General features: G+C 70.0%; 44 protein-coding genes (2 of these 44 only partly in view). 27 read left to right on the top strand and 17 right to left on the bottom strand.

What is annotated here, in order from left to right; translation table 11 throughout:
* The 3 genes in view from HHL10_RS14065 to HHL10_RS14055 are tightly spaced (at most 12 nt apart) and all read left to right on the top strand, a layout consistent with a single transcriptional unit that may run on beyond the window.
* A protein-coding gene (locus HHL10_RS14065; protein ID WP_169160997.1) for a HesB/IscA family protein crosses the window boundary here: on the top strand, positions 1-76 show its 3' end. 248 nt of this gene lie to the left of the window's left edge; the window shows 76 of its 324 coding nt (coding positions 249-324); its start codon lies beyond the left edge, outside the window; the stop codon is at positions 74-76.
* A 12-nt stretch (positions 77-88) separates the two neighbouring features.
* Positions 89-1,990 (top strand): Fe-S protein assembly chaperone HscA, encoded by a 1,902-nt coding sequence (gene hscA, locus HHL10_RS14060; RefSeq protein ID WP_169160996.1) that lies wholly within the window; start codon positions 89-91, stop codon positions 1,988-1,990.
* 8 nt (positions 1,991-1,998) lie between these two features.
* Positions 1,999-2,379 carry a 2Fe-2S iron-sulfur cluster-binding protein gene (locus tag HHL10_RS14055; protein WP_169160995.1) on the top strand — a complete coding sequence of 127 codons (381 nt, stop codon included), beginning with the start codon at positions 1,999-2,001 and terminating at the stop codon, positions 2,377-2,379.
* Positions 2,380-2,454: 75 nt separating this feature from the next.
* Here HHL10_RS14055 and HHL10_RS14050 read toward each other — a convergent pair whose 3' ends face one another.
* Positions 2,455-2,904 (bottom strand): lysozyme, encoded by a 450-nt coding sequence (locus HHL10_RS14050; protein WP_169160994.1) that lies wholly within the window; start codon positions 2,902-2,904, stop codon positions 2,455-2,457.
* 348 nt (positions 2,905-3,252) lie between these two features.
* Here HHL10_RS14050 and HHL10_RS14045 point away from each other — a divergent pair, with 348 nt between their 5' ends.
* The 9 genes from HHL10_RS14045 (at position 3,253) to nifA (ending at position 11,779) form a co-directional block, all read left to right on the top strand.
* Positions 3,253-3,735 (top strand): DUF1579 family protein, encoded by a 483-nt coding sequence (locus tag HHL10_RS14045; RefSeq protein ID WP_169160993.1) that lies wholly within the window; start codon positions 3,253-3,255, stop codon positions 3,733-3,735.
* A 277-nt stretch (positions 3,736-4,012) separates the two neighbouring features.
* Positions 4,013-5,155 (top strand): homocitrate synthase, encoded by a 1,143-nt coding sequence (gene nifV, locus HHL10_RS14040; protein WP_169160992.1) that lies wholly within the window; start codon positions 4,013-4,015, stop codon positions 5,153-5,155.
* 16 nt (positions 5,156-5,171) lie between these two features.
* On the top strand, positions 5,172-5,522 hold the full coding sequence (nifW, locus tag HHL10_RS14035) for a nitrogenase stabilizing/protective protein NifW (protein WP_169160991.1): 351 nt from the start codon (positions 5,172-5,174) through the stop codon (positions 5,520-5,522).
* Between the two features lie 153 nt (positions 5,523-5,675).
* Positions 5,676-6,524, top strand: coding sequence for an electron transfer flavoprotein subunit beta/FixA family protein (locus tag HHL10_RS14030; RefSeq protein WP_169160990.1), 849 nt, complete (start codon positions 5,676-5,678; stop codon positions 6,522-6,524).
* 24 nt (positions 6,525-6,548) lie between these two features.
* Positions 6,549-7,646 carry an electron transfer flavoprotein subunit alpha/FixB family protein gene (locus tag HHL10_RS14025; RefSeq protein WP_169160989.1) on the top strand — a complete coding sequence of 366 codons (1,098 nt, stop codon included), beginning with the start codon at positions 6,549-6,551 and terminating at the stop codon, positions 7,644-7,646.
* An 11-nt stretch (positions 7,647-7,657) separates the two neighbouring features.
* Complete coding sequence (locus tag HHL10_RS14020) at positions 7,658-8,974, top strand: FAD-binding protein (RefSeq protein WP_169160988.1); 1,317 nt, start codon at positions 7,658-7,660, stop codon at positions 8,972-8,974.
* A complete protein-coding gene (locus HHL10_RS14015; RefSeq protein WP_169160987.1) occupies positions 8,971-9,270 on the top strand; it encodes a ferredoxin family protein in 300 nt (99 codons plus the stop codon). Before HHL10_RS14020 ends, HHL10_RS14015 begins: the two co-directional genes overlap by 4 nt.
* A 9-nt stretch (positions 9,271-9,279) precedes the next feature.
* Positions 9,280-9,735 (top strand): ferritin-like domain-containing protein, encoded by a 456-nt coding sequence (locus tag HHL10_RS14010; RefSeq protein WP_169160986.1) that lies wholly within the window; start codon positions 9,280-9,282, stop codon positions 9,733-9,735.
* A gap of 310 nt (positions 9,736-10,045) precedes the next feature.
* Complete coding sequence (gene nifA, locus HHL10_RS14005) at positions 10,046-11,779, top strand: nif-specific transcriptional activator NifA (protein WP_169160985.1); 1,734 nt, start codon at positions 10,046-10,048, stop codon at positions 11,777-11,779.
* A gap of 6 nt (positions 11,780-11,785) precedes the next feature.
* On the opposite strand, the gene HHL10_RS14000 is transcribed toward nifA, so the two are convergent.
* The 9 genes from HHL10_RS14000 to HHL10_RS13960 all read right to left on the bottom strand — a co-directional run bounded on the left by HHL10_RS14000 (position 11,786) and on the right by HHL10_RS13960 (position 24,055).
* A complete protein-coding gene (locus HHL10_RS14000) occupies positions 11,786-14,341 on the bottom strand; it encodes a catalase (protein WP_235971449.1) in 2,556 nt (851 codons plus the stop codon).
* 189 nt (positions 14,342-14,530) lie between these two features.
* Positions 14,531-15,010, bottom strand: coding sequence for a hypothetical protein (locus HHL10_RS13995; protein WP_169160984.1), 480 nt, complete (start codon positions 15,008-15,010; stop codon positions 14,531-14,533).
* On the bottom strand, positions 15,010-16,428 hold the full coding sequence (locus HHL10_RS13990; RefSeq protein ID WP_169160983.1) for a CDP-glycerol glycerophosphotransferase family protein: 1,419 nt from the start codon (positions 16,426-16,428) through the stop codon (positions 15,010-15,012). Before HHL10_RS13990 ends, HHL10_RS13995 begins: the two co-directional genes overlap by 1 nt.
* Positions 16,429-16,493: 65 nt before the next feature.
* Positions 16,494-19,139: a YidC/Oxa1 family membrane protein insertase gene (locus HHL10_RS13985; RefSeq protein ID WP_169160982.1), complete on the bottom strand. Its 2,646-nt coding sequence runs from the start codon at positions 19,137-19,139 to the stop codon at positions 16,494-16,496.
* Between the two features lie 41 nt (positions 19,140-19,180).
* A complete protein-coding gene (locus HHL10_RS13980) occupies positions 19,181-20,005 on the bottom strand; it encodes a phosphocholine cytidylyltransferase family protein (RefSeq protein WP_169160981.1) in 825 nt (274 codons plus the stop codon).
* 111 nt (positions 20,006-20,116) lie between these two features.
* On the bottom strand, positions 20,117-21,310 hold the full coding sequence (locus HHL10_RS13975; protein ID WP_235971447.1) for a pyridoxal phosphate-dependent aminotransferase: 1,194 nt from the start codon (positions 21,308-21,310) through the stop codon (positions 20,117-20,119).
* A 101-nt stretch (positions 21,311-21,411) separates the two neighbouring features.
* Entirely contained in the window at positions 21,412-22,302 is an 891-nt protein-coding gene (gene aepX, locus HHL10_RS13970) for a phosphoenolpyruvate mutase (RefSeq protein ID WP_169160980.1), read from the bottom strand.
* A gap of 128 nt (positions 22,303-22,430) precedes the next feature.
* Positions 22,431-22,862: an HIT family protein gene (locus tag HHL10_RS13965; RefSeq protein WP_169160979.1), complete on the bottom strand. Its 432-nt coding sequence runs from the start codon at positions 22,860-22,862 to the stop codon at positions 22,431-22,433.
* Positions 22,859-24,055: an MFS transporter gene (locus HHL10_RS13960; protein ID WP_169160978.1), complete on the bottom strand. Its 1,197-nt coding sequence runs from the start codon at positions 24,053-24,055 to the stop codon at positions 22,859-22,861. Before HHL10_RS13960 ends, HHL10_RS13965 begins: the two co-directional genes overlap by 4 nt.
* Before the next feature lie 104 nt (positions 24,056-24,159).
* Here HHL10_RS13960 and HHL10_RS13955 point away from each other — a divergent pair, with 104 nt between their 5' ends.
* A complete protein-coding gene (locus tag HHL10_RS13955; protein WP_169160977.1) occupies positions 24,160-25,041 on the top strand; it encodes a LysR substrate-binding domain-containing protein in 882 nt (293 codons plus the stop codon).
* Between the two features lie 33 nt (positions 25,042-25,074).
* On the opposite strand, the gene HHL10_RS13950 is transcribed toward HHL10_RS13955, so the two are convergent.
* Entirely contained in the window at positions 25,075-25,599 is a 525-nt protein-coding gene (locus HHL10_RS13950) for a hemerythrin domain-containing protein (protein ID WP_169160976.1), read from the bottom strand.
* Between the two features lie 112 nt (positions 25,600-25,711).
* A complete protein-coding gene (locus tag HHL10_RS13945) occupies positions 25,712-26,689 on the bottom strand; it encodes a chemotaxis protein CheB (RefSeq protein WP_169160975.1) in 978 nt (325 codons plus the stop codon).
* Positions 26,690-26,801: 112 nt separating this feature from the next.
* On the opposite strand from HHL10_RS13945, the gene HHL10_RS13940 reads away from it, so the two are divergent.
* From HHL10_RS13940 to HHL10_RS13925, 4 genes are read left to right on the top strand one after another with little or no spacing between them, the layout of a single operon-like run.
* A complete protein-coding gene (locus HHL10_RS13940; RefSeq protein WP_169160974.1) occupies positions 26,802-30,923 on the top strand; it encodes a CheR family methyltransferase in 4,122 nt (1,373 codons plus the stop codon).
* Between the two features lie 52 nt (positions 30,924-30,975).
* Positions 30,976-31,629, top strand: coding sequence for a DNA ligase-like domain-containing protein (locus HHL10_RS13935; protein ID WP_169160973.1), 654 nt, complete (start codon positions 30,976-30,978; stop codon positions 31,627-31,629).
* 9 nt (positions 31,630-31,638) lie between these two features.
* The gene (locus HHL10_RS13930) at positions 31,639-33,213 is read left to right on the top strand and encodes a sensor histidine kinase (RefSeq protein WP_169160972.1); all 1,575 of its coding nucleotides are present in this window, start codon (positions 31,639-31,641) and stop codon (positions 33,211-33,213) included.
* Between the two features lies 1 nt (position 33,214).
* Positions 33,215-33,904 (top strand): response regulator, encoded by a 690-nt coding sequence (locus HHL10_RS13925; protein WP_169160971.1) that lies wholly within the window; start codon positions 33,215-33,217, stop codon positions 33,902-33,904.
* 147 nt (positions 33,905-34,051) lie between these two features.
* Here the strand turns inward: HHL10_RS13925 and HHL10_RS13920 are convergent, their stop codons facing one another.
* From HHL10_RS13920 to scpC, 5 genes are all read right to left on the bottom strand, one after another.
* The gene (locus HHL10_RS13920) at positions 34,052-34,618 is read right to left on the bottom strand and encodes a hypothetical protein (RefSeq protein WP_169160970.1); all 567 of its coding nucleotides are present in this window, start codon (positions 34,616-34,618) and stop codon (positions 34,052-34,054) included.
* Between the two features lie 62 nt (positions 34,619-34,680).
* Positions 34,681-35,148, bottom strand: coding sequence for a hypothetical protein (locus HHL10_RS13915; protein WP_169160969.1), 468 nt, complete (start codon positions 35,146-35,148; stop codon positions 34,681-34,683).
* Positions 35,149-35,444: 296 nt separating this feature from the next.
* Positions 35,445-35,729, bottom strand: coding sequence for a hypothetical protein (locus HHL10_RS13910; protein ID WP_169160968.1), 285 nt, complete (start codon positions 35,727-35,729; stop codon positions 35,445-35,447).
* A gap of 84 nt (positions 35,730-35,813) precedes the next feature.
* A complete protein-coding gene (locus HHL10_RS13905) occupies positions 35,814-36,764 on the bottom strand; it encodes a bestrophin family protein (RefSeq protein WP_169160967.1) in 951 nt (316 codons plus the stop codon).
* Positions 36,765-36,885: 121 nt separating this feature from the next.
* The gene (gene scpC / locus HHL10_RS13900) at positions 36,886-38,421 is read right to left on the bottom strand and encodes a succinyl-CoA:acetate CoA-transferase ScpC (protein ID WP_169160966.1); all 1,536 of its coding nucleotides are present in this window, start codon (positions 38,419-38,421) and stop codon (positions 36,886-36,888) included.
* Between the two features lie 129 nt (positions 38,422-38,550).
* Here scpC and HHL10_RS13895 point away from each other — a divergent pair, with 129 nt between their 5' ends.
* The 10 genes from HHL10_RS13895 to fucP form a co-directional block, all read left to right on the top strand.
* On the top strand, positions 38,551-39,513 hold the full coding sequence (locus tag HHL10_RS13895) for a LysR substrate-binding domain-containing protein (RefSeq protein WP_169160965.1): 963 nt from the start codon (positions 38,551-38,553) through the stop codon (positions 39,511-39,513).
* 274 nt (positions 39,514-39,787) lie between these two features.
* On the top strand, positions 39,788-41,692 hold the full coding sequence (gene glgB, locus HHL10_RS13890; RefSeq protein WP_169160964.1) for a 1,4-alpha-glucan branching protein GlgB: 1,905 nt from the start codon (positions 39,788-39,790) through the stop codon (positions 41,690-41,692).
* 262 nt (positions 41,693-41,954) lie between these two features.
* Entirely contained in the window at positions 41,955-44,048 is a 2,094-nt protein-coding gene (locus HHL10_RS13885; protein ID WP_169160963.1) for an alpha-1,4-glucan--maltose-1-phosphate maltosyltransferase, read from the top strand.
* A 7-nt stretch (positions 44,049-44,055) separates the two neighbouring features.
* Positions 44,056-47,388 (top strand): maltose alpha-D-glucosyltransferase, encoded by a 3,333-nt coding sequence (gene treS / locus HHL10_RS13880; RefSeq protein ID WP_169160962.1) that lies wholly within the window; start codon positions 44,056-44,058, stop codon positions 47,386-47,388.
* 81 nt (positions 47,389-47,469) lie between these two features.
* Positions 47,470-53,778, top strand: a complete 6,309-nt coding sequence (locus HHL10_RS13875) for a HAMP domain-containing protein (RefSeq protein WP_169160961.1) — start codon at positions 47,470-47,472, stop codon at positions 53,776-53,778.
* Complete coding sequence (locus HHL10_RS13870; RefSeq protein WP_169160960.1) at positions 53,769-56,009, top strand: response regulator; 2,241 nt, start codon at positions 53,769-53,771, stop codon at positions 56,007-56,009. The genes HHL10_RS13875 and HHL10_RS13870 overlap by 10 nt, the downstream gene beginning before the upstream one ends.
* A gap of 64 nt (positions 56,010-56,073) precedes the next feature.
* Entirely contained in the window at positions 56,074-56,466 is a 393-nt protein-coding gene (locus HHL10_RS13865) for a hypothetical protein (RefSeq protein WP_169160959.1), read from the top strand.
* 160 nt (positions 56,467-56,626) lie between these two features.
* A complete protein-coding gene (locus HHL10_RS13860; protein WP_169160958.1) occupies positions 56,627-56,887 on the top strand; it encodes a DUF5985 family protein in 261 nt (86 codons plus the stop codon).
* Positions 56,884-57,156 carry a DUF5985 family protein gene (locus HHL10_RS13855; RefSeq protein WP_235971445.1) on the top strand — a complete coding sequence of 91 codons (273 nt, stop codon included), beginning with the start codon at positions 56,884-56,886 and terminating at the stop codon, positions 57,154-57,156. The genes HHL10_RS13860 and HHL10_RS13855 overlap by 4 nt, the downstream gene beginning before the upstream one ends.
* 73 nt (positions 57,157-57,229) lie before the next feature.
* Positions 57,230-57,671, top strand: partial view of an L-fucose:H+ symporter permease gene (gene fucP / locus HHL10_RS13850; RefSeq protein WP_169160957.1) — the beginning only. The gene runs 899 nt beyond the window's last position; only the first 442 of its 1,341 coding nucleotides appear in the window; it begins with the start codon at positions 57,230-57,232; its stop codon lies beyond the right edge, outside the window.

Genomic DNA, 57,671 nt, shown 5'->3' with positions numbered 1-57,671 from the left:
CCTCAACGAAGGTTTCCAATTCAACAACCCCAACGCCAGCGCCACCTGCGGCTGCGGCGAGAGCTTCGCGGTTTGAGGGAACGACACCATGGCCTTGCTGCAGATCGCTGAACCCGGGCGCAGTGCCGCTCCCCACCAGCACCGGCTGGCGGTGGGTATCGACCTGGGCACCACGAATTCGCTGGTGGCCTGCGTGCGCAGCGGCATGGCGCAGGTGCTGGACGACGCGCAGGGCCGGACGCTCTTGCCCTCGGTGGTGCACTACGGCACCTACGGCGGGCTGCTCGTGGGCCACGAGGCCCAGGCCATGGCCGCCGCGGACCCGCTCAACACCATCGCCTCGGCCAAGCGCCTGATCGGGCGCCGCCTGGCCGACCTGCAGAACCAGATGCTGCCCTACGCGCTGGAGGCACTGTCCGACACCGCCGTGGGCGTGCGCACGCGCCAGGGCGTCAAGAGCCCGGTGGAGGTGGGCGCGCAGGTGCTGCGCGCGCTGCGCGAGCGGGCCGAAGCGGTGCTGGACGGTGCGCTGGTGGGCGCGGTGATCACGGTGCCGGCCTACTTCGACGACGCTCAGCGCCAGGCCACCAAGGACGCCGCGCAGCAGGCCGGCCTGCACGTGCTGCGCCTGCTCAACGAGCCCACCGCCGCGGCCGTGGCCTACGGGCTGGACAGGGGCAGCCAGGGCACCTACGTGGTCTATGACCTGGGCGGCGGCACCTTCGACGTGTCGGTGCTGCGGCTGCAGCGCGGCGTGTTCGAGGTGGTGTCCACCAACGGCGACCCCATGCTCGGCGGCGACGATTTCGACCACCGGCTGGCCAAGCATTTCATGGCCGCCACCGGCGGCGGCTGGAGCGCGGCGGACATGGGCGCGCTGCTGGCGGCGGCGCGCGCGGCCAAGGAGCAGCTCAGCGAGCACGAGGCGGTGACGATGCGCTGCCGCCGCACCGACGGCAGCGAGGCCGCGCTGGCGCTGGACCGCACCAGCTTTGACGCGCTCACGCGAGCTCTGGTGGAGCGCTCGCTGGGTCCGGTCAAGCGCGCGCTGCGCGACGCCAAGCTGCGCCCCGACGAGGTGGACGGCGTGGTGCTGGTGGGCGGCTCCACGCGGCTGCTGCAGGTGCGCGCTGCGGTGGGCGAGCTCTTCGGCCGCCAGCCGCTGACCGACATCGATCCCGACCAGGCCGTGGCGCTGGGCGCGGCCCTCCAGGCCGACCAGCTCGCCGGCAACCGTGCCGGCGACGGCCTGCTGCTGCTGGACGTGTGCCCGCTGTCGCTGGGCATCGAGACCATGGGCGGACTGGTGGAGAAGATCATCCCGCGCAACAGCAGCGTGCCGGTGGCGCGCGCGCAGGACTTCACCACCTTCAAGGACGGCCAGACCGCGCTGGCGCTGCACGTGGTGCAGGGCGAGCGCGAGCTGGTGAGCGAATGCCGCTCGCTGGCGCGCTTCACCTTGCGCGGCATCCCGCCCATGGCCGCGGGTGCGGCGCGCATCCGCGTGAGCTTCCAGATCGACGCCGACGGGCTGCTGTCCGTGAGCGCGGTCGAGCAGATCTCGGGCGTGCGGGCGCATGTGGAAGTGAAGCCCAGCTATGGGCTGGCCACCGAGACCGTCACCGGCATGCTGCAGCAGGCGCTGGGCAGCGCGGCCGAGGACAGCGCCGCGCGCATGCTGCGCGAGGCGCAGGTCGATGCGCGGCGCCTGCTCGACGCCACCGAGGCGGCGCTGCGCGAGGACGGCGAGACGCTGCTGCAGCCGGCGGAGCGCCAGGAGATCCTGGCCGGCATGCAGGCCGTGGCCGACCTGCTGGAGGAGTGCGCCGCCAGCGAGGGCACGGCCGCCGACTGGCGCTGCCAGCGCGACGCGCTGCGCAACGCCTCCGCGACGCTGAACACGCTCACCACGCCCTTTGCCGCGCGCCGCATGGACGTGCGCATCCGCCAGGCCTTGTCGGGCCAGCGCCTGGACCAGCTTGCCGCATGAGGTCTGCCATGAGCATCGACGCGACCGACGCCCCCGTCGCCAAGACCGTCCAGGTGACGCACATCCGCGTGCTGCCGCATGCCGATCTCTGCCCCGGGGGCCTGGCGTTCGAGGCCCGGCCCGGGCGCAAGCTCGTGGACGAACTGCTGGACCATGGCGTGGAGATCGAGCATGCCTGCGAGAAAGTGGGCGCCTGCGCCACCTGCCACGTGCACGTGCGCGAGGGCTGCCACCTGCTGGCCGCCGCCGACGAGGAAGAGGAGGACCAGCTCGGCGACGCCTGGGGGCTGGACGCCCAGTCGCGCCTGGCCTGCTGCGTGACGCTGCGCGGGCCGGAGCTGGTGATCGAGCTGCCGAAGTTCACGCGCAATCATGCGCGGGAGCGCTGACGACGGCACGGCGGCGCCGCATCCCGCGACACCGCCTCAGCGGCCGCTGAACAGCCGGCACGTTGCCGGACGGCGTCAGGCCTCTTTGAGGAAAAGCTCCTTTTCCAGTTTGCGCCGTCGCACCAGCCCGGGCAGCACCTTGCCGCCACCATAAATCCACCGGCCGAATTCCTGAGCGGCGCCCACATAGTCCTCGGCATTCAGGCGCCTGAGCAGCGTGCTGGTCCTGAGGTTCTGTGCGCCGGCGTTGTAGGCAAAATCCACCAGGGCATCGAACTGGTTTTGGTTCAACGGCACCGTGACATAACGGGTGACGGCATTCTCATATTCCTTGAGTGTCGTGCGCAGGATGTCGCAGGCCCTGGCCTCGCTGATCGGCGGGTCGGACAGCGAAACGGCGCGACCGTCGGCGTAGCGGGTGGAGCCGTAACCGATGGTGGGAATACCCGCCGGGCAACGGTAGGGGGTGGTGCGGAAACCCTCGCAGGTCTTGATCAAGCCAATGCAGCCGTCGGACACGTTCATTGCCATTTCCTCGTTCCGGGAGTACCCCTGCGGGTACGCGTTGTCACGGCGCCCTGATACGCCAGGCGCATTCCACATGCATCAGCTGCCTCAGGTGGTTTCCGAAGGAGACGGGCCCATGTGCAAGCCCGCTCCAGGTGCCGCCGGACAGTCCGATGGGCAAACATAGAAGAGGCCGCTGGGGAAACAAGCCGGCAACCGGAGCACGGCGCGTGCAGGGCGTGAACTATTTAACGCGCAGCTCGCGTTGCGGCAGGCACGGCCCGTGTGAGCCCGGCAGATAAGGGATCGCGATGACAGGCCCTGGCCTTGCCCTGCTCCGACAGTGCCACTCCTGGAGCGCCCGCCATGGCCGCATCCCTTCCCCCGACCCCACTGCAGCGCAGCGCGCTGCATGACGCGCTGAATGCCTTCCTGGGCACCTGGCACGCCACGGGCCAGTCCTATGGCGAGCGGCGGCAGACCTGGATGGCGCCGCGCGCCGCGCCTTCGGCGTGGACGAGCACCCACACCGCCTACTGGCACAGCGGCGGCTTCTTCCTGGTGCAAAACGAGCGGGCCCAGGTGGATGGCAGCCCCTTCGACACGCTCAGCCTGATCGGCGTGGATGCACGCACCGGCCATGGCTTCGTGCACAGCTTCGAGAACCACGGCTTCGAGCGCCGCTACCACCTCATGCACGAAGGCCGGGTGTGGACGCTCAGCGGCGACACCGAGCGGGCGCGGGTCGTGTTCAGCGCCGACGGCCGCACGCAGAACATCCACTGGGAGTGGCGGCCGGAAGACGGCTGGCTGCCGTTGTGCGACCGCGTGGCGGTGCGGGTGGACTGAACGCCGGCGCCCACGGGTAATCCGAGGGACTGCATAGCGTCACGGGCATTCATGCCACTGCCCTGCTCAGCATTCGGGCCCGAGCTGGATGGCGCGCCATCGGAACGGCGCCGGGCGGGCGCTTTACGCGCTTCGCCGTGTAGCTAAGGCGACAAATCCCACATCCAGCGCCTCGCCCCGTACCGGCCGAAAAGTCCTTTGCCATCAGTGGTTTGCGCCACGCCAACGCCATGGCACGGGGCTTGCGATCCCACCCGGCACGAAGCCCGGAGTCCCCATGAAACCATACAGTTTCGTTCTCAACGACACCACGCTGCGCGACGGCGAGCAGACCGCGGGTGTCGCGTTCAGCGACCTGGAGAAGCTCGCCATCGCCCATGCGCTGGACGAGGCCGGCGTGGGCGAGATGGAAGTGGGCATCCCGGCGATGGGGATGCAGGAGGTGGAGCTCATCCGCGCCATTGTCGCCAGCGTCAAGCATGCGCGCACCATGGTGTGGGCGCGCATGATGTACTCCGACCTGGAGGCGGCGCTGCAGTGCGGCGCGCACATCGTGCACATGTCCATCGCGGTGTCGGACCAGCAGATCAGTCTGAAACTGCGCCGCAACCGCGCCTGGGTGCTGGCCACCATCGCCGAGTTCGTGGACCGCGCCCGCGATGCCGGAGCGGCGGTGAGCGTGGGCTTCGAGGACGCCTCGCGCGCCGATGGGGACTTCCTGTGCCAGGCGGCCCAGGTGGCGCAGGCGCATGGCGCCATCCGCGTGCGCTTCGCCGACACGCTGGGCGTGCTGGACCCGTTCTCCACGTACTCGAGCATCGCGCGGCTGCATGCCGAGACGGACCTGGACATCGAGATCCACGCGCATGACGACCTGGGCTTGGCCACGGCCAACACGCTGGCCGCGCTGCGCGCCGGAGCCACGCATGCCAGCACCACCGTCAACGGCCTGGGCGAGCGCGCGGGCAATGCCGCGCTGGAGGAGGTCGCCATGGCCGCGCGCCACCTGTACGGCGTCGATTGCGGCGTGGACACGCAGCGGTTGCCGATGCTGTCGCAACTGGTGGCCCAGGCCGCCAACCGGCCGGTGGCCGCGGGCAAGAGCATCGTGGGCGCCGCGGTGTTCCGCCACGAGTCGGGCATCCACGTCGATGGACTGCTCAAGGACCGCGGCAACTACGAAGCCTTCGCGCCCGAGGAGCTTGGCCGCCAGCACGAGCTGGTGCTGGGCAAGCACTCCGGCACGCATGGTGTGCGCGCGGCCTGCACGCGGCTGGGCCTGCCGCTGGGTGAAGGCCAGGCCGAGCGGCTGCTGGCCGGCATCCGGCAGCTGGCCGTCACGCGCAAGCAGCCGCTGACCGACGCCGACCTGCGCCACCTCCATCTCAACACCGCCACGCGCCAGCCGCTGGCCGCCTGACATCCCCGGAGCCACCATGGACTCGCTCATCCAGCGCCTCAAGGCCCTCTCCAGCGCGGAGGACTTCCTGCAGTTCTTCGGCGTGCCCTTCGACGACCGCGTCGTGCACGTCAACCGGCTGCACATCCTCAAGCGCTTCTACCAGTACCTGCACAAGGCCGAGGGCCTGGCGGGGCTTGACGACGTGGAGCTGTTCCGCCGCTACCGCGAGCTGCTGGTGCAGGCCTACCAGGACTTCGTGCACTCCACGCCCGCCAAGGAGAAGGTGTTCAAGGTGTTCCAGGACGCCGACGGCACCCAGCACGTGGCGCTGAGCTCGCTGCGCGAGGGCCTGGCCGAGCGCCGTGCCGCGCGGGCCGCCCGCTGAAGGCTGCCTCTGTTTCGAAATGGCCTGTGCAGCATCCCGTTCGTCCTGAGGTATCGATGGATGAACGGCACCAACTGTGCGGTCGCCATCGCAGCCTGACGGATTCGCCCTTCGATACCTCAGGGCGAACGGGTTTCAAAGGAGAACGTTCCCATGCACATCGTCGTCTGCATCAAGCAGGTGCCCGACTCGGCACAGATCCGCGTCCACCCGGTCGCCAACACCATCATGCGCCAGGGGGTGCCGGCCATCGTCAACCCCTATGACCTCTTCGCGCTGGAGGAGGCGCTGCGGCTCAAGGACCAGTTCGGCGGCCGCGTGACCGTGCTGTGCATGGGGCCGCCGCAGGCCGAGGAGGCGCTGCGCAAGTGCGTGAGCTTCGGCGCCACCGACGCCATCCTGGTGACGGACCGCGCCTTCGCCGGCGCCGACACCCTGGCCACCAGCTATGCGCTGGCCGCGGCGATCCGCAAGATCGGCCAGGAGCAGGCGGTGGACTTGGTGTTTACCGGCAAGCAGACCATCGACGGCGACACCGCGCAGGTGGGCCCCGGCATCGCCAAGCGCCTGGGCATGAGCCTGCTGACCTACGTCAGCCGCATCGTCAAGGTGGATCTCGACGGGCGCCGCATCCAGGTCGAGCGACGCGCCGAGGGCGGCGTGCAGCTGCTCGACACCACGCTGCCTTCGCTCATCACCATGCTCGAAGGTACCAACGAAATGCGCTTCGCCACCATGGACGACATGCTGCGCGCCGGCCGCTGCCCGGTGAAGCGCTGGAACAAGGACGACGCCGGCATTGAGGACGTCAGCAAGATCGGCCTCAAGGGCTCGCCCACCGTGGTGAGCAAGGTATTCGGCCCCACGCCGCGCAGCGAGAAGGCCGACATGATGGTTGTGGCCGATACCAGCCCGAACGACGTCTGCCTGAACCTGCTGCAGAAGATATTCACCGCGCAACCGACGCTCGAGCAGGAAACCGTCGAGCGGCTGAGCGCCTGAGCCCCCGAGTCCCGGAGAACAACCATGAGTGAAGCTGCAAAGCCCGCCGCCAGGCCCGCCGGACGTGCCGGGCGCAACACCGAGCTGCCCGAGCACCTCAAGTGCTACAAGGGCGTGTGGGTCTTCATCGAGCATGACCGCGGCCATGTCCACCAGGTGAGCTGGGAGCTCATGGGCGAAGCCCGCAAGCTCGCTGACAAGCTGGGCGTGGACGTCAGCGGCGTGCTCATGGGCGGCCCCGGCGAGACGCTGGACGCCTTCGCCAAGGAAGCGTACTTCTACGGTGCCGACCACTGCTACATCATGCGGGACCCGGTGCTCAAGGGCTACCGCAACGAGCCCTTCACCAAGGGCCTGACCGACCTGGTCAACAAGTACCAGCCCGAGATCCTGCTGCTGGGCGCCACCACCATGGGCCGCGACCTCGCGGGCTCGGTGGCCACTACGCTGGGCACGGGCCTGACGGCCGACTGCACCGAGCTGGCCATCGACGGCCGCGCGCTGGCGGCCACGCGCCCGACCTTCGGCGGCTCGCTGCTGTGCACCATCATGACGCTGGCTTACCGGCCGCAGATGGCCACCGTGCGACCGCGCGTGATGCGCATGCCCCGCCGCGACGAGACGCGCACGGGCGACATCGTCGAGATGGCGTTGGGCATGGTGGAGACCGACATCGTCACCAAGCTGCTGAGCTTCATCCCGGACGCCGAGCGCAACGACATCAACCTGGCCTACGCCGACATCATCGTCTCCGGCGGCAAGGGCCTGAAGACGGCCGGCAACTTCAAGCTGGTGTGGGAGCTGGCCAAGGTGCTGGGCGCCGAGGTCGGTGCCACGCGCGCCGCGGTGCAGGCGGGCTGGGCCGAGAACGAGCGCCAGGTCGGCCAGACCGGCAAGACGGTGCGCCCGCGCCTGTACATCGCCGCGGGCATCTCCGGGGCGATCCAGCACCGCGTGGGCATGGAAGGCTCGGACGTGATCGTGGCGATCAACACCGACGCCAACGCGCCCATCTTTGACGTCGCGCACTACGGCATCGTCGGCAACGCGATGCAGGTGCTGCCCGTGCTGACCCAGGCGTTCCGCACACACCTGGCCAAGCGCATTCGCAAGGTTGCCTGAGGGAGATTCAAATGGCCAAGCAAGCCAAGGAAAAGTTCGACGCGATCGTCGTGGGCGCGGGGGCCTCGGGCAACGCCGCCGCCTACACGATGGCCAAGGCCGGGTTGAAGGTGCTGCAGATCGAGCGCGGCGAGTACCCCGGCAGCAAGAACGTGCAGGGCGCGATCCTGTACGCCAACGCGCTGGAGAAGATCATCCCGGACTTCCGCGATGAGGCGCCGCTGGAGCGCCACATCATCGAGCAGCGCATCTGGGTACTCGACGACAAGTCCTTCGTCGGCACGCACTACCGCAGCGACGACTACAACAAGCCGCCCTACAACCGCTACACCATCATCCGCGCGCAGTTCGACAAGTGGTTCTCCTCCAAGGTGCGCGAGGCCGGTGCCCTGCTCATCTGCGAAACCACCGTGGAGGAACTGCTCATGGACGGCCAGCGCGTCGTGGGCGTGCGTTGCGACCGCATCGGCGGCGAGGTCTATGCCGACGTGGTCGTGCTGGCCGACGGCGTGAACTCCACGCTGGCGCGCAAGGCCGGGCTGCACGGCGAGGTCCAGGCCTCCAACGTGGCGCTGGCGGTCAAGGAGATCCTGTTCATGCCCGAGGAAGTGATCCAGCAGCGCTTCAACGTCAAGGACGAGGAGGGCGTGGTCATCGAGATGATGGGCACCGTCACCGAGGGCATGGTGGGCACCGGCTTCCTCTACACCAACAAGGACTCGCTGACCATCGGCGTCGGTTGCATGCTCTCCGACTTCAAGGCCAACCCGCAGCGCACCGCTCCGTACGCGCTGCTGGAAAAGCTCAAGAAGCACCCGTCCATCGCCCCGCTGATCGAGGGCGGCGAGATGAAGGAGTACACCGCGCACCTCATCCCCGAAGGCGGCTTCCATGCCGTGCCGCGGGTCTACGGCGACGGCTGGGTGATCGTGGGCGACTCCGGCGGCTTCGTGAACGCCGTGCACCGCGAGGGCTCCAACCTGGCCATGACCACAGGGCGCATGGCCGGCGAGGCCATCATCGCGGCCAAGGCCGCGGGCAAGGACATGACGGCGGCCACGCTCAAGGCCTACGAGCATGCGCTGGACGACAGCTTCGTGATGAAGGACCTGCACAAGTACCGCGACATGCCGCAGGTGCTGCACACCAGCCCGCAGTTCTTTAGCGCCTATCCCTCGCTGCTCAACCGCGCCGCGCAGACCATGTTCACGGTGGACGGCGTGGACAAGAAGACCAAGGAAAAGGAGATCTTCTCCAGCTTCCGTTCCGCGCGCCGCCTGGGCGGCCTCGTCTCCGACGCTTTCAAACTGTGGAAGGCCTTTCGATGAGCACCATCGCCGTCAACGTCGAGGAGAAGCTGTTCCAGAACCGCTACAAGGTCGATCACGGCCGTCCGCACATCAAGATCAAGGATGCGGCCGTGTGCGCCAACGAGTGCAAGGGACAGCAGTGCACCTTCATCTGCCCGGCCGCCTGCTACAAAACCGAGGGCAACGGCAACGTGACGCTGATCACCGACGGCTGCCTGGAATGCGGCAGCTGCCGGGTGATCTGCACCGAGCACGCCAACGTCGCCTGGGAGTATCCGCGCGGCGGCCACGGCATCCTCTTCAAGTTCGGTTGAGCACGCGGCATGAACGACGTCGAACGTTTCCTGGCCCACGCCGTGCAGCTCGAGCGCGAGGCGGCACGGCGCTACGAAGAGCTCTCGGCCGCCATGGGCACCGAGGGCAATGGCGAGCTCAAGGCCTTCTTCGCCAAGATGGCCCACTACTCGCGCCAGCACCTGGCGCAGGCCAACCGGCGTGCGGGCTTCCATGGCCTGCCGCCGCTGGGGGCCGAGGACTATGAGTGGCCCGAGGGCACCTCGCCCGAGACGGCCGGCTGGGCCGGCGTGGACGCGCTGATGGGCGCGCGCGAGGCGCTGGAGCTGGCCCTGGCCGGCGAGCGGCGCGGCCTGGCGTACTACGGCGCCATCGCCGCCACCACGGCCGACCCGCAGGTGCGCCAGCTGGCGCAGGAGTTCACCAGCGAGGAAGCCGAGCACGTGGCCGAGCTGGAGAAGCTGCTGGCCCGCTGTCCCGCCTGACTCCCAGGCCCCGCGTCCTCCCGGTGCGGACCAACGCCCGGTGGCGATGCCACCCGGCTGCGCCGAGGCGCGGCCGGGAGCGCTGCCTCGCCCTGGCGTGTCGCCCGGTCCGTGCTCGGCCCGGGCGTTTGCGCTGCCTCAAAACCTTGGCGCATCCCCGAGGAAACCCGGTTTCATCGGCGTGCTTATTGCAGCTTGTCCGACGTCATGCCGGCCGTGGCCCCTTCCGTGCCCGAAGTTGAAGCAGGCATGCACCGGCGCGTCGCGGACGGCACCGCCCGCGCTCCGAATCAAGACAAGGAGGTCTGCCATGCACAGTCGTTCACCCCGCGAGCAGCGCTCCCACGTGGAGCTGGTGACCATCTACGAGATCTGCCGCATCCTGGGTGCGTCGCTGGACATCGGGCGCACGTTCCGGGCCGCGCTGAACGTGTTGACCGCGCACCTGGATCTGCCGCGCGCCATGATCGTCACCGCGGCGGAGGACGGTGGCGCGCTGCAGCTGCACAGCGCGGTGGGCCTCACGCGCGAGCAGGCGCAGCGCGGGCGCTGGACGGTGGGCGAGGGCGTCGTGGGCCGCGTCTACGCCACCGGGCTGCCGGTGGTGGTGCCCGACATCGCCAACGTCGAGGAGTTCGTGGACCGTACCGGCGCCTTCGGTGCGACGAACGACGGGCGCATGCTGGCCTTCATTGTCGTGCCGCTCAAGAACGACGGCGTGGTCACGGGCGTGCTGGCTGCGCAGCGCGAGGTGCAGGGGGGGGCGCGGCTCACCGAGGACCAGCGGCTGCTGACCATGGTGGCCACGCTGCTGGCGCAGGCGATGATGCTGCACCAGACCGTGCGCGAGGAGCACCAGCGCATGCAGCAGGAGTCCACGCGGCTGCAGAAGGCGCTGCAGCGCCCGCCGCGCCAGCGCTTCACGCTGGACAACGTGGTGGGCGACTCCGCGCCCATGCAGCAGGTGTTCCTGGAGGTGCAGCAGGCCGCGCCCTCGCGCGCCACGGTGCTGCTGCGCGGCGAGAGCGGCACGGGCAAGGAGGCCATCGCGCGCGCCATCCATTTCCTCTCGCCGCGCAAGGACGCGCCCTTCATCAAGGTCAACTGCGCCGCGCTCACCGAGTCGCTGCTGGAGAGCGAGCTGTTCGGCCACGAGAAGGGCGCCTTCACCGGCGCCGCGGGTGAGCGCAAGGGCCGCTTCGAGCTGGCCCATGGCGGCACGCTGTTCCTGGACGAGATCGGCGACATTTCGCCGGCCTTCCAGGCCAAGCTGCTGCGCGTGCTGCAGGAACGCGAGTTCGAGCGCGTGGGCGGCAGCAAACCGGTGAAGGTGGACGTGCGGCTCATCTGCGCCACCAACCGCGACCTGGAGAAGATGGTGCAGCGCGGCGAGTACCGGGCCGACCTCTACTACCGCATCAACGTCGTCTCGATCTTCCTGCCGCCGCTGCGCGAGCGCCGCGCCGACATCCCGGCGCTGGTCAGCCACTTCCTGGAACGCTTCAACAAGGACAACCGCCGCAAGCTGCGCATCACCACCGAGGCCATGGAGGTGCTGGCGAGCTGCTACTGGCCCGGCAACGTGCGCGAGCTGGAGAACTGCATGGAGCGCACGGCCACGATGGTGCAGGGCGACGTGATCCGCGACCTGGCCTTCCCCTGCCGCCAGAACCGCTGCCTGACCCAGACGCTGCACTTCATCGACAAGGCCGATGCGGTGGCGCCGGCCTTGTACCGCCTGGGTGCAGGCGCCTCACCCGCTCCCGCGCCGGCGCCCGCACCCGGGCCTGCGGCAACCGAGGCGCATGCCGGCGTCGAAGAGGGCGACGGGGGCGTGATCACTATCGGCCCCACCGCGCACGTACGCCCGACGGGGGAGCGCGGCGGCCCCGGCACGCCACCGCAAGGTGAGCGCGAGCGGCTGATCTGGGCCATGGAGCAGTGCGGCTGGGTGCAGGCCAAGGCGGCGCGGCTGCTGCGCGTGACACCGCGCCAGCTCGGCTACGCACTGCTCAAGCACCGCATCGAGGTAAGGAAGTTCTGAGGCTTCTCACACCAGCGGCGGCTCCGTCTGCCGTTGCCAGGCGCGGTGCAGGGCGATGCGGCGGATGAACTCCTCGCCGGCGCCGGCGAGCTGGTCGTCCGGCACGAACAGCAGGCCCGGGTCGCCGCCGTCCTCGGGCAGCGTCGTCACCCCGGCCGCCTCCAGCAGCAGCGCGGCGCCGATGGGCACCAGCAGCGGCTTGCAGTGGCGGTACTGCTGCTGCACGAACTCCAGCGCCAGACCGTCGGCCGCCATCGTGGCCGCGGCGCCCGCGCCGGGCGGCAGCATCGCCGCGTCGAACAGCACGCTGGGCGCGGCCTCGATGGTCACCTCCACCGGCAGCGCGTCGCCCGAGCTGGTCTGCACCACGCCCAGGCGCGCGCCGACATAGCGCGGCACCGCGCCGGCCTGCACCAGCGCCTGGTACACCGATTCCAGCGCCGCGCCGTCCACGCCGTCGCCCACCAGCAGCGCGATGCGCCGCGCCAGGATGCGGCCGTCACCCGGCCGCGCCGCCAGCGACAGGGCCGGGGACACCGCCACCTCCGGCGCCTCCACCGGCGCACGCGCCATGGGCAGCGGCTCGGGCAGCGCCATGCCCAGGTCGCGCGCCACGGTGGCGGCCAGCCCTTCGTCGATGTTGCGCAGCATCGCCACCACGCGCGCGCGCACCGCCTGGGTCTGCACCCGCGTGAGCTCGAAGCGCAGCGCGCGCGCGATGTGGTACTGCTCCACCGGCGTCTGGCTCGCGTAGAACAGGCGAGCCTGCGTGTAGTGGTCCGCGAACTTCTCGGGCTTGGCACGCAGCTTGGTGGGCTCGGCAGTGGCCTGTTGCGCCAGCAACCGCTCGGCGAAGGAGCTGAAGCCGCGGGCCCCGGCCTGGAACGGGCAGCCGCCGGCCAGCGAATTCGGCTCGTAGTTGACCCGGCCGCGGAAGATGCCGTGCTGGTGGAAGCCGTCGCGCTGGTTGTTGTGCACCTCCGCCACCGGTGCGTTGATGGGAATGAGGTGGAAGTTGGGGCCGCCCAGCCGCGTGATCTGCGTGTCCAGGTACGAGAAGTTGCGACCCTGCAGCAGCGGGTCGTTGGTGAAGTCGATGCCCGGAACCACATGCTGCGTGCAGAAGGCCACCTGCTCGGTCTCGCCGAAGAAGTAGTCGGGATTGCGGTCCAGCACCATGCGCCCGACGGTGCGCAGCGGCACCAGCTCCTCCGGCACGATCTTGGTGGCATCGAGCACGTCGAAGCTCCACTGCGCGGCCTGCTCCTCCGTGAAGGTCTGGATCTGCAGCAGGTACTCGGGGAAGGCACCGCCCTCGATGGCCTCCCACAGGTCGCGGCGGTGGAAGTCGGGGTCGGCACCGTTGATCTTGACGGCCTCGTCCCAGTCCAGCGAGTGCGTGCCCAGCAGCGGCGTCCAGTGGAACTTCACCAGCGTGGCCGCGCCCTCGGCGTTGATGAAGCGGAAGGTGTGCACGCCAAAGCCCTGCATGGTGCGGTAGCTGCGCGGGATGGCGCGGTCGCTCATCTGCCACATCACCATGTGCGCCGACTCGGGGCTGAGCGAGATGAAGTCCCAGAAGGTGTCGTGCGCGCTGGAGGCCTGCGGCATCTGGTGGTGCGGCTCGGGCTTGACCGCGTGCACCACGTCCGGGAACTTCATCGCGTCCTGGATGAAGAACACCGGGATGTTGTTGCCCACCAGGTCCCAGTTGCCCTCGTCGGTATAGAACTTGACGGCGAAGCCGCGCACGTCGCGCACCGCGTCGGCGCTGCCGCGCTCGCCGGCCACGGTGGAGAAGCGCACGAACACCGGCGTGCGCTTGCCCACCTTGGCAAAGGGTGCCGCCTTGGTCAGCGCGGTGATGTCCTCGGTGCACTCGAAGTAGCCATGCGCGCCCGAGCCGCGGGCATGGACCACGCGCTCCGGAATGCGCTCATGGTCGAAATGCGTGATCTTCTCGCGCAGGATGAAGTCTTCCAGCAGCGTCGGGCCGCGCTCGCCCAAGCGCAGCGAATGCTGGTTGTCGGCAACGGGCACGCCCTGGTTGGTGGTGATGGCGCGACCGCCGGAGTCGATGCGGTGGCGCTGCAGCGGGCCGTTGTTGGGATTGGTGCCCGGCGTGGCCTTGCTGCCGTTCTTGTCCGAGGTGTTGTCCTCGGAGATGGTGCTGGCCGTGGCATCGAGGTTGTCCGGCGCGGCATGCGCGCCTTCGGGCGCCGGCGTCACCTGGCCGCCCTGCACGTACTCGGCGGGCTTGGTGGGGTTGTGCGGCAGCGAGGCCGACAGCGCCTCGGTGGCGTCGTACTTGGCTTCCAGCCGGTCGGCCGTGGCGAGGTTGCGCACGGCGGCGTTGTCGCTGCTGGTGCCGCTGCCCAGCGCGGTGGCGGCGCGCTCCAGCAGGCTGCGCCGCGTGCGCGCGCCCGTGGTCTTGACCGAGGGGCCGCCCATGGACTGCTTCACGCTGGCGGAGCCCGCGGCCTTGGTTGCCGCCTTCTTGGCGCCGCCGGACTTGCCGGACTCGCTGGGGGACTGGGCTGCCGGTGTCTTCCTCGTGGCCATGTCGTTCTTTCCCGGGTTGTGGAGGGCGATGCCCCGAGGCAATCGGCATTCCCCCAGCCGTTTCACGACCATCGGAATCGCACATCAAGTTGACATAAGTTGCATTGCAGAAAAACACACGTGCAGGCATGAATCCCTCCCGACACGACACGCGCCAAGGCAGGCACCGATCCTGCACCGTGGAGCCGGCTACGCCGCCGAGCCGATCCATAGTACCGACGCGTTGTAGGCCACGTGCATCGCGTACAGCGCCGGTGCATGGACCAGCCCCACCTGCCGCGCCGGCTGGCGAACGGCATGCGCGGCCCGGCCGGCCAGCAGCAGCGCCATGGGCATGGAGGCCAGCGCGGCCGGGCCGGACTGCGGCACGTGCGCCACCAGGAACGACAGGCCGATGATGAGCGTGCAGGCCACCCGGCCCGCGCCGGCACTGGGCCGATGCCGCGTCGCCCTCCAGGTGACCGCGGCAGCCGCCGCCAGCAGCAAGGCCGTTTCCAGCAACGGTCCCCACCACAGCAGCCAGGCCAGCATGGCTGCGGATGGGGACGCCTGCGGCGGTGGCGCACCCAGCCACGCCAGCCCACGGCTGGAGAGCCAGGCCAGCGCCACCGGGAGCACCAACAGCAGGCCGGCGCTGCGGCCCAGGCGCCATGGCCACGGAGGGCGCATCACGCGCTGAGAGCCGTCGCGAGCGCCAGGCCGGCCCCCGGGGCGGCTTCGAGCGGCTGCGCCTGCGCATCCAGGCCGGCCAGCTGCGCGATGCGCTCGACGGCGGCCTCGCTGGCGTGCCCGAAATTCAGCACATGGGTGTCGCGCAACAGCCGGATCTGCGTCGCGCGGACCGGGCTGGTGGTTTCCTCCCGGATGATCTTCGGCAGCGCGGGAACGTCGTCCAGCCCGATGCGCCGGCCGATCAACTCCAGGCTGCTCAGCTCCCAGGGCTCGAACGGCAGGTCCATGGCCTCGAAGCCACGCTTGTCGACACTGAAGTCCATGGTCAGCACGGGCCGGCCGGTCAGGAAGGCGTAGTCGAAGACGATGCCCGAGATGTCGGACACCAGGATGTCGGACATGGCCATGGCCTCGACCGGATCGGCGTTGAAATCCCAGCAGCAGTTCGGCAGCGCCGCGCATTCCCGCTGCAGCCGGGCCAGCAGCTCCGCTTCGGAGCGCGCGCTCTGCGGATGCGGCCGGATGACCAGCTCCAGCCCGGCCTCGGCGATGGCGCGGATCAGCGGGCTGCCGTAGCGCGTGAGCAGCCCGTTCTTGCCCCAGGTCGGTGCCAGCAGCACGCGCGGCACGCGCTGCGGAGCCCCGCCCTTGGCGAGAGCGGCCACCTCGCTGGCCGCCGCGTAGCGCGGCACCAGGCTGTCGTAGTAGACGCAGCCCTCGCTGAACAGCTCCTTGCGCCTGCGTCCGCGCAGCTCCTCCAGGCAGCGGATCACGCGCTCCTGGTGCGGCCCGTTGATCAGCACGGAATCGAAGAAGTCGAAGGAATAGGGCCGGTTGAACGACTTGTCGGTCGGCGAGTGCACGATGTGCATGTAGTGCCGTACATGGGGCGAGCGGCGGATCTGAAGCACATCCAGCCCGGGCGTGGTCATGCACACCACCCGGGCGCGCAGCGTGCGCAACCGTGCCCAGGCCATGTGCCCGTGGCCGATGTGCTCGGTGCGCAGCTGCGGGTACTGGCCGCCCTGCCCCAGTGCCAGCAACGGGTCCTCGGCATCGCTGCTCAGGTAGAGGCACGGCAGGCCGCGGCGCTGCATCTGCTGCAGCAAGGGGCCGAAGGTGCTCCGGTACTGCCGGCCCTCGCTGTAGAACACCACTGGGTGCTCCTCGCGCTGGGCCGCGCGCAGTGCCGCGCCGGAGCGCGGCGACAGCAGCATGCGCACGCGGGTGCCCGCGCGGTAGAGCAAGTCCTTGGCGACGAAGTAGGCCGTGCTGGCGATGCCCACGATCACCGAGAACAGCAGGCTGCCCGTGCCGGGGTCGAGGTAGAGCAGCTGTGGCGGGAGATCACCGCCGGGCACGAGGAGCGCCAGGCCCGTCTCGGCCAGCAACGCTTGCAGATGGAGGTCGAACATGATGTGAAGGTCAGGCTCAGGGCTGCGGGGCCGGCATCACGGCGCCGGAGGGAAGGACGGGCGGCTCATCGATCGGCCTCCGGTGCGGCCAGGCCCGCACCGGCCAGCGCGACGCCGGGCGCCGGGCTCGGCGCGGCATCGGCCTGCAGCTCGCCGTTGAGCGTGCGCCAGCTGCGCTGCAGGCCCACCGCGCCGCTGTTCTCGTGCATCGCGTCGATGACGTAGTCGTGCAGCGTCTGGCCCGCGGGCTGCCACGGCGTCTCGTACAGCCGCACCGGCGGCACCAGCGGCTCGTAGCGGACGGTCTTGCCGGTGGCATGGTCCAGGCAGCCGCCGATCCTGTCGCAGATCAGCCCGGGCACCTTGAAGTTGGCGATGTAGGTGGGGTCCTCCTTGAGCTCGCCGCGGCTGTTGAAGTCCTTCACCATCAGGAAGGCCTGGTACATCGAGTAGGTCTGCTGGCCCCTGACGCCGTCGAGCAGCGGGTTGTCGGAAACCCAGCCGTGGTCCGAGGCGAACACGATGAAGGTGTTGTCCAGGATGCCCTCGGCCCGCAGCCAGTCCACGAAGCGCCCCACCCCGCGCATCACGCAGCGATGGGTCTCGAAGATCCGCTGCGTGTCCTCGTGCCTGAAGCGCGGCGACTCGCGCCGAACGCTGCCACTGCCTCGCGCATCCTCGGGCAGGCAATCCTTGTCGAGCAAGAAGGTCGCGCGCGGCGCCTCGTTGGTGATGAAGTTGAAGGTCGGCCGGTCCGAGTCCACCGCGGACAGCGAGGGCATGGCCGCCAGGCTGAAGAAGTTGTTGAGGTACTTGTCCATGCGCTTCTTCCACGCAAAGGACATCGACAGCCACTGGCCACGGTCGTACACGGCGTTCTTGAGCGAGTGCGGCGCTACCCGGAACACCGTCAGCGCGAAGTACTGCCGCGCCAGCCCGACGAAGAAGTCCTGTGTCTTGTCGGCGGTCACCTCGCGCTTGCGCCGCTCCACACCGCGGCCGATGGAGTGGATGCAGCGCCCCTTGCCGTCCTTGGCGTAGAGCTCGTTGAACAGCTCGCAGTCGCCGGTGCGCACCAGCCCGAACCAGAACGGGTCGGCGTACTGGACGTCGTAGCCCTTGGCGTGGAAGTTGTCGACGTAGATCTTGTAGCCGTCGGTGACCTTCTCCTTCAGCGTCCCGTTGCGCCGCGCATTGACGCCGCCCACCGTGTAGTCCTCGCCGCCGAACACCGACGGTAGGCCGTTGATGGTGCGGTTGCCGCTGGAAATGACGTTGGGATACCAGCTGAAGCCGCGCAGCTGCTCCTTGAGCTGCGGCTCGTCCTCGAAGATGGCCGGCAGGTAGCCGCTCATGGCGCCGTCGAGGAAGACCAGCAGCACGTTGGGCTGGGTCTTGGAGTAGCGGAACAGCTTGGTGCCCTCCGGGTCCGCCTTGGCCAGCTGCTGGTCGATGCGCCGGTCCAGCGACACCAGGCTCAGCCCGGCGCTGAGCACGCTGGCCAGCAGCATCACCGCCAGCGCGTTGCGCATCGCCGCCGGATAGCGCACCGCCGTCCACCAGGCCAGGGCTCCCAGCACAATGAGCAGCGCCAGGTCCAGGACGAGCTTGGCCCCCGTCGGCGCCAGCGCCTGCGGCGTGAAGAACACGAAGTTGTCGAGCATGCCGGCATCGGGCTGATGCACGAAGGCGAAGGCCAGCGCCAGCAGCATCGCGGCAAAGGCCGTGAACGTGGTCCAGGCCCGCAGCGCCGGACCGGCCAGGCGGTACCAGGCCGCGCTCAGCAGCGCGAAGACCGCTGCCGCGGCCAGGCTCGCCAGCAGGAAGAAGCCGACGTAGCCGCTCAGGCCATCGACGTTGTCCTCCAGGCTTGTGAAGCCGATGGGCAGCGCCACCACGAGCAGCATGAACAGGCTGGCGCAGGCCAGCGCGTAGCTGCCCTTCAGCGACGCGCCCAGGCTGTCGAGCAGCCGCTGCGTGCGCCCGCGGCGCAGGCTGGCCCCGATCTCCCGCAGCAACGACGTGAAATGCGAGGGCGCCGCCGCGCCGCGCGGCAGCCTGCGGGTGTACCAGGCGCTCTTGAGCACCGACAGCAGGTTGTTGAAGGTCCAGTACAGCACCAGGCCGCTGGGCGAGTCGTACAGCAGCACCAGGAAGATCAGCGCCACCACCACGCCTTGCGCCCAGTCGGAGCGGGAGGTCTGGCGCGCGTAGAGCTGCAGCGCGTAGAGGTTGATGGCCGTCATCAGCAACGGCATCAGGTGCACGCCGCCGAGCAGCGCGTCCGGCCTGGAGAGGTCGCGCAGGAACAGGAAGGAGGCGCCCACGAACGGCGCGTAATGCGACAGCAGGCCGAAGGCGGCAATGAAGAACGGGATCTGGATCGCCAGCGGCGCCAGCGTGCGCAGGGCGTAGATCGGGTGATAGCCGTGCAGCTTGTAGAGCTGCCGCAGCATCATGTGCAGCTCCTGGCCCTTGAACACGGCCTTGAACTCTTCGACCTTGGGTCGCATGCGGCGTTGGGCCTCGCGCTCCTTGCCCTGCAGGCGCTCGGCCCAGTGATACGCCGGGATCAGCAGCAGGTTGAAGAACACGCTCAGGATCAGCAGCGAGAGCCCGTGGCTCCCGCTGACCTCCCAGCCCAGCCTGAGCACCGACAGCAAAGCCCAGCGAATGGGCGCAATCAGCGCGGTATCGAGCAGTTCCAGCATCGGGGTGTCTTTGTCGTGCTAGGTGAGGAACCGGGCTGCGGTCACGCCGCAACCGCCAGCGGCGGGAACATCGCATTGGCGATCGCCAGGTCCTCGGGCGTGTCCACCTCGAACCACGGCAGGCCATCGGTGAGCACGGCGCGGATCTGCAGGCCTTCGAGCACGAGCGCGTGCATCGCGTATTCCAGCGGTGCCTTGACGCCGGCCCGCGCGATCTCGCCGCTCACCCGGGCCAGCAGCCGCTGGCGCGGCGTGCCGCGCCGCACGAAGCTGAGATTGACGGTCTTGAAGCTGCGCTGCAGCTCGAAGCCGGGCTCGCGCACGCTCTCGTGCAGCCAGGCCGACACCACCCCGCCGTCCACGGTGGCGAAGGTGCCGTTCAGCGCCGGCTCGTACGGCGCCAGCATCGTCGCCGCCTCGGCGCCCTGCACGCCCTGCTCCAGCAGGCGCTGCAGCAGCCGGCGGTCCGTCACCACGTCGCCCTCGATCAGCAGCAGATGCTGCCGCTCGCATTCGGCATCGGCCTCGCGCAGGGCCAGCTCCAGCGACAGCACCGAGCCGCTTTGCGCATAGCGCTCGTTGAGCACGAAATCGACTTCCAGCCCTTGCCCCTGCTCCTGCAGCCACGCGCCGACGAACTGGCGGATGGCTTGGTCGAGGTAGCCGACGACGATGCTGGCGCGCCGCACGCCCAGCGCCGCCAGGTTCTCCAGCATGCGCTCAAGGATGGGCTGGCCGGAGACCGGCACCAGGCACTTCGGCGTCGCCTGGGTGTTCTCCTTGAGCCTGGTGCCCAGGCCGGCGGCGAGGATGATGACGTGGGTGTCCGCGGCCAGTTGGCGCAGTTCGTTGCTGATGGCAGTCATGGTGCAGAAGTTCGGGAAGTCATGGGCGTGCGGGGAGCGACACTGGCCCCTCGCGCACGCGGCGCCGCCGCTGGACGGCGGCGCGGGATGGGGCGACGTGAAAGGGGCTGCTCAGCGCAGCCGCTGCAGCAGCCGGCGCAGGCGATGCAGTCCCTCGACCACATCGCCCGGAGCGATCGCGTAGGAGACGCGCACGCTGCTGGGGTCGCCGAAGGCGGCGCCCGACACCAGGGCGATTTGCGCCTCGCGCAGCGCCAGCTCGCAGAACTGGTCCACGTCGGCCACGACCAGATCGCCCAGGCGCCGGCCCAGGTGCGCGGAGATGTCGAGGAACAGGTAGAACGCGCCCTGAGGCGGCGCCACCTTCACCTCGGGCATGTCGGCCACGATGGCCAGGGCCTGGCGCAGCCGCTCATCCAGCGCCCGGTTGATGGCGGCAATGAAGCTGCCGTCGTCATGGGCCAGCGCGTGGCTCACGGCGTACTGCGCAACGCTGCTGGGGTTGGAAGTCGTGTGCCCCTGCAGGTTCTCCATCGCCTTGATCACCTCGGCGGGCGCGGCCACGTAGCCCAGGCGCCAGCCGGTCAGCGCATGGCTCTTCGAGAACGAGTTGACCAGCACGGCCCGCTCCTTGAGCCGCGGCTCGATGGCCAGGATGTGCTTGTGCCGGTGGCCCGCCCGCACCAGCGAGGCGTAGCACTCGTCGAAGATGACCCAGAAGTCGTGCTCGATGGCCAGCGCCGCGATCTTCGCCAGCTCCTCGCGCCCGTAGACCGCGCCGGTGGGATTGTTGGGCGTGTTGAGGATGAGCGCCCTGGTCCTGGGCGTGATGGCCCGCTGCACGTCGCTGGCCAGCAGCTGGTAGCCGTGCGGCCGGGTGTCCACGAACACCGGCCGGCCCTGCGCCAGCTCCACCTGCGTCGGGAAGGTCACCCAGTACGGGGCGGGGATGATGACTTCGTCCTCGGGGTCGATCAGCACCATCGCCGCGTTGTAGAGCGCCTGCTTGGCGCCGGCGGTGAGGCCCACCTCGTTGTGCGCGTAGGCCACGCCGGCATGCCGGGTCACCAGCGCGGCCACCTGCTTGCGCAGCTCGGGCAGGCCCAGCGTGGGCGTGTAGATGTTGTGGCCGCCGTCGATGGCCTTGCGGGCGCCCTCCTTGACCAGCTCGTCGGTATCGACGTCGAGCTCGCCGGCGGCGAAGTTGATCACCTGCAGCCCCTGCGCCTTGAGCTCGTTGGCGATGGTGCGCATCTTGGAGGTGCCCGGCGGCGCGATCCTGCGGGTACGTTGGGCCAGCGTCATGGATAGATCCTTGGCAAGGGCGCGGCGGGCCTGTCGGCGCCGCGCCGAAACGGGGTTGGAAGAAATGGAGAGGTGGAGCGGGCTTGCGCCGGCGGCGCTGCTCAGCGCGTCCCGGGGATGAGATGCAGGATCTCGTCGATGCCCAGGCAACGGGGCTCGACTTCCAGCGTGCGGCCGTTGCGCAGGATGTCCTCGGCCACGCCCTTCATGGCCAGGTAGGCGCTGCGCAGCATGTGGTTGGCGTAGATCACGACGTTGAAGCCCGCGCCCTCCAGCTCCTCGAACTTCAGGTGCGCGTAGCTGGTGGGCACGCACACCAGCGGCACATGGCGGTGGTACTCGCGGAACAGCTGCGCGAACTCGATGATCTCCTGGCCGTCCTTCTTGCGGCTGTGGATCATGATGCCGTGGGCACCGGCCTCCACGTAGGCCAGGCAGCGCCGCATCGCGTCAGCCATGCCCTGGTCGAGGATCAGGCTCTCGCAGCGGGCGACGATCATGAAATCATCCGTCAGCAGCGCCTCGCGCCCGGCGCGGATCTTGTCGCAGAACTCCTCGACGGCATCCTGCTGCTGGAACACGTCGTTGCCCAGCAGCGAGTTCTTCTTCAGGCCGCGCTTGTCCTCGATCACCACTGCCGACACGCCCGCGCGCTCCAGGGCGCGCACGTGCAGCGCGAAGTGCTCCGGCTTCCCGCCGGTGTCGCCGTCGAAGATCATCGGCAGCGCGCTGACCTCGAATATGTCATGCACGTTCTGCAGCCGGTTGCTGGCGCTCAGGATCTCGATGTCGGGCAGCCCCTTGTGGGTCGAGTCGGTCAGCGAGCTGGACCAGATCGCGTCGTAGCCGACGTTCTGCCCGGGCGCGGGCTCGAAGCGCGCATGCTGGGCCAGCAGCGCGGAGATGGGGCTGTGCGCTTCAAGAGCACGCAGGCAGCGCTTACCTTGCAGCAGGCGCCTGAGCTGGGCACGGCGTTTGTCTGAAGTGAGCATGGCTGGTCAGATGCCTTCCAGGGTTCGGTTCCGGGAACCAGAGAGATCGACGAGGTGGCCCCCGCCGCGAAGCGGCTGCGACGCACAGGCGAGGCGCCTCCCGGGACGGGAAGCGCTCTCGCCACTGCTCAGCGCGTCCAGCGGTCGGCGAGCAGGGCCCGCCATCGATCGAGCGTTGCCGCATCGATCTCCAGGCCGCGCAAGACATCCACGGGCCTGGGAAAGTCGGTATCGCGACACTCGATCCCATCCAGCGACAGCGCTGCCGCGTAGCGCGGGATCGCATGGAAATGCGGATTGGGATCGACCATCATCAGCGCCAGGTAGTTGAACCTCACCGCCGGTGCCACGCGCCGGACCGCGGCCTCGAAGCCCGCGATCTCGGCAGGCAGCTGCGCCCCGGCGGCGGCCTCCAGCTCGCCCAGGCTGTTCACGTCGGCGCGGGCCGCGATCACGCAGCTCAGCGGCGTGGGCTGCACCGGCCGGATCAGCACCACCCAGTGCTCGAACTCCCGCACCAGCGCGGCCGGATGGTTGAAGCGCCGCAGCGTCGCGTTCATGCGGCCTCCCCGGCACGCGGCCATACCCGCAGGAACAGCCAGGTGCCCACCACCGAAGCCGCCAGCAGCACCAGCAGCACCGGCCCATGGCCGTTGAAGGCGCTCAGCAGCCAGGCCGCACCTATGGGGCCCGCGGCCCGCGCGATCACGGCCGGGGCGCCCAGCACGCCGCTGTTGCGGGCGTAACGCCTGGCGCCGAACAGGTCCAGCGGCGCCGTGGCCTTCACCACCGTCATCAGGCCCAGGCCTAGCCCATAGGCGATGACGAAGACCAGGCACAGCTCCGGACGCCATTGCGCCAGCCACAGCGCCGCCAGCGACAGCGGCATCAGGCTCAGCGTGAGGATGCCCACGCGCCGCGCATCCATGCGGTTGCCCATGGCCAGGTCCAGCGCCCGGCCGGCGGCCTGCATCGGGCCGATGCACGCGGCCAAGCTCAGGGCGTTGGCCGCGTCCAGCCCGCGCGACTGCAGCGCGGGAATGACCTGCACCGCCATGGCCGCCGTGATGAAGCCGTAGATCGTGAAGCAGGCGCCCAGCTGCGCGAAGGCGCTGCGGTGTTGCGTGGTCATCGGCTCGGCGTCAGCCACGCCCCCGGCCGGCTCGGTGCTGGTGGAATCCTGGGAGTCCTCGGCCAGCCGGGACCGCGGCAGCCCCAGGTGCACCGGCAGGCACACCAGCAGGTGCAGCACCGCGAACACCAGGGCGGTCTGGCGCCAGCCCAGTTGCGTGCTGAGATAGTGGCTCAGCGGCCAGAACACGGTGCTGGCCAGGCCGCCGACGATGGTGAGCCAGCCGATGCGGCGGCGCCGGTCCGCCCGGAAGCTCTGCACGATCACGGCAAAGGCGGGCTCGTACAAGGTCAGCGCCATGGCCAGGCCCAGCATGGCCCACAGCGCGTAGAAGGCCCACAGCGCGCTCACGCCGTACAGGCCCAGGAAGGCCACTGCGGCCAGCAGCGAGCCCGAAGCCATGACCACGCGCCCGCCCCAGCGATGCAGCGCCACGCCGACCGGGTAGGTGGCCACGCCCCAGACCAGCAGCGCCAGCGAGAACGCGCCCGCCATGGTGTCGGCATCGCAGCCCAGCGCCAGCCGCATCGGCCCGGCCAGGACCGCGAAGGCGTAGTAGAGGCTGCCCCAGGAAATCAGCAGGCTCAGCGACAGTCCCGGGACCAGCAGGCGTGAGGGCATTTGACATTCACAAAACTGACACACACCCAGTGTCCGAGCCGGCCAACCCATGCGGCAAGCGAGTTTTCTGCCATCATCCGTTGACTTTTAATCAACTCATTGCCATGGCCGTCCGTCCCCCGCTCAACGCCTTGCACGTGTTCTGCACCGTCGTGCGCGAGGGCAGCTTTCGCCAGGCGGCTCAGGTGCTGTGCGTCACCCCCGGCGCGGTGAGCCGGCAGGTCCAGGCGCTGGAGGCGCACCTGGCGCAGGTGCTGTTCGACCGCAGCGCCGGCGGCCTGGCGCTGCTGACGCCGGCCGGCCGGCGGCTGCACGAGCGCGTGGCCGACAAGATGGCCGCCATCGCGGCGGCGCTGGAAGGCGGCACGGCGCGCCGGCAGGCCTCGATCCTGGTGGACACCAGCGTGACGCTGGCCATGCACTGGCTGATTCCGCAACTGCGCTTCTTCACGGAGCGTTACCCGCGCACCCACGTGCAGGTGCGCACCGTCGAGGGCGACATCGACCCGGCGGCGCCGGTGGACGTGTTCATCCGGCGCGAGACCGCCGAGCTGCGCGGCCTGCCCTCGCGGGTGTTCATGACCGAGCGCTCCGTGCTCGTGGGCAGCCCCTCGCTCATGCCGCAGCCGCGCCCGCGCGGCGCCGGCGACCTGCGCTGGCTGTCCCGGGTCGCGCGCATCGGCGCGCGCTCGCGCACCGACCTGTGGCCGCGCTGGTGCGGCGCTCACGGCCTCGATGCCAAGGCCCTGGAGCCGACGCTGGAGTTCGACAACACCGTGCTGGCCATCCAGGCCGCGGCGCAGGGCCTGGGCGCCTGCGTGGTGCCCGAGGCTTTCGTGGCCGCCATGCTGGACAGCGGCACGCTCAGGCCACTGCATGCGGCCCGCATCGATACCGGCTCCTATTCCTTCGCCGTCGGTCGCCGGCGCGATGCCGCGCGCATCGGCACCTTCACCGACTGGCTGTGCGAGATCGCCGCCGGATAGCAGACCGCCTCAGGGGGCAGCCCGCACCGGCGCTCAGGCCGGCAGCGGCGCGCGGCTCGGCCGGCGCGCGGCGAAGACCCGGCGCGCGGCGGGGAACACCACGCCCTCCTCCAGCGCGATGTGGTCCTGGTACAGCTCGGCGAACAGCTCCACGCCCTGGCGCAGCTGGTCGAGGTCACAACCGCTGTAGCCCGCGGCCAGCGTGGCCAGTTGCGGGCTCAGCTCCAGCCAGCACTGCTCCAGCCAGCCATGGTCCTGCTGCAGCCGCTGCACATGCTGCGTCAGCTCCGCGTCGCCCTGCTCCAGCAGCACCGGGAACACCAGGTCCTCCTCGTCCTGATGGTGCTCGCGGGCCCGGCCGCCGAAGAAGTCGCGGATCTCCTCGGCCTGCGTCCGCGTCCGGGCACTCGCGCCCTGCGCCTCGATCAGGCCAACCAGCTCGCGCAGCTGCTCCAGATGCGTCAGCACCTGGCGGTGCGTGGCATCCAGCGACTGCAGCGAGTCGATGGCTGGCACCGCCAAACGCTCGGGACGTTGATGGTTGAGCAGGGCTTGCATGAGCGTTTCCTTGTCGACGGGATGAAGGACATTGTTGACAAGGCGCCCTCGTGAACTTTGTGGCACATCAAGTCCGCGCCGCTCATCCCGGACGCGCTTGGAAAGATTCGTGTCAGCCCTGCTCCACCAGGCCGCGCAGCATCTCGGCCTGCTCGCGCAGTTGCCCCGCTTCGGCCTCGACCTGTGCCGCGCGGGCCTCGTCGCCCGCGGAGCGCTCCAGCGCGGCGACCTTGCGCAGCAGCAGCTCCTTCTCCTGCAGCGCGCGCACGGCCGACCACAGCGCGTTCTCGGTAGCCTCCTGCTGCACCGCCGCCAGCGAGCGCAGCGAGAAGGCATGGCCGGTATGGCAGCGGTAGCGCGGCGGGCGCGCTCCGCTGATCTCCCACAGCGTGCCCTTGCAGTCCGGGCACACCAGCGTCGAAGGCACGCCGACCTGACGCAACTCGTCCATGGCGTTCTCACCTCCTACCCCGGCCAGGTGCTCGTGCACCAGGCTCACCGGCAGCGCTGCGGCCGCGGCCGGGGCGGCCTCCTGCACCAGCTCCACCAGCAGCGCTCCAACACGCTCCAGCGGCACGCAATGATCCACCTCCACCGCCTGCAGCGCCGCGCTGGGCATGCCCGGGTCCTCGGCGTCAGCCGGGTCCTGCACCACCACCAGGCCGCCGCACTGCTTGATGGCCTGCAGCCCGGCGCTGCCGTCGTCGAGCCCGCCGGTGAGCAGCACGCCGATGACGCGCGGGCCCTGACTCAGCGCCGCGGAGCGGAACAGCGGGTCCACCGCCGGACGGGTGTGATGCTCCTTGGGGCCGCGCGTGAGCCGCACCGCGCCATCCTCCAGCAGCAGGTGGTGGTCGGGCGGGGCAATCAGGATGCGCCCGGGCTTGAGCCGCTGGCCGGATTGGGCATGGGCCGCGGGCAGCGGCCCGACCGCCTCCAGCAGGGCGGGCAGCGTGCTCTCGTAGGGGCCGACATGCAGCACCACGCACACCGCCGCCGCGAAGTCGGCCGGCAGCGCCGCCGCCAGCACGCGCAGGGCGCGCACGCCGCCGGCGCTCGCGCCGATCACCACGATGTCGCGTCTGGTCATGCGCACAGCCCTCTGTGGAAGTATTCCAGGGGGCAATCCATGCGCCCGACATGCCCGGCCCCGGGTGCATCCCAGGCACCGACAATGGGGCACCGGTGCCAAGACAAGCGACATGACGACCAACGACCAACCTGCTTCCCTGGTGAACGAGGCCGCCCTGAAGCCCAGCCGCCTGGACTTCCCCGTGGTGGGCATCGGTGCCTCGGCCGGGGGCATCCCGGCGCTGCAGGCCTTCTTCAAGGCCATGCCCGCGGACTGCGGCATGGCCTTCGTGGTGGTGCTGCACCTCTCGCCCCGGCACGCCAGCAACCTCGTGGCCTTGCTGCAGGCGGTCACGAAGCTGGCGGTGCTGGCGCCCGAGGACCCCACGCCCATCGAGCGCAACCATGTCTACGTCATCGCCCCGAACCGGATGCTGGCGATGAACGACAGCTACCTCAGCGTCAACCCGCTGGAGCGCCCGCAGGGGCGGCAGGTCACGATCGACCTGTTCTTCCGCACCCTGGCGGTGGTGCACCGCGAACGGGCCTTCGCGGTGGTGCTCTCCGGCGCGGGCTCCGACGGCGCGGTGGGCATCCGCCGCATCAAGGAGGAAGGCGGCGTGACGCTGGCGCAGCAGCCGCAGGAGGCCGAGTTCGACGCCATGCCGCGCGCGGCCATCACCACCGGCGCGGTGGACTGGGTGCTGCCGGTGGCCGACATGCCCAGGAAACTCCTGGACCTCTGGGCCAATGCCCGGGCCATGGAGTTGCCCGGCGCGGTGGAGCTGGGCCTGCGCGTGGACGCCCCGCCCAGCGCCGAGGCCATCAAGGACGCCGAGGAGGCGCTGCGCGACGTGCTGGTGCTGCTGCGCGCGCGCACCGGCCACGACTTCCGCAACTACAAGCGCGCCACGGTGCTGCGCCGGCTGGAGCGGCGCATGCAGGTCAACGGCGTGCCCAACCTGCCGGCCTACCGCGCCTTCCTGCAGGCCAATGCCGACGAGGCGAACGCCCTGCTCAAGGACCTGCTCATCGGCGTGACCAACTTCTTCCGCGACGCCGAGGCCTTCGAGCTGCTGCAGCGCCAGGTGGTGCCGGAGCTGATGGAACAGGCGGTGCACTCGCCCGCGGGGCTGCGCGCCTGGGTGGCGGGCTGCGCCACGGGCGAGGAGGCCTACTCCATCGCCATGCTGCTCACCGAGCAGGCCGCGCAGCTGGCGCAGCCGCCCAAGATCCACGTGTTCGCCACCGACATCGACGAGGCCGCCATCGGCACGGCGCGGCTGGGCTGCTATCCGAGCGCGATCGAGACCGACGTCTCGCCCTCGCGGCTGCGGCGCTTCTTCGACAAGGAGGGGCACCAGTACCGCATCCGCAAGGAGGTGCGCGAGAAGGTGATGTTTGCCGCGCACAACATCCTGCGCGACCCGCCGTTCTCGCGGCTGGACCTCATCAGCTGCCGCAACCTGCTCATCTACCTGGACCGCGACGTGCACGGCGAGATCCTGGAGATGTTCCATTTCGCGCTCAAGCCCGGGGGCTACCTGTTCCTGGGCAGCTCGGAGTCGGCCGACACCGCCTCGCAGCTCTTTTCGGTGGTGGACAAGAAGAACCGCGTCTTCCGCGCCAACCCCGTGACGCGCACGCCGCGCTACGTGCCCACCCTGGCCACCGTGGGCTCGGCCAGCAGCGTGGCGCCGGCGGGCGTGGCGCGGCCGGAAAAGCGCAGCTTCAGCTTCGCCGAGCTGCACCACCGGCTGGCCGAGCAGTACGCGCCGCCGTCGGTGCTCCTCGACGCCGAGGGCCTCGTGGTGCACCTCTCCGAGCAGGCCGGGCGCTTCCTGCGCTACGGCGGCGGCGCGCCCTCGCACCGGCTGCTGGACCTGGTGCAGCCCGAGCTGCGGCTGGAGCTGCGCACGGCCCTGTTCCAGGCCGCCAGCACGGGCAAGAGCGTCGAGGCGCGCCGCGTGCACCTCGGCAGCGAAGGCCGCCCGCGCTACGTGACGATGACGGTGCGCCCGGTGCAGGAGACCGGCGCCGGCGCCGGGCTGTCGCTGGTGCTGTTCGACGAGGTCGAGGACTCCATGGCCGGCGAGGCGCAGGTGCCCGACGCGCAGGGACGCGACCCGCTGGTGGCGCAGCTGGAGGACGAGCTGCGCCGCGTCAAGGAGCAGCTGCAAGCCACCATCGAGCAGTCCGAAACCTCCAACGAGGAGCTCAAGGCCAGCAACGAGGAACTGCAGGCCATCAACGAGGAGCTGCGCTCCACCACCGAGGAGCTGGAGACCTCCAAGGAGGAGCTGCAGTCGATCAACGAGGAGCTCATCACCGTCAACCACGAGCTCAAGACCAAGGTGGAGGAGACGGGCAAGATCAACGACGACCTGCAAAACCTCATCGCCTCCACCGACATCGCCACCGTGTTCGTGGACCGGGCCATGAGCATCAAGCGCTTCACGCCCCACGCCACCAAGCTCTTCAACCTCATTCCCACCGACGTCGGCCGCTCGCTGCTGGACATCACCCACAAGCTGGACTACCCGACCCTCGCCGACGACGCGGTGGAGGCCTTCCAGTCGCTGCGCCTGATCGAGCGCGAGGTGCGCACGCAGGACGGGCGCTGGTACCTGGCGCGGGTGCTGCCTTACCGCACCACGGAGGACCGCATCGAGGGCGCGGTGCTGACCTTCATCGACATCACCGGCCGGCGCGAGGCGGAGGAGACGATGCGGCTGCTGGCCGAGAGCACCAAGGACTACGCCATCCTCACTTGCGACACCGAGGGCCGCATCACGACCTGGAACCCCGGCGCCGAGCGCGTCTTCGGCTGGAGCGCGGAGGAGGCGGTGGGGCAGTCGATGAACATGCTGTTCACGCCCGAGGACCTGGCCGCCGGCATGCCGCAGCAGGAGCGCGCGCAGGCCCGCGACTCCGGCCGCAGCGAGGACGACCGCTGGCACCTGCGCAAGGACGGCAGCCGTTTCTACTGCAGCGGCACCACCACGCCGCTGTACGAGAAGGGCGAGCTGCGCGGCTACGGCAAGATCGCGCGCGACCTCACCGGCAGCAAGCGCGCCGAGGCCGAACGCGAGGCACTGCTGCAGCGCACGGCCGCGGGGCGCGCGCAGGCGCAGGCGGCCAACGAGATCAAGGACGAGTTCATGGCCGTGCTCTCGCACGAGCTCAAGAACCCGCTGAACCTGATCCAGCTCAGCGCCGAGCTGCTGCTGCGCATGCCCGAGGCGCGCGCGCTGCCGGTGGTGGTGCGCGCGGCCGAGACCATCCAGCGCACGGTGCGCAGCCAGGCCCAGATCATCGAGGACCTGCTCGATCTCTCGCGGCTGCACACCGGCAAGCTGGCGCTGCACCGCACGGGCATGGACTGGAGCGTCACGGTGCGCACCATCGCCGAGGCCATGCTGGAGGAGGCCACGGGCAAGCGCATCACGCTGGCCCTGGAGCTGCCCGAGGGGCCGGTGATGCTCGACGCCGACCCGGTGCGCATGGAGCAGGTGGTGTGGAACCTGCTCACCAACGCGCTGAAGTTCACGCCCGAGGGCGGCCATGTGGGCGTGGCGCTGCGCGTCGAGCAGGGCCAGGCCGAGCTGCAGGTGCGCGACACCGGGCGCGGCATCGCGCCCGAGGCGCTGCCGCAGGTGTTCGACATGTTCAAGCAGGCCGAGCCGGGCACGCGGCGCCGCGGCGGCCTGGGCATCGGGCTGGCGCTGGTGCGCAGCCTGGTGCAAGGGCATGGCGGCCAGGTGCGGGCCGAGTCGGCCGGGCTGGACCACGGGTCCTGCTTCAGCGTGCGGCTGCCGCTGGCCGGGCAGGCGCCGCTGGACCAAGGCCACGCCGGCGCGGCCAGCGGCTCGCTGCGCGGACGGCACGTGCTGCTGGTGGACGACGATGCGCAGGCGCTGGAGCTGCTGCGCCAGCTGCTGGAGCTCGAAGGCGCCAGCGTGCAGGCCGCCTGCACCGCGGCTGAGGCGCTGGAGCTGGTGCAGCAGCGGGTGCCGGACCTCTTGGTCACGGACCTGGTGCTGCGCGGCACGGACGGGCTGCAATTGCTGCAGGCCCTGCGCCAGAACCCGGCGCTGAAGGCGCTGCCGGTGATCGCGCTCACCGGCGTGGGCCGGCCCGGCGACGCGCGCCGCGCCATCGCTGCGGGCTTCGCCGCGCACCTGCGCAAGCCGGTGACGCTGGACAAGCTGCTGGCCACGCTGCGCGACGTGCTGCCGCCGCAGCAGGGCTGAACGGGCGGGCACAAGGGATGCCCGCAACCCAAGACACACGAGCTTGTTGCCCATGCCCCTTGCCTCCTGCCCGCCCGGGCCGCCGCTGGACACCCTGCAACTGATGGAACCCGGCATCGGCACGGCGCCGTTCAACAGTGCCGCCTGGGCCTTCGCAATGCCCCTGTCCGGCCACCGCATGCTGGCCGAGCTTGGAGCCGAGGCCGGTGCAGGCGCGTGCGGCGCCCGGCTGCGCAGCCGCCGCGGCGTGGACAGCACGCGCTGGTTTCCGGAAGTGGTGCGGGCCCTGGGCGGGCTGCGCGTGCCGGGCCGCCTGGTGGCGGAGGGTGAGATCTGCGTGCTCGACGCCGCCAGCCGTCCCGATCCGCAGCGCCTGCATGAACGCGCCTTGCATCCCGGCCGGCGACCGGGCACCAGCGCGGTGGTGCTGTGCCTGCGCGACCTGCTGGTGTGGGAGGGGCGGGACGTGCGCGCCCTGCCCTGGCTGGAGCGCCGCCAGCTGCTGCACCGGCTGCCGCTGCAAGGCCGCCGCGCGCTCCAGCTGCAACGCACGCTGCGGGCCGAGGGCCGGTGGCTGTGGCAGCAGGCGCAGGCACTGGGCAGGGACTGCGTGCATGCCTACCGGTGTGATGCGCCCTACGTGGCCGGGCCCGGCATCGGCTGGCTGCGCATTCCTTGCGCCGCGACGGCGGAGCTGGCGGCCTGAAGGAGCGGCATGAGCAGCGCACTCTTTCCCGAGCTCGAGGTCGAGCGCGCCACGCTGCAGGCGCTGTTCGAGCTGGATGGCATGGGCTTGGCGCAGGCCGACCCGGCCACCGGGCGGCTGCTGCGCGTGAACCGCGAGCTGGCCGCCATGCTGGGCCGCACCGAGGAGGAGCTGGTCGGCCGCAGCTTCCTGGACTTCACGCACCCCGAGGACCGCGAGCGCAACTGGGACGGCTTCCAGCGCATGGCGAGCGGCGAGCGGCACAACCTGCGCCTGGAAAAGCGCTTCCTGCGCCCCGACGGCGCCACGGTCTGGGTGCTGATGTCGGTGAACCTGATGCGCGACGAGGGCGGCCAGCCCGCGCGCACGCTGGCCGTGGCCATGGACATCAGCGAGCGCCGCCGCGTGGAACAGGCGCTGGCGCAGAACCGCGAGCGGCTGGAGCTGGCGCTGTCGGCGGCGCACCTGGGCCTGTGGGAGTGGAGTTTCGCCACCGGCGCGCTGTGGGCCTCCGACGAGGTGCTGGAGATCACCGGCCTCACGCGCCGGGAGCTGGAGCGCGACGCCGACTGCTGGCGCCGGCTGGTGCACCCGGAAGACGTGGAAATGATCTGGGCGCTCGACGAGGCGGCGCGCCGTGGCGGGACCTTCCATGCCGAGTACCGGCTGCTGCGGCCCGACGGCACGCAGCGCTGGGTGGCCAACCATGCCCGCACCGTGTGCGACGCCGCCGGCCAGCCGCTGCGCATGGTGGGCACGCTGGCCGACGTCAGCGCGCGCAAGCAGGACGAGGCGGCGCTGCGCCAGGCGCATGACGCGCTGGAAGCGCGCGTGCAGGAGCGCACGGCCGAGCTGGCGCTGGCCAACACGCAGCTGGCCAACGAGGTGGTGGAGCGCCGCGCCACCGAGGCCCAGGTGCGCGAGCTGCTGGGCCAGCTCGTCAACACCGAGGAAGAGGAGCGCCGCCGCCTCGCGCGCGAGCTGCACGACTCGCTGGGCCAGCACCTCACGGCGCTGACGCTGGGCCTGAAGGCGGTGCAGGAAGATCCGGCGCTGCCGGCGGCGCTGCGCGAGCGCCTGGCGCAACTGCGCGAGGTGACGCGGCGGCTGGACGGGGACGTGGACCGCCTGTCCTACGAGCTGCGCCCGGCCGTGCTCGACGACCTCGGCCTGAACGAGGCGCTGCGCGAGCTGGCCGGCGCCTGGGCCGAGGACAGCGGCGTGCCGGTGGACATCCACACCCGCGGTCTGCGCGGCCAGCGCTTCGGCGCCGCGCAGGAGATCACCGTGTACCGCGTGGTGCAGGAGGCGCTGAACAACGTGCGCAAGCACGCCGCCGCGACGCGCGTGGGGCTGATCGTGGAACACCGCGACGGCGAGCTGCGCGCCATCGTGGAGGATGACGGCCGCGGCATGGAGGCCGAGCTGTGGCATCCGGTGGCCGCGCCGCCGGGGCAGCGGCTGGGCCTGCGCGGCATGGCTGAACGCGCCCGGCTGGCCGGCGGCCGGCTGGAAGTGGAAACCGAACCGGGCCGGGGCACCACGGTGTACCTGAGCATCCCGTTGAGTACCGAGGAGGATTGACATGCATGTGGTCGAAGGCACGAATCACCGCTGGCGCGTGCTGCTGGCGGACGACCATGCGGTGCTGCGCGAGGGCCTGGCGATGCTGGTGTCCACGCAGCCCGACATGGAAGTGGTGGGCCAGGCGCGCAGCGGCCGCGAGGCCGTGGCGATGGCGCAGAAACTCAAACCCGACGTGGCGGTGCTGGACGTGTCCATGCCGGACGTGGGCGGCGCGGAGGCCGCGGAGCAGATCCACGCCAACTGTCCGGAGGTGCACGTGCTGGCGCTCACGCGCCATGCCGACCAGGGCTACCTGCGCCGCATGCTGCGCGCCGGCGCCGCGGGCTACGTGGTCAAGCGCGCCGCGGGAGACGCGCTGATCGGCGCGATCCGCACCGTGGCCGGCGGCGGCACCTACGTGGACCCGAGCCTGGCCGGCGCGCTGGTGGCGCGCATGATCCGCCAGCCTGGACAGGACAGCGGCGGACGCAAGCGCCCGGCGCTGAGCGAGCGCGAGGAGCAGGTGCTGCGCCTCATCGCCTGGGGCAAGAGCAACAAGGAGGTCGCGACGCAACTGGGCATCAGCGTCAAGACCGTGGAGTTCTACAAGGCCGGCGCGCTGGACAAGCTGCAGCTGCGCAGCCGCACCGACATCCTGCGCCACGCCCTGGCCGAGAAGTGGCTGAGCGAGGAAGACGATCCGGAATAACCGGTTTGCGTGGCGGGCCGGCCTGCAAATATCCCGGCCGGCCCATTCATCGAGCTTCAGCGCCGGCCATGCCAGCGGACCTGCTTATCCTTCGATACTTCGGGATAAGCGGATCAGAATGGTCGAAAGCCTCATGGCGCCCTGTTCTTACTCCAGCGTCGGACTGGGCAAATTCATGGCATCCCATCCGTAGAGACGCACGCATTTCCTGGAAATGCAGCGAAGCGCTGTCGGCAGGCCCCATGTCGTACATGCGCACATCGAGTTATCGGGGGGCTGAACCGCAACGGCCTGACGGGCCAGATCGTTGTATTGATCAGCCGCCACACTGGCCGCCAGGGCGGTGGACGAAACCAGTGAATAGTCGATTTCCTGCGCCTTGGACATCGGGCCGATATAGGTGGGCTCGAGAATCAAGGTCCCGCACTGGTTGTCGGTTTCGCAAGGACCGTCCACCGCCAGGGCCTCGACTTCCTTGCGCTTGGCTTCGGCCGCGTCCACCAGCCTGTCGTACAGGCTCGGCACGGGGGCGCCGGCCACCGGGCTGGACGCCGTGGCGGACGGCGCGGAAGCACTGACGGCCGGGCTGGAGGCGCTGGAAGCCGGCGTGCCGCCGGTGCTGGCTCCCGCCACCACCGGGCTGTCCGAACCGCCACCGCCGCAGGCGGCGAGCAGTGACAGCGTCAGCATGCCCAGGAACAGACGCAATTTCATGGAACTCCCTCCCTTATTTTTTTGATATTTGAATACCCTGGCAGGCCGATATATGAGCCGATTCACCGGCCTTTCTTGGCGGTTTCGGTGGGCCAGAAGCCCTGCTCCGAACGCACGCATTTGCTGGCCACGCATTGCACCGCCCAGAGCTGGCCTGAAGGATTGCACGAGGACGTTGCCGTGCTGGCGGGCAGCATGGCACGGGCCTGTTGCGCCAGGCGGTTGTAGTCGGCGGCGGCGGTTCGGGCCGCGCCGGCCGTGGCCGATACCAGGGAATATTCCTTGTGCGAAATGCCGGTGCACTGGCCCAGGCCCTCGAAATTCAGCACCGCGCATTGGTCAGCCGTCTTGCAGGGCCCGTTCACGGCGAGCTTTTCTGCCTCCCTGCGCTTGGCTCCGGCGGTTTCAAGCAGGCTTTCATATTCGCCCACGACCTGGTCCGCCGCCCGGGCATCGCCCAAAGCGAGCAGACCCGTGGCGGCCAAATACAGCGACAGCGAAGCCCACGCGGCCGGAATGCGGAAATTCATGATCCCCTCCCCCATCAAACCTGGATCTGGTGTCATGGCCGGCCCAGCCTGCCGGCCGCGACGATGCCGGCGTGTCCTCCCCCGGCATCGAACTTCCCGGCTGCTGCCGGGCCCTGCGCGTGATGCTTGTCACACGTTGACACCATCATCCTCAAGCCCGGGGGCTTGGGCAAGCGCAGCGTGCGTGTGTCGGCATCGAGCCAACAGGCGGCGCGGCGCCGGGGCGCAGCCACCCGCAGGGAAGCGGGCGGCCGGCGGCGGGAAAGGAATGGAAAAGGGAACGGGGACGGGAACGCTCAGTCGCCCTGGTCGCTGCCCACGGCGCCGCGCACTTCGTCAACGCCGGGGCGGCGCAGCGGCTCGCGCCCGCCGGGGCCGCTGGAGTCGCGCCCGCCGACCGTGCCGGCCCCGGTGTCGCGGCTGCCGCCGCCCAGCACCGGGCCGTCGCCGTCGGTGCGCACCTCGGGCGAGACGGCGTCGGGCGTCACCGGATTGAGCTGGCCCACCTCGTCAGAGCCGGCCGGGTGGCGTTCGGGCACGCCGGCGTCGCCGCTGGAATCGTTGGGGTTGGCAGTGGCCATGGCAGTCCGTCCTTTCAATGCGTTGTCGATGAAAGGATCGGCAAGGCCGGTGCCCGAGGCCGGACGCCGCGGCGGCGTCCGGCCTCAGCGCAGCAGGAACTGGTCGTCGGGCTGCAGCAGCGGCGGCGGCGTCTCGCCCAGCAGCTCGCGCAGGCTGGACTCGATGCCCACCACCATGGCGTCCAGCGCCAGGTCGTTGGGCTGCATGCCGAAGGGCTCCTCGATCTCGTCGCTGAGCGACTCCAGCGCGAAGAAGGTGTAGGAGACGAAGCCCACCACCAGCGGCGTCATCCAGCCGATGGAATCGACCAGCCCGAAGGGCAGCAGCATGCAGTAGCAGTAGGCACTGCGGTGCAGGATCACCGAGTAGGTGAAGGGCAGCGGCGTGTTGGCGATGCGCTCGCAGCCGCCCAGCAGGCCCATGAGCCGGTCCAGCGATTCCTCCATCACCCGCGCCAGCTCCGGCGGCAGCCGGCCCTGCGTGCGCCAAGCCTGCATGCGCTGCCCCAGCCACAGCCCCACGCCCTGCGGCGCATGGCGCAGCCCGGGCAGGCGCTGCAGCAGCTCGGGCGCCAGCAGCCCGGACAGGCCGGCATCGGCCGGCTGCGCGCGCAGCTGGTTGCGCATCGAGGCGGCAAAGCCCGCCAGCGCCAGCACGAACTCGCGCACGTCCGCGCCGATGGCCGGCGCGGACGTGCCGGCCGGCGCCGGCGAAGCCGGGCCGAGCAGCGTGAGCGCCTGGCGCGCGAGGTTGCGCGTCTCGATCAGCACCCCGCCCCAGAGCTTGCGCGCCTCCCAGTAGCGGTCGTAGCTGGCGTTGATGCGAAAGCCCAGGAAGATGGCCAGCGCCACGCCCATGAGCGAGAAGGGCGCGGCCGTGAGCGTGACCTTCCACTTGAAGAGCGTGCCGTGCGCCACCACGACGGCGCAGGACAGCGCGAAGACCAGGAACAGCTGCCCGGCGATGCGCGGCATCAGCGAGCCGCGGCGGGCAAACAGCAATCCGACCCAGCTCGGACGCGGGCGGACGATCATGCGGGGCTCATTTCTTGTTGTTCAGGGGCGAGGCCGAAGGGACACGGGTGTCCCGCATGCCGGCAGGCCCCATGCCGGCACCGTGGAGGAGCAGCGAATCTACCGGGCAGCCCGGCGCCGCTCAGGCCGTCCGCGTCTTCGGATCGCCCATGCGCCCGCCGGCCTGGACCTGCAGGTGCCAGTCGAAGGCCTCGCGCAGCAGGTGCGGCGTGTGGCGGCCGGAGCCGCCCTCCAGCGCGCGGCGCACGTAGTCGCGCAGCAGCGGCTTGAAGTCGGGATGCGCGCAGTTCTCGATGACGGCGTGCGAGCGCTGCTTGGGCGAGAGCCCGCGCAGGTCGGCCAGGCCCTGCTCGGTGACGAGCACCTGCACGTCGTGCTCGGTGTGGTCCACGTGCGAGGCCATGGGCACGATGCAGGAGATGGCGCCGTTCTTGGCCGTGGAGGGTGTCATGAAGATGGACAGCCAGGCGTTGCGCGCGAAGTCGCCCGAGCCGCCGATGCCGTTCATGATCCGCGTGCCCAGCACGTGCGTGGAATTGACGTTGCCGTAGATGTCGGCCTCGATCATCCCGTTCATGGCGATCACGCCCAGGCGGCGCACCAGCTCGGGATGGTTCGAGATCTCCTGCGGGCGCAGCACGATGCGGCTGCGGTAGAAGTCCAGGTCCCGCTGGAACTCCTTGAGCGCATCGGAACTCAGCGACAGCGCGGTGGCCGAGGCCGAGCGCAGCTTGCCCGAGCGCAGCAGCGCCAGCATGCCGTCCTGCAGCACCTCGGTGTAGGCGGTGAGGTTCTCGAAGGGCGCGTCCTGCAGCCCGGCCATCACGGCGTTGGCGATGTTGCCCACGCCCGACTGCAGCGGCAGCAGCTCGCGCGGCAGCCGGCCCTTCTTCACCTCGTGCTGCAGGAAATCGATGATGTGCCCGGCGATGCGGCGCGAGGCCTCGTCCGGCGGGGTGAAGCGGGTGTCGCGGTCCGGGCCGTGGGTCTCGACCACGGCCACGACCTTGTCCAGGTCGCAGCGGAAGTAGGGCTCGCCGATGCGGTCGTCGGGGCGCGTCAGCGGGATGGGCTGGCGCTGCGGCGGCAGGTTGGTGCCGTAGTAGATGTCGTGCATGCCCTCCAGGCCCGGATGCAGCGCGCCGTTGACCTCCAGGATGATGCGGTCGGCCTGGTCCAGCCAGGTCTTGTTGTTGCCGATGGAGGCGGCCGGGATGAGGCGCCCGTCCTCCAGGATGCCCGCCACCTCCACCACCGCGACGTCGAGGTGGCCCAGGAAGCCCGACCACACGAACTGCGCCACGTGCGAGAGGTGGATGTCCAGGTACTCCATGCGCCCGGCGTTGATGCGCTCGCGGCACACCGGATCGGACTGGTAGGGCAGGCGCAGCTCAATGCCGTCCACCTGCGCCAGCGCGGCGTCAAGCTCGGGCGCGGTCGAGGCGCCGGTCCACACCCCCACCTTGAAGCGCTCGCCGCAGCGGTGCGCATGCTCGATCTGGCGCGCCAGCGCCGAGGGCACGGCCTTGGGATGGCCGGAGCCGGTGAAGCCGCTCATGCCCACGTTGTCGCCGGGCCGGATCAGGGCCGCCGCCTCGGCGGCGGACATCAGGCGCTGGCGGAGGATCGGGTTCAGGACGCGGCTGGACTCGCTCATGGTTGATGCGTGCTCGTGACGGCTGGGAGTGGCTGAGGAAGCGCGGGATGCGCTTGGTGTGACTGTAGGTAACGCCCTGCACGGCCACAAACGAGCTTTTGTGAGGCAACGATTAAGTAACACTTACGCATGGCTTCACCCATCCGCCTTCCGCCCCTGCACCTGCTGCGCACCTTCGAGGTTGCGGCCCGACACCTGAGCTTCACCAAGGCGGCGCAGGAGCTGCACGTGACGCCGGCGGCGGTGAGCCAGCAGATCAAGGCGCTGGAGGAGGCGCTGGGCGTGGCGCTGTTCCAGCGCCTGACGCGGGCGCTGCGCCTGAGCGATGCCGGCGCGGCGCTGCTGCCGGGCGTGAGCGAGGCTTTCGGTTGCCTGGCCGCCGCGGTGGAGCGGGTGCGCGCGCCGGTGGCCGCCACGCTGGAGCTGGCCGCGCCGCCCTCCTTCGCCAGCCATTGGCTGGTGCCGCGCCTGGACGATTTTTGTGAACGCCACCCGGGCATCGCGCTGCGGCTGTCCAGCAGCCCGGACGCGGTGGACCGGCGCGGCGAGGCCGCCGCGCTGGAGGCGCTGCGCGCGCATGCGGATGACGCGGCGGCGCATGGAGCCATCCTCTACGGCAGCGGCGACTATCCCGGCTGGCGCGTGGACACCCTATTCACGCCGCATTTCCTGCCGGTGTGCGCCCCGGCGTTGGCGGCCTCGCTGCGCGAACCGTCGGACCTGTGCCGGGCCACGCTGATCCACGACGAGACCCTGGCCGGCGTCGGCGGGCCCTTGGGCTTTGGCTGGCCGCAATGGCTGCAGGCCGCCGGCGTGCGCGGCCCGGCCGGCGCCCGCCAGCGGCGCTTCTCCAACGCCGTGCTGGCGATCGAGGCGGCGCTGGCGGGCCAGGGCGTCACGCTGGTGGCGCGCGAGCTGGTGGCGCCGCAACTGGCCGCCGGCAAGCTGGTGGCGCCCTTCGCGCTGTCCATTCCCTCGCCCTTCGCCTACCGGCTGGTCACGGCCGAGCGCAGCGCGGCCCGACCAGCGGTGGCGGCGCTGCGGGAGTGGCTGCTGGCGCAGGCGCGGGAGGGGCAGGCTGATAAAGCCTGATTTCCGGGAGATCCGCGAGCCGCTTCCCGAGCGCCACGCGTCATCGGCGGGCCATTCCTTTCCCGCGCCCGACATGAGCATTTAGTAACGCCTTCGCTTCGGCGCAGGCACGCGCATTGCGGCAAGGCGGCGCCAAAACCCGCGCACCTTCTGACCGCCATGCCGCCTTTCCACCCCAAAGACCCTTCTTCCCGCGGTGCCGGCCGCTGCACGCTGCCGCCGCGCCTTTCGACCGGAACGATTGGCCGCAAAAAAGGGCCGGGAGCGTGGCGCCATGTGGGGTGAGCAGGACCGCTACCTCTTCCGCGAGGGCACGCACGCCCGGCTGTACCAGCACCTGGGCGCGCACATGGACGCGCAGGGCGTGGTGCACTTCGCGGTGTGGGCGCCCAACGCGCAGCGCGTGAGCGTCATCGGCGACTGGAACGGCTGGAACCCGGAGGCCGACCCGATGACGCAGCACGACGACAGCGGCGTGTGGCAGGTGTCCATCGGCATCGCGCACCTGGGCCAGCGCTACAAGTACCGCATCCTCGGCCGCGACGGCCACGTGGTGGACAAGGCTGATCCGATGGCGCTGCAGACGGAGCTGCCGCCGGACACCTCCTCGCGCATTGCCCGGCTGGAGTACCAGTGGCGCGACCAGGCCTGGATGCGGGAGCGCGGCCGGCGCAACGCGCTCAATGCGCCGATTGCCGTCTACGAGGTGCACGCCGGCTCCTGGCGCCGCCCCGACGGCGTGCCCATGGGCTGGCGCGAGCTGGCCCGCGCGCTGGGCGAGTACGTGCAGCAGCTCGGCTTCACGCATGTGGAGCTGATGCCCGTCACGGAACACCCCTTCTATGGATCGTGGGGCTACCAGACCACGGGCTACTTCGCGCCCACGGCGCGCTATGGCTCGCCGCAGGACTTCATGTACTTCGTGGACCACCTGCACGAGCTGGGCATCGGCGTGATCCTGGACTGGGTGCCCTCGCACTTCCCCACCGATGCGCACGGCCTGCAGTTCTTCGACGGCACGCACCTGTACGAGCATGCCGACCCGCGCCAGGGCTTCCACCCGGAGTGGAACTCCAGCATCTTCAACTACGGCCGCGGCGAGGTTTCGAGCTTCCTGATCAGCTCGGCCCTGTTCTGGCTGGACCGCTACCACATCGACGCGCTGCGCGTGGACGCCGTGGCCTCGATGCTGTACCTGGACTACGCGCGCCGCGACGGCGAGTGGATTCCCAATCAATACGGCGGCCACGAGAACCTGGAGGCCATCGCCTTCCTGCGCCGGCTCAACGAGGCGGTGTACCGCGAGTTCCCCGACACGCAGACCATTGCCGAGGAATCCACCGCCTGGCCCATGGTGTCGCGCCCGACCGCCATGGGCGGCCTGGGCTTCGGCATGAAGTGGAACATGGGCTGGATGCACGACACCCTGGCCTTCATGCAGGAAGACCCGGTGCACCGGCGCTACCACCTGGGCAAGCTCAGTTTTTCGCTGGTCTACGCCTTCAGCGAGAACTTCGTGCTGCCGCTCTCGCATGACGAGGTCGTGTATGGCAAGGGCTCGCTGATCCGCAAGATGCCCGGCGACGACTGGCAGCGCTTCGCCAACCTGCGCACGCTGCTGGCCTGGATGTGGACGCACCCGGGCAAGAAGCTGCTGTTCATGGGCGGCGAGTTCGGCCAGTGGCGCGAGTGGACGCACGAGGGCGAGCTGGACTGGGGCCTGACCCAGCAACCGCTGCATGCCGGCGTGCAGCGCCTGGTGGCCGACCTCAACCGGCTGCTGCGCACCGAGCCCGCGCTGCACGAGCTCGATTTCGGCTGGGAAGGCTTCCAGTGGCTGGAGGCGCAGGACGCCGAGCGCACGCTGCTGGCCTTCCTGCGCCGCCCGGCCACCCGCGGCGCCAAGCCGCTGCTGGTGGCCTGCAACTTCACGCCCGTGCCGCGCGAGAACGTGCTGCTGGGCGTGCCCGCGCGCGGCACCTGGCGCGAATTGCTCAACACCGACGCGGAGGTCTACGGCGGCTCGGGCTGGGGCAACCTGGGACGCATCGAGTCCCGGCCCCTGCCCGCGCATGGGCTGCTGCATTCGATCCGCGTCGTGCTGCCGCCGCTGGCGGTCATCGTCCTGCAGCACGAGAGTTATGGCCAAAACACCATCGACGCCCCTCCACAATCCTGAAGCCGACACCAAGCCGGCGCGCAAGCGCGCGGCGCCGCGCAAGACCGCGGCCAGCCTGGCCGCGGCACCGCTGTCCGCGGGCGAGCTGAGCGCGCCCGCGCCGGCCAAGAAGACGCGGGCACGCAAGACACCGGCAACGACGGCAACGTCTCCAAGCGCACCAGCCTCCGTTCGGGCTGAGCCCTCCGACCAGGCTCAGGACAGGCCCCTCGAAGCCCCCGGGCCAGCGCCGGCCCTTCGACAGGCCCAGGGCAAACGGGTGATGGACGGGTCGGCGGAGGCAACGGCACCGGGCGAGGCCCTGCTGCCTCCGGCCGAGGCCGGCGTGGCCTCGGTGCCGCCGCCGCTGGACGGGCGCGTGCGCGTGATCATCGACGCCGTGGTGCCGCAGGTGGACGGCGGGCGCTTCGCCGGCAAGTGCATCGCCGGCGAGCCCACCACGATCACGGCGCATGCCTTCACCGACGGCCATGACCGGCTGCGCGTGCGGCTGCACTGGTGCGCCGACGGCGACACGACCGCGGTGCACCAGGTCGAGATGACGCAGGGCCACAACGACGAGTGGCACGCGCAGGTGTGCTTCCCGACGCCGGGACGCTATGTCTTCAGCGTCACGGCCTGGGTCGATGGGCTGCGCTCCTGGCGCCACGATTTCAACCGCCGCGTGGACGAGGCCGACATCCGCATCGCCGCCAAGGTCGGCGCCGAGCTGATCGAGGGCGCCGCCGCGCGCGCCGAAGGCGGCGAGGCCTCCACCACCGGCGACGCGCAGGCGCTGCGCAGCTGGGCCGGGCAACTGCGCCAGGAGGCCGACAGCGCCGACCCCGAAGCGCTCAGGGAGCTGGCGCTGGACGAGCGGCTCAACGCCCTGGCCGACGAGTACCCGGACAAGCGGTTCGTGGCGGAGTTTCCCGAGCGGCCGCTGTTCGCCGACCGGCTCAGGGCGCGTTTCTCGACCTGGTACGAGCTCTTTCCGCGCTCGGCCTCGGACGAGCCCGGTCGCCACGGCAGCTTCAGGGACGTGCGCAAGCGCCTGCCCTACGTGGCCTCGATGGGTTTCGACGTGCTGTATTTCCCGCCCATCCACCCCATCGGTCGCGAGAAGCGCAAGGGCCCCAACAACACGCTGGAGGCCGGGCCGGAGGACGTGGGCAGCCCCTGGGCCATCGGCGCGGCGGAGGGCGGCCACAAGAGCATCCACCCTCAGCTCGGCACCGAACAGGACTTTGCCGAGCTGGTGCAGGCCGCGAAACAGCTGGGCATCGAGATCGCGCTGGACATCGCGCTGCAGTGCGCGCCGGACCATCCCTACGTCAAGGAGCACCCGCAGTGGTTCCGCTGGCGTCCGGACGGCACGGTGCAGTACGCCGAGAACCCGCCCAAGAAGTACCAGGACATCTATCCCTTCAACTTCGAGACCGAGGACTGGCGCGCGCTGTGGCAGGAGCTCAAGAGCATCTTCGACTTCTGGATAGCCCGCGGCGTGACCATCTTCCGCGTGGACAACCCGCACACCAAGAGCTTCGCGTTCTGGGAGTGGTGCATCGCCGAGATCACGCGCGAGCACCCGGAAGTGATCTTCCTGGCCGAGGCCTTCACGCGCCCGAAGGTCATGCACCGGCTGGCCAAGCTGGGCTACAGCCAGTCCTACACCTACTTCACCTGGCGCAACACCAAGAGCGAGCTCATCGAGTACTTCACCGAGCTCGCGCACGGGCCGGGCTACCACTACTTCCGGCCCAACGTCTGGCCCAACACGCCCGACATCCTCAACGAGCAGCTGCACCATGCGCCGCGCTCGGTGTTCATGCAGCGCCTGGTGCTGGCCGCGACGCTGTGCTCCAGCTACGGCATCTACGGCCCGGCCTACGAGCTGCTGGAGAACCGCCCGGTCAAGCCCGGCAGCGAGGAGTACCTGGACTCCGAGAAGTACCAGCTGCGCCACTGGGACCTGGAACGCGAGGACTCGCTGCAGTGGTTCATCGGGCTGGTCAACCGCATCCGGCGCGAGAACGCGGCGCTGCACGACAACCGCTCTCTGCTGTTCCTGCCCATCGACAACGAGCACCTGCTGGCCTACGCCAAGCGCACGCCCGACGGGCGCAACACCGTGCTCACCGTGGTCAACCTGGACCCGCACAACGTGCAGGCGGGCATCGTGGACGTGAACCTGCAGGCGCTGGGCATCGAGCCCGACACCGACTACACCGTGCACGACCTGCTGAGCCAGCAGCGCTTCACCTGGCGCAACGGGCGCAACTTCGTGCAGCTCGATCCCAACCACACCCCGGCGCACATCTTCATCGTGCGCCCGCAGCGCCGCAGCGAGCGCGACTTCTTCACCTTCGAGGGTTGAACCCCACATGGACGCACGCCGTCTCTCCACCACTCCCGAGCTCCTTGCGCAGGAGGCCCCCGTCGGAGACGAGGCCCTCTGGTACAAGGACGCGGTCATCTATCAGCTCAACGTCAAGGCCTTCTTCGACTCCAACGACGATGGCGTGGGCGACTTCAACGGCGTCACGGCGCGGCTGGACTACGTCAAGGACCTGGGCGTCAACACCATCTGGCTGATGCCGTTCTACCCCTCGCCGCTGCGCGACGATGGTTACGACATCGCCGAGTACAAGGCCATCCACCCGTCCTACGGCACCATCGACGATTTCAAGCGCATGCTCGACGCGGCGCACGAGCGGGGCCTGCGCGTGATCACGGAGCTGGTGATCAACCACACCTCGGACCAGCACCCCTGGTTCCAGCGCGCGCGCCGCGCGCCGCCGGGCTCGGCCGAGCGCGACTTCTACGTCTGGAGCGACACCAACCAGAAGTACCAGGGCACGCGCATCATCTTCACCGACACCGAGGTCTCGAACTGGACCTGGGACCCGGTGGCCAATGCGTACTTCTGGCACCGCTTCTTCAGCCACCAGCCGGACCTGAACTTCGACAACCCGCAGGTGATGGAGGCGGTGCTCGACGTCATGCGCTTCTGGCTGGACATGGGCGTGGACGGCTTCCGGCTCGACGCCATTCCGTACCTGGTCGAGCGCGAGGGCACCAACAACGAGAACCTGCCCGAGACGCACGACATCATCAAGCGGCTGCGCGCGGCGCTGGACGCCGAGTACGGCGGGCGCTTCCTGCTGGCCGAGGCCAACCAGTGGCCCGAGGACGTGCGCGAATACTTCGGCGACGGCGACGAGTGCCATGCCTGCTACCACTTCCCGCTGATGCCGCGCATGTACATGGCCATCGCGCAGGAGGACCGCTTCCCGGTGGTGGAGATCATGGGCCAGACGCCGGAGATCCCGACCAACTGCCAGTGGGTCATTTTCCTGCGCAACCATGACGAGCTCACGCTGGAGATGGTGACCAGCCGCGAGCGCGACTACATGTACAGCACCTACGCCGCGGACAAGCAGGCGCGCATCAACCTGGGCATCCGCCGCCGCCTGGCGACGCTGCTGGACAACGACATCGACCGCCTCCAGCTGATGAACAGCCTGCTGTTCTCCATGCCGGGCAGCCCCATCGTGTACTACGGCGACGAGCTGGGCATGGGCGACAACGTCTACATCGGCGACCGCAACGGCGTGCGCACGCCCATGCAGTGGAGCCCGGACCGCAACGCCGGCTTCAGCCGCGCCGACCCGCAGCGGCTGTACCTGCCGCCGATCATGGACGCGATCTACGGCTACCAGGCCGTCAACGTCGAGTCGCAGCAGCGCGACCCGTCCTCGCTGCTGCACTGGATGCGCCGGCTGCTGGCGGTGCGCCAGTCCACCCACGCCTTCGGCCGCGGCTCGCTGCGCTTCCTCAAGCCCGGCAACCGCAAGGTGCTGGCCTACCTGCGCGAGTACGACGACGACGTGATCCTGTGCGTGGCCAACCTCGCGCGCACGGCGCAGCCGGTGGAGCTGGACCTCTCGGCCTTCAGGGGCCGCGTGCCGGTGGAGATGATGGGCCGCACCACCTTCCCGCCCGTGGGCGAGCTGCCCTACTTGCTGACCCTGGCCGCGCACGGCTTCTACTGGTTCCGGCTGAGTGCGGACGTGGAGGCCCCGGCGTGGCACACCGAGCTGCTGCCCGCCGAGGAGCTGCCGGTGCTGGTGCTGTCGGCCGGCTGGCAGAGCCTGTTTCCCGAGCAGGTGTCGCCGTGGCGCGCGGCGCTGGCCACGCGCACGCGCAACCAGTTCGAAACCGAGCTGCTGCCGCGCTTCATCGAGGGCCAGCGCTGGTACGCCAGCAAGGGCGAGCACATCGCGCGCGCCGTGCTGCTGGACCACTGGCTGTGGCAGCGCGAGGACGAGTCCTGGATGATCCCGCTGCTGGAGCTGCAGGGGCTGTCGGAGCCGGCGCACTACTTCGTGCCGCTGTCGCTGTCCTATGAGGAGCGCGACGAGGAGCGCACCCGGCTGCTGGCCGTCAACGCCGTGGCGCGCATCCGCCAGCAGGCGCAGGTGGGCGTGCTGGGCGACGCCTTCGGCGACGAGCGCTTCGTGCGCTCGGTGCTGGCCACCATGGCCGAGGACACGACGCTGCCCACCCACAAGGGCCGCATGACCTTCCTGGGCAGCTCGCTGCTCAAGGCCTTTGCCGACACCGGCGAGCTGCCCACGCTGCCCATCGGGCGGCCGCAGGCGCAGAGCAGCAACACCATCGTGCAGATCGGCGAGCACCTGCTGCTCAAGGGCATCCGCCGCCTGCGCCCCGGGCACAACCCGGAGCTGGAGGTCACGCGCTTCCTCACCGAGGTGGCGCACTTCCCGCACTGCGCGCCGCTGGCCGGCTCGCTGGAGTACGTCAGCGAGGACGGCACGCCGGTGACGCTGGCGGTGCTGCAGGGCTTCGTCGCCAACCAGGGCGACGGCTGGGCGCTGGGCACCGAGTACCTGCGCCGCCACATGGAGATGCGGCAGGCCGAGCCGGAGTCGCCGGACGAGCACGCCGCGTTCGAGCAGCGGGTGCAGACGCTGGGCCGGCGCACGGCCGAGCTGCACCAGGCCTTCGCGCTGCGCACGGGCAACATCGCCTTCGACCCCGAGCCGCTGAGCGAGGACGACCTGCGCACGGACCTGGAGCGCGTGCGCGAGGACCTGGGCCGGACCATGGCCCAGCTGCAGGAGCGGCTGCCGCAGCTGCCCGCCGCGGCCCAGCCGCTGGCGCGCTCGCTGCTGCGGCACCAGGAAGGCCTGCAGCGCCATCTGGCATCGCCGGCGGTGCCGCCGCTGGCGCTCAAGAGCCGGCATCATGGCGACTACCACCTCGGCCAGGTCCTGGTGACGAAGAACGACTTCGTCATCATCGACTTCGAGGGCGAGCCCGGCCGCAGCCTGGCCGAGCGCCGCGCCAAGCGCTCGCCGCTGCGCGACGTGGCCGGCATGCTGCGCTCCTTCGACTACGCGGCGCTGTCGGCGTTGCGCACGGCCGCCACCACCGATGCCGAGCACCAGGCGATGGCGCCGATGGCGCGGCGCTGGCAGGAGCTCTCGCGAGAGAACTTCCTCAAGGGCTACGACGAGGTGGCACGCTCGGCGGAGCTGGTGGAAACCGCCGGACCCGGCCGGGCGCTGCTGGCGCTGTACGAGCTGGAGAAGGCGCTCTACGAATTACGCTATGAGCTGGATAACCGGCCGGCGTGGGTTCACATCCCGCTGCAGGGCCTGCTGGATCTGGCGGGGGTGACGACCCAGTAGGCGCTGCACCCGCTCCAGGAATACCCAGCCCCGGCGCGTATCAGCGCGCCGGGGCTGCTGTGCTGAAGGGAAGGATGAACGATGAAGATCGCCGACGACCCCAACCTGCTGCGGGCGGACGAGCTTTCGGCGCTGCTGGTGGCACTGACCGAGCTGCGCGACGGCAACGCGCAGGCGCGGCTGCCGCTGGACTGGACCGGCGTGGCGGGCCGCGTGGCCGACGTGTTCAACGAGGTGGTGGAGCAGAACGCCCACATGGCGCGCGAGCTGGCGCGGCTGCGCCAGGTGGTGGGCAAGGAAGGCCGGCTGCGCCAGCGCGCCAACGTGCGCGCCTCGCGCGGCTTCTGGGCCGACTCGGTGGAATGCATCAATGCGCTCATCGACGACCTGGTGCACCCCACCTCCGAGGTGGCGCGCGTCATCGGCGCGGTGGCGCAGGGCGATCTCTCGAAGAGCATGGCCCTGGAGGTGGACGGCCGGCCGCTGGAAGGCGAGTTCCTGCGCGCGGCCAAGACCATCAACACCATGGTGGAGCAGCTCAGCGACTTCTCGGCCGAGGTCACGCGCGTGGCGCGCGAGGTCGGCACCGAGGGCAAGCTCGGCGGCCAGGCCACGGTCAAGGGCGTGGCCGGCACCTGGAAGGACCTGACCGACTCGGTCAACTCCATGGCCTCCAACCTCACCAGCCAGGTGCGCAACATCGCCGACGTGACCACCGCCGTGGCGCAAGGCGACCTGTCCAAGAAGATCGAGGTGGACGTCAAGGGGGAGTTCCTGACGCTGAAGAACACCATCAACACCATGGTGGACCAGCTGCGCTCCTTCGCCTCCGAAGTGACGCGCGTGGCGCGCGAGGTCGGCACCGAGGGCATCCTGGGCGGCCAGGCGCGGGTGGAAGGCGTCTCCGGCACCTGGAAGGACCTCACCGACTCGGTGAACTCCATGGCCGGCAACCTGACCAGCCAGGTGCGCAACATCGCCGACGTGACCAAGGCCGTGGCCGCGGGCGACCTGTCCAAGAAGATCACGGTGGACGTCAAGGGCGAGATCCAGGAGCTCAAGAACACCGTCAACACCATGGTGGACCAGCTGCGCTCCTTCGCCGCGGAAGTGACGCGCGTGGCGCGCGAGGTGGGCACCGAGGGCAAGCTCGGCGGCCAGGCCGACGTGCAGGGCGTGGCCGGCACCTGGAAGGATTTGACCGAGTCGGTGAACTTCATGGCCGGCAACCTGACCAGCCAGGTGCGCAACATCGCCGACGTGACCAAGGCCGTGGCCGCGGGCGACCTGTCCAAGAAGATCACGGTGGACGTCAAGGGCGAGATCCTGGAGCTGAAGAACACCGTCAACACCATGGTGGACCAGCTCTCCTCCTTCGCCGCGGAGGTGACACGCGTGGCGCGCGAGGTCGGCACCGAGGGCCGCCTGGGCGGCCAGGCCGAGGTGCGCGGGGTGTCGGGCACCTGGAAGGACCTGACCGACTCGGTGAACTCGATGGCCGGCAACCTGACCTCGCAGGTGCGCAACATCGCCGACGTGACCAAGGCCGTGGCCGCGGGTGACCTGTCCAAGAAGATCACCGTCGATGTGAAAGGCGAGATCCTGGAGCTCAAGGCCACCATCAACACCATGGTGGACCAGCTGCGCTCCTTCGCCGCCGAGGTGACGCGCGTGGCGCGCGAGGTGGGCACCGAAGGCAAGCTCGGCGGCCAGGCCGACGTGCAGGGCGTGGCCGGCACCTGGAAGGACCTCACCGAGTCGGTCAACTCCATGGCCGGCAACTTGACCTCGCAGGTGCGCAACATCGCCGACGTGACCAAGGCCGTGGCCGCCGGGGACCTGTCCAAGAAGATCACGGTGGACGTCAAGGGCGAGATCCTGGAGCTGAAGAACACCATCAACACCATGGTGGACCAGCTCCGTTCCTTCGCCGCCGAAGTGACGCGCGTGGCGCGCGAGGTGGGCACCGAAGGCCGCCTGGGCGGCCAGGCCGACGTGCAGGGCGTGGCCGGCACCTGGAAGGACCTCACCGAGTCGGTCAACTCCATGGCCGGCAACCTGACCAGCCAGGTGCGCAACATCGCCGAAGTGACCAAGGCGGTGGCCGCCGGGGACCTGTCCAAGAAGATCACGGTGGACGTCAAGGGCGAGATCCTGGACCTCAAGGCCACCATCAACACCATGGTGGACCAGCTCTCCTCCTTCGCCGCGGAAGTGACGCGCGTGGCGCGCGAGGTGGGCACTGAAGGAAAACTCGGCGGCCAAGCCGAGGTGCAGGGCGTGGCCGGCACCTGGAAGGATTTGACCGAGTCGGTCAACTTCATGGCCGGCAACCTCACCTCGCAGGTGCGCAACATCGCCGACGTGACCAAGGCCGTGGCCGCCGGCGACCTGTCCAAGAAGATCACCGTCGATGTGAAAGGCGAGATCCTGGAGCTGAAGAACACCGTCAACACCATGGTGGACCAGCTGCGCTCCTTCGCCGCGGAAGTGACGCGCGTGGCGCGCGAGGTGGGCACCGAAGGCAAGCTCGGCGGCCAGGCCGACGTGCAGGGCGTGGCCGGCACCTGGAAGGACCTCACCGAGTCGGTCAACTTCATGGCCGGCAACCTCACCTCGCAGGTGCGCAACATCGCCGAGGTGACTACGGCGGTTGCGGCCGGTGACCTGTCCAAGAAGATCACCGTGGACGTGAAAGGCGAGATCCTGGAGCTGAAGAACACCATCAACACCATGGTGGACCAGCTGCGTTCCTTCGCCGCGGAAGTGACGCGCGTGGCGCGCGAGGTCGGCACCGAGGGCCGCCTGGGCGGCCAGGCCGACGTGCAGGGCGTGGCCGGCACCTGGAAGGACCTCACCGAATCCGTGAACTCGATGGCGGCCAACCTCACGGTGCAGCTGCGCGACGTGTCCAAGGTCTCGGCCGCCATCGCCGGCGGCGATCTGACGCAGAAGATCACCGTGGACGTGCGCGGCGAGATCCTGCAGATCAAGAACGTGATCAACACCATGGTCGATCAGCTCTCGTCCTTCGCGGCCGAGGTCACGCGCGTGGCGCGCGAGGTTGGCACCGAGGGGCGGCTGGGCGGCCAGGCGCAAGTGAAAGGCGTGTCGGGCGTGTGGAAGGACCTCACCGACAACGTCAACTTCATGGCCGGCAACCTGACCTCGCAGGTGCGCGGCATCGCCAAGGTGGTGACGGCGGTGGCCAACGGCGACCTCAAGCAGCAGCTCACCGTGGAGGCCAAGGGCGAGATCGCGGCCCTGGCCGACACCATCAACTCCATGACCGACACCCTGGCGACCTTCGCCGACCAGGTGACGACCGTGGCGCGCGAGGTGGGCGTGGAAGGCAAGCTGGGCAACCAGGCCAAGGTGCCGGGCGCCTCGGGCACCTGGAAGGGCCTGACGGAGAACGTCAACCAGCTCGCGGCGAACCTGACCACGCAGGTGCGCGCGATTGCCGAGGTGGCGACGGCGGTGACCAAGGGCGACCTCACGCGCTCCATCACGGTGGAGGCGCAGGGCGAGGTGGCGGCGCTCAAGGACACCATCAACGAGATGATCCGCAACCTCAAGGACACCACGCAGAAGAACACCGAGCAGGACTGGCTCAAGACCAACCTGGCCAAGTTCTCGCGCATGCTGCAGGGCCAGCGCGACCTGGTGACGGTGGGCCAGATGATCCTGTCGGAGCTGGCCTCGGTGGTGGGCGCGCAGCAGGCCGAGTTCTACGTGCTCAGCGGCAACTCCGAGACGGCGCGGCTGAAGCTGCTGGCCAGCTACGCCTCCAGCGGCCAGGGCATGCACGGCAAGGAGATCGAGCTGGGCCAGGGCCTGGTCGGCCAGTGCGCGCTGGACAAGCAGAAGGTGCTGCTGACCAACGTGCCCTCGGTGTCCTTCCGCATCGCCACGGGGCTGTCGGAGACGGCGGCCATGGACGTGCTGGTGCTGCCCATCATCTTCGAGGAACGCGTGCGCGGCGTGATCGAGATGGCCTCGCTGCAGCGCTTCAACCCGGTGCACGAGGGCTTCCTGGAGCAGCTCACCGAGTCCATCGGCATCGTGATCAACACCATCGAGGCCAACACCCGCACCGAGGACCTGCTCAAGCAGTCGCAGTCGCTGGCGCACGAGCTGCAGCAGACCAACCAGGAGCTGCAGGAAAAGGCCAAGCTGCTGGCGCACCAGAACCAGGAGGTGGAGCGCAAGAACCGCGAGGTGGAGCAGGCACGCCAGGCGCTGGAGGAGAAGGCCGAGCAGCTGGCGCTGACCTCCAAGTACAAGTCGGAGTTCCTGGCCAACATGTCGCACGAGCTGCGCACGCCGCTGAACTCGCTGCTGATCCTGTCGGACCAGCTGTGCAAGAACAACGAGGGCAACCTCACGGGGCGCCAGGTCGAGTACGCCAAGACCATCCATTCCTCGGGCAACGACCTGCTGATGCTCATCAACGACATCCTGGACCTGTCCAAGATCGAGTCGGGCACGGTGGCGGTGGACCTTTCGGAGCTGCGCCTGGACGAGCTGCAGCGCTCGGTGGAGCGCGGCTTCCGCCACTTCGCGGACTCCAAGCACCTGGGCTTCGGCGTGGAGATCGACGAGCGCGCACCCAAGGCCATGCTCACCGACGTGAAGCGGCTGCAGCAGATCATCAAGAACCTGCTGTCCAACGCCTTCAAGTTCACGCACCAGGGCCATGTGCAGCTGCGCATCGGCCTGGCGCCCGAGGGCTGGGTGCCGGAGAACGAGGAGCTGCGCCGCGCCGGCGGGCCGGTGATCATGTTCGCCGTGTCGGACACCGGCATCGGCATCCCGACCGAGAAGCAGCAGATCATCTTCGAGGCCTTCCAGCAGGCCGACGGCTCGACCTCGCGCAAGTACGGCGGCACCGGCCTGGGCCTGGCCATCAGCCGCGAGCTCTCGCGGCTGCTCGGCGGCGAGCTGCGCCTGGTGAGCACGCCGGGTGAAGGTTCCACCTTCACGCTGTACCTGCCCCAGAGTTTCAACATGCCGCGCAGCCAGCGTGCCGCGCATCGCCCCCCGGAAGCGCCGGCGCCGCAGGCGGTGCCGCCCAAGCGGGCGGCGCAGGGTCCGGCCTGGGACGTCGGGCCGGTGCTGCCCACGGCCGTGGCCACCACGACCGAGGTCAGCCATCCCATGCCGCCGGGCGGCGAGCCCGACACCTTCGAGAACGTGGCCGATGACGACCGCCACCACGTCATCGGCGGCGACTGCGTGCTGCTGATCGTGGAGAACGACCTGGGCTTCGCCAAGGTGATGCTGGAGTCGGCGCGCCAGGCCGGCTTCAAGGCGCTGGTGTGCACCACCGGCGCCAGCGCCCTGGCCATGGCCTGCGAGTACCGGCCCTCGCTGGTGACGCTGGACATCCACCTGCCCGACATGCACGGCTGGCGCCTGTTCGACCGCCTGCAGGCCGACGCGCGCACGCGCCACCTGCCCATCTGCGTGATCTCCACCGACGATGCGCGCGAGCGCGCGCTGGAGGCCGGCGCGGTGCGCTTCATCGGCAAGCCGCTGCGCTCGCGCGACCTGCTCGACGAGGCCATGGCCGGGCTGCACCAGCTGGCGCAGCGCCCCGCGCGGCGGCTGCTGGCGGCGCTGCCCGAGGGCGAGGCCCGGCGCGCCCTGGCCGAGGGGCTCACGCAGGGCGTGGAGCTGCTGTGGGCGGACGATGCCGCGGCGTTGCGATCGCAACTCCACGACGCGGATGCGCTGGTGGTGGACGCCACCCTGCCCGGCTTCGCGCCCGAGCATGTGCGCGAAGCGATGGAGTTGCATCCGCTGGGGCTGCAAGTGCCGGTGGTGCTGTGGCGCGGCGGCGCGGGCGGGGACGGCATCTGGCAGCGCCAGCACGGCGGCTTCTGCCTGCGCCAGGCCGACAGCCCCGAGGAGCTGCTGGGCCAGGCCTCGCTGGCGCTGCACCGCAACGCGGCGGAGATGTCCGAGGCCGAGGCCCGGGCCGTGGAGGCCGTCGCCGGCGAGCGCCGCTCGCTGCGCGGGCGCAAGGCGCTGATCGTCGATGACGACATGCGCAACATCTTCGCCCTGGCCACGGTGCTGGACGACCATGGCATGGAGATCGTTTCCGCCGACAACGGCCGCGAAGCCATCCGCATGGTCGAGAGCGACCCTGGCATCGACATCGTGCTGATGGACATCATGATGCCGGAGATGGACGGCCTGACCACCATGCAGCACATCCGCCAGCTCCCGCGCGGGCGCGAGCTGCCCATGGTGGCCGTGACGGCCAAGGCCATGAAGGGCGACCGGCAGAAGTGCATCGAGGCCGGCGCCTGGGACTACCTGTCCAAGCCCGTGGACCCGGCCCACCTGCTCAGCGTGCTCAAGGGGTGGCTATGCCATTGACGCCCTCGCCCTTGCCCGCGCCCCGGCCGGGCCCGTCGCCGGCCGAGGCGCCGCCGGGCGACGAGGAGGCCCTGACCAGCAGCATCCTCATCGTCGATGACCTGCCGGAGAAGCACCTGGTGTTCCGCGCGGTGCTGGAGGACCTGGGCCAGGAGCTGGTCTCGGCCTACTCCGGCGCCGAGGCGCTGCGCGAGGTGCTGCGGCGCGAGTTCGCGGTGATCCTGCTGGACGTGAACATGCCCGACATGGACGGGCTGGAGACGGCGCGGCTGATCCGCCAGTACAAGCGCGCCGCGCACACGCCCATCATCTTCATCACCGCCTACGCCGACGAGATGCAGACGCACCGCGGCTACGAGCTGGGCGCGGTGGACTACATCATGTCGCCGGTGGTGCCGCAGATCCTGCGCTCGAAGGTGCAGGTGTTCGTGGACCTGCACGTGATGCAGCGCCGCGTGCGGCGCCAGGCCGACCAGCGCGTGGCGCTGGCCGCGGCCGAGGCCGCGCGCCGGGCGGCCGAGCATGCCACCTGGCGCTCCAACTTCCTGTCGCTGGTCAGCGGCGTGCTCAGCGCCTCGCTGGACGCGGAAGTGGGCATGCGCGGGCTGCTGGAGCTGCTGGTGCCCACGCTCAGTCCCTGCGCCGCGCTGCTGCTGCAGACCTCGGCCGAGCCGCCGCAGCGGCTGCTGGTGTGCCGCGGCGACACCAAGGGCGAGCCCATCACCTTCGCCGAGCCCCTGCTGGAGGAGATGGCGCCGGCGGTGCGCGCGGCCTTCGCGCGCGCGCTGGGCAGCGGCGAGCCGCAGACCCTGGGCATCGACCCCTGCGAGGCCATCGAGGAAGGCCGCGACGCGCAGCCGAGCGGGCTGCCCGAGGGCGCCGTCCTGCCGCTGGTGCACGGGCAGCGCGTGCTGGGCGCGCTGTACGTGGCGGCGCAGCCGGACCGCGAGCTGCTGCGCTCGCTGTGCGAGCGCGCGGCGCTGGCCTTCGAGAACGCGCGGCTGTACCGCTCGCTGCAGACCGAGATCGAGGAGCGGCGCCATGCCCAGGAGCAGCTCACGGCGCTGAACCGGCGCAAGGACGAGTTCCTGGCCATGCTCTCGCACGAGCTGCGCAACCCGCTGGCGCCGATCCGCAACGCGGTGGAGGTGATCCGCCGCATCGCCCCCGCCGGGCAGCCGCGGCTGGCCTGGGCCACCGACGTGATGGACCGCCAGGTGCGGCACATGACGGCGCTGGTGGAGGAGCTGCTGGACGTGGCGCGCATCAGCCAGGGCAAGATCAGCCTGCAGCTCCAGACCATCGACCTGCTGACGGTGGTGGCCCATGGCATCGAGACGGCCCGGCCCATGCTCGACAGCCGGCGCCACCGGCTGCAGACGCAGCTGCCCGCCGCCCCGGTGTGGCTGCGCGGCGACTTCGCGCGGCTGTCGCAGGTGGTGGCCAACCTGCTCAACAACGCCGCCAAGTACACGCCCGAGGGCGGGCACATCGAGGTGGCGCTGCGCGTGCAGCAGGGGCAGGCCGTGGTCAGCGTGCGCGACGACGGCATCGGCATCGAGGCCTCGCTGCTGCCCAACGTCTTCGAGCTGTTCGAGCAGGGCCGGCGCTCGCTGGACCGCAGCCAGGGCGGGCTGGGCGTGGGGCTGACGCTGGTGCAGCGCCTGGTGCAGCTGCACCACGGCACGGTGGAAGCCCACAGCGCTGGCGCGGGCCAGGGCTCGGAATTCGTCGTGCGGCTGCCCTGCCTGATGGAAGTGGGCGCACCCGCACCGCAGGCCCAGCCCGACGAGGCCCAGGCCGCGGTGGCGGCGGTGTGCCGCGTGCTGGTGGTGGACGACAACATCGACGCGGCCGACACGGTGGCGCTGTTCCTGCGCATGGAAGGCCACAGCGTGGAGACCGCGCACAACGGCTTGGAGGCGGTGGAGCGCGCCAAGGCCTTCGCGCCCGACGTGGTGCTGCTGGACATCGGGCTGCCGGGCATGGACGGCTTCGAGGTGGCGCGGCGGCTGCGCGCGCTGCCGGCCACGCAGCGCTCGCTGGTGATTGCGCTCACCGGCTACGGGCACAAGACGGACCAGCAGCTCTCGCGCCAGGCGGGCTTCGACCACCACCTGGTCAAGCCGGCCGACATCGCGGCGCTGGCGGGCCTGATCGCGCAGTGGCTGGCCAGCCGCGCCGCGTCGGGCGAGACGGCCGGGCGGCCGGGGAGCGCGGGCGCACGGTGAAGGCACGGGCTCTGGAAAAAGGCCGGGGTTGGCCCGGCAGGAAGGGACCGAGGGAGATGCAGGCGTGAGCCCGCCACTGCCGTTGCCGGACGACCTGCGCCGCTTCATCCTGACCAGCGTGCCGTCGGTGCCCTTCCTGGAGGCGCTGCTGCTGTTTCATGCGCAGCCCGAGCGCGCGCTGACGGTGGACGAGGTGGCGCGTGCGCTGTACGTGCCGGAAGCCACGGCCGCCGGCATCGTGCAGGCGTTGCAGGATGTGCACCTGGTGGCCCCGGACCCTGCCGACGCGCAGCGCCTGCTCTACCGCCCGGAGGACGAGACGCTGGCCGCCCTGGTGGACCGGCTGGCTGCCGCCTACCGTGCCGACCTGATCGGCATCACCAAGCTGATCCACGATCGCGTGCAGAAAAACGCCACGCGCTTCGCCGACGCTTTCCGGCTGCGAAAGGGAGGTTGATTCAAGTTCTTGCTTTGCCCGAGAAACGACCCGTTCGCCCTGAGGTATCGAAGGGCGAATCCGTGAGGCTGCGATGGCAGCCGCACAGCGAGGGCCGTTCATCCTTCGATACCTCAGGACGAACGGAACTGCTTCATTCAACAACGAGAAGTGGAATGTGATGGCCCAGATCACCTACACGCTCTGCGCGCTCACCGCCCTGCTGTGCGCTGGGCTGCTGCTGCGCGCCTACGCGCGCACGCGCTTCAGGCTGCTGCTGTGGAGCGGGTTGTGCTTCGTCGGGCTCACGCTCAACAACCTGCTGCTGGTGCTGGACCGGCTGGTGTTCCCCGACGTGGACCTGGGCCTGGCGCGGCTGCTGGTTGCGCTGGCCTCGGTGCTGCTGCTGGTGGTGGGAATGATCCTGGAGCACGACGCATGAGGAGCGGCGCGCTGGAGCCGATGCTGCTGGGCGCCATCGCCTGCGCCTCCTTCATCGCGGCGCTGCTGTTCTGGCGCTACTGGCACAGCAGCCGCGACCGCTTCTTCCTGCTGCTGGGCGCCTCCTTCGGCATCGAGGGCCTCAACCGCGTGCACATGGCGCTGAGCCCGGCCACCGACGAAACCGAGCCCGTTGCGTACCTGGTGCGGCTGCTGGCCTACGGGCTGATCCTGCTGGCGATCTGGGACAAGAACCGGCACGGCGGCTGAGCCGCGTCCCGGCCCGGGGCCTTGGGCAGGCCACCCGATTGCCCCAGGAAATCCCCACCCCAGGAGGTGCCCCATGGCCGGTGCAGTGCCCACCACGACCCGCAACCCGTCCCCATCGCGCGCGCAGGGCGACTACACCATGCCGCTGGTGGTGCTGACCTCGCTGTTCTTCATGTGGGGCTTCATCACCGCGCTCAACGACATCCTCATTCCGCACCTGCGGGCGGTGTTCACGCTCAGCTACGTGCAGGCGATGCTGATCCAGTTCTGCTTCTTCGCGGCGTACCTGATCGTGTCCTTCCCGGCCGGCTACGTGGTGGAGAAGCTGGGCTACAAGCGCGGCATCATCGTCGGCCTGGTGGTGGCGGGGCTGGGCTGCCTGCTGTTCTACCCGGCGGCCGGCCGGGCCTCCTATGCGCTGTTCCTGGGCGCGCTGTTCATCCTGGCCTCGGGCATCACGCTGCTGCAGGTGGCGGCCAACCCCTACGTCACCGTGCTGGGCCGGCCCGAAACCG

The sequence above is a fragment of the Azohydromonas caseinilytica genome (assembly GCF_012927045.1).
GTDB lineage: Bacteria > Pseudomonadota > Gammaproteobacteria > Burkholderiales > Burkholderiaceae_C > Azohydromonas > Azohydromonas caseinilytica.
The sequence above is the reverse complement of the archived record's forward strand: the minus strand, read 5'-3'. Positions and strand labels throughout refer to the sequence as shown.

What these genes read in the sequence shown, in the direction of transcription:
- hscA (WP_169160996.1), top strand. Translation starts at nt 89, where the DNA reads ATGGCCTTGCTGCAGATCGCTGAACCCGGGCGCAGTGCCGCTCCCCAC.
- HHL10_RS14055 (WP_169160995.1), top strand. Translation starts at nt 1,999, where the DNA reads ATGAGCATCGACGCGACCGACGCCCCCGTCGCCAAGACCGTCCAGGTG.
- HHL10_RS14050 (WP_169160994.1), bottom strand. Translation starts at nt 2,904, where the DNA reads ATGAACGTGTCCGACGGCTGCATTGGCTTGATCAAGACCTGCGAGGGT.
- HHL10_RS14045 (WP_169160993.1), top strand. Translation starts at nt 3,253, where the DNA reads ATGGCCGCATCCCTTCCCCCGACCCCACTGCAGCGCAGCGCGCTGCAT.
- nifV (WP_169160992.1), top strand. Translation starts at nt 4,013, where the DNA reads ATGAAACCATACAGTTTCGTTCTCAACGACACCACGCTGCGCGACGGC.
- nifW (WP_169160991.1), top strand. Translation starts at nt 5,172, where the DNA reads ATGGACTCGCTCATCCAGCGCCTCAAGGCCCTCTCCAGCGCGGAGGAC.
- HHL10_RS14030 (WP_169160990.1), top strand. Translation starts at nt 5,676, where the DNA reads ATGCACATCGTCGTCTGCATCAAGCAGGTGCCCGACTCGGCACAGATC.
- HHL10_RS14025 (WP_169160989.1), top strand. Translation starts at nt 6,549, where the DNA reads ATGAGTGAAGCTGCAAAGCCCGCCGCCAGGCCCGCCGGACGTGCCGGG.
- HHL10_RS14020 (WP_169160988.1), top strand. Translation starts at nt 7,658, where the DNA reads ATGGCCAAGCAAGCCAAGGAAAAGTTCGACGCGATCGTCGTGGGCGCG.
- HHL10_RS14015 (WP_169160987.1), top strand. Translation starts at nt 8,971, where the DNA reads ATGAGCACCATCGCCGTCAACGTCGAGGAGAAGCTGTTCCAGAACCGC.
- HHL10_RS14010 (WP_169160986.1), top strand. Translation starts at nt 9,280, where the DNA reads ATGAACGACGTCGAACGTTTCCTGGCCCACGCCGTGCAGCTCGAGCGC.
- nifA (WP_169160985.1), top strand. Translation starts at nt 10,046, where the DNA reads ATGCACAGTCGTTCACCCCGCGAGCAGCGCTCCCACGTGGAGCTGGTG.
- HHL10_RS14000 (WP_235971449.1), bottom strand. Translation starts at nt 14,341, where the DNA reads ATGGCCACGAGGAAGACACCGGCAGCCCAGTCCCCCAGCGAGTCCGGC.
- HHL10_RS13995 (WP_169160984.1), bottom strand. Translation starts at nt 15,010, where the DNA reads ATGCGCCCTCCGTGGCCATGGCGCCTGGGCCGCAGCGCCGGCCTGCTG.
- HHL10_RS13990 (WP_169160983.1), bottom strand. Translation starts at nt 16,428, where the DNA reads ATGTTCGACCTCCATCTGCAAGCGTTGCTGGCCGAGACGGGCCTGGCG.
- HHL10_RS13985 (WP_169160982.1), bottom strand. Translation starts at nt 19,139, where the DNA reads ATGCTGGAACTGCTCGATACCGCGCTGATTGCGCCCATTCGCTGGGCT.
- HHL10_RS13980 (WP_169160981.1), bottom strand. Translation starts at nt 20,005, where the DNA reads ATGACTGCCATCAGCAACGAACTGCGCCAACTGGCCGCGGACACCCAC.
- HHL10_RS13975 (WP_235971447.1), bottom strand. Translation starts at nt 21,310, where the DNA reads ATGACGCTGGCCCAACGTACCCGCAGGATCGCGCCGCCGGGCACCTCC.
- aepX (WP_169160980.1), bottom strand. Translation starts at nt 22,302, where the DNA reads ATGCTCACTTCAGACAAACGCCGTGCCCAGCTCAGGCGCCTGCTGCAA.
- HHL10_RS13965 (WP_169160979.1), bottom strand. Translation starts at nt 22,862, where the DNA reads ATGAACGCGACGCTGCGGCGCTTCAACCATCCGGCCGCGCTGGTGCGG.
- HHL10_RS13960 (WP_169160978.1), bottom strand. Translation starts at nt 24,055, where the DNA reads ATGCCCTCACGCCTGCTGGTCCCGGGACTGTCGCTGAGCCTGCTGATT.
- HHL10_RS13955 (WP_169160977.1), top strand. Translation starts at nt 24,160, where the DNA reads ATGGCCGTCCGTCCCCCGCTCAACGCCTTGCACGTGTTCTGCACCGTC.
- HHL10_RS13950 (WP_169160976.1), bottom strand. Translation starts at nt 25,599, where the DNA reads ATGCAAGCCCTGCTCAACCATCAACGTCCCGAGCGTTTGGCGGTGCCA.
- HHL10_RS13945 (WP_169160975.1), bottom strand. Translation starts at nt 26,689, where the DNA reads ATGACCAGACGCGACATCGTGGTGATCGGCGCGAGCGCCGGCGGCGTG.
- HHL10_RS13940 (WP_169160974.1), top strand. Translation starts at nt 26,802, where the DNA reads ATGACGACCAACGACCAACCTGCTTCCCTGGTGAACGAGGCCGCCCTG.
- HHL10_RS13935 (WP_169160973.1), top strand. Translation starts at nt 30,976, where the DNA reads ATGCCCCTTGCCTCCTGCCCGCCCGGGCCGCCGCTGGACACCCTGCAA.
- HHL10_RS13930 (WP_169160972.1), top strand. Translation starts at nt 31,639, where the DNA reads ATGAGCAGCGCACTCTTTCCCGAGCTCGAGGTCGAGCGCGCCACGCTG.
- HHL10_RS13925 (WP_169160971.1), top strand. Translation starts at nt 33,215, where the DNA reads ATGCATGTGGTCGAAGGCACGAATCACCGCTGGCGCGTGCTGCTGGCG.
- HHL10_RS13920 (WP_169160970.1), bottom strand. Translation starts at nt 34,618, where the DNA reads ATGAAATTGCGTCTGTTCCTGGGCATGCTGACGCTGTCACTGCTCGCC.
- HHL10_RS13915 (WP_169160969.1), bottom strand. Translation starts at nt 35,148, where the DNA reads ATGAATTTCCGCATTCCGGCCGCGTGGGCTTCGCTGTCGCTGTATTTG.
- HHL10_RS13910 (WP_169160968.1), bottom strand. Translation starts at nt 35,729, where the DNA reads ATGGCCACTGCCAACCCCAACGATTCCAGCGGCGACGCCGGCGTGCCC.
- HHL10_RS13905 (WP_169160967.1), bottom strand. Translation starts at nt 36,764, where the DNA reads ATGATCGTCCGCCCGCGTCCGAGCTGGGTCGGATTGCTGTTTGCCCGC.
- scpC (WP_169160966.1), bottom strand. Translation starts at nt 38,421, where the DNA reads ATGAGCGAGTCCAGCCGCGTCCTGAACCCGATCCTCCGCCAGCGCCTG.
- HHL10_RS13895 (WP_169160965.1), top strand. Translation starts at nt 38,551, where the DNA reads ATGGCTTCACCCATCCGCCTTCCGCCCCTGCACCTGCTGCGCACCTTC.
- glgB (WP_169160964.1), top strand. Translation starts at nt 39,788, where the DNA reads ATGTGGGGTGAGCAGGACCGCTACCTCTTCCGCGAGGGCACGCACGCC.
- HHL10_RS13885 (WP_169160963.1), top strand. Translation starts at nt 41,955, where the DNA reads ATGGACGGGTCGGCGGAGGCAACGGCACCGGGCGAGGCCCTGCTGCCT.
- treS (WP_169160962.1), top strand. Translation starts at nt 44,056, where the DNA reads ATGGACGCACGCCGTCTCTCCACCACTCCCGAGCTCCTTGCGCAGGAG.
- HHL10_RS13875 (WP_169160961.1), top strand. Translation starts at nt 47,470, where the DNA reads ATGAAGATCGCCGACGACCCCAACCTGCTGCGGGCGGACGAGCTTTCG.
- HHL10_RS13870 (WP_169160960.1), top strand. Translation starts at nt 53,769, where the DNA reads ATGCCATTGACGCCCTCGCCCTTGCCCGCGCCCCGGCCGGGCCCGTCG.
- HHL10_RS13860 (WP_169160958.1), top strand. Translation starts at nt 56,627, where the DNA reads ATGGCCCAGATCACCTACACGCTCTGCGCGCTCACCGCCCTGCTGTGC.
- HHL10_RS13855 (WP_235971445.1), top strand. Translation starts at nt 56,884, where the DNA reads ATGAGGAGCGGCGCGCTGGAGCCGATGCTGCTGGGCGCCATCGCCTGC.